This is a genomic window from Klenkia terrae (assembly GCF_037083865.1).
GTDB classification, from domain to species: domain Bacteria; phylum Actinomycetota; class Actinomycetes; order Mycobacteriales; family Geodermatophilaceae; genus Klenkia; species Klenkia terrae.
Genome location: NZ_JBAPLV010000016.1, coordinates 1 through 56,713 on the forward strand (window position 1 = coordinate 1; position 56,713 = coordinate 56,713).

Below are 56,713 nucleotides of genomic sequence, written 5' to 3' on the forward strand. Positions count from 1 at the left end.
GCCCCGGTGGGGGGGGCCCGCCGGTGGCCGGGGCCCCACACCACCGGACCGCGGCTCACCCCGCCCAGGGATCGACGAGATCGATGCCGGTACCGGTGAAGTCGCGGGTGTTCCGGGTCGCCAACACCCCACCCCGGGCCGCGCAGATCGCCGCGATCTGCGCGTCGAACCCGCTGATCGGCAACCCGGCCGAGTCCCGCGCCGACACGATCCGGGCGTAGCCCACGGCCGCCGGCTCGTCGAAGGGGAGCACCTCGGCGCGGAACAGGTCGAAGACCTCGTCTGCCACCGCCTCCAGAGCCCGTCGTCGGGCGCCGCCGGGGAGTCGGGCCAGTCCGTAGCGGATCTCGGCCACGGAGATGGCCGTCGTCCGGATCTCGGGACCGGGAACTCCACCCACCCAGGCGACGACCTCCGCAGCCGGGGACGGCCGCATCAGCTCGGACAGCACGTTCGTGTCGAGGACGATCACGACCCGAGGTCGACGGCGGCCGCCCGGGGGAGCTCGCTCCGGGCGGGCAGGTCCAGGTCGGCACCCCCGGCACTGCCGAACCTGTCCAGCAGGGCACGGGCCAGGCCGACGTCCTCCTGCGGTTCGGTCACCGCGGCGGTCAGGATCTCGCGGACCTCCGCCTCCATGGAGCGTCCGTGCCCGGCCGCCCGCACCTGCAGGCGAGCCTTCACGGCGTCGTCCAGATCCCTGATGCTGAGTGCTGCCACATCGCCTCCCCTGCGTGCTGGCAATGCTAGCGCTTCGGCAGGCCCTTCCGCCAGGCGCTGAAGGAGCTCACCGGCCCGGCGTGCGGCCGGTGCAGCCACGGCCAGGGGTGCACCTCGACCGGGTCCACGTCGGCGGCCCGACGGGTGAACCCGGGCACCGGCGCGTGGGTCACCGCCACGGACCGGCCGGCCAGCTCGGCCGCGGGCTCGCCCAGGTGCAGCTGCACCTCCCGGTCCTCCGCGAGCTCGGCCAGGGTCTCGGTGAGGAAGACCAGCCGCTTGGATGCCAGCCGGAGCCGGGCCAAGAGCGGCTCGTCGAAGACGAAGACCACCGGCAGGTCCGGGTGCGCGGCCAGCGCGGGGTCCGCCGTCCCCAGGGACTCCGCGGTCAGCCAGACGGCGTCCGGCTCCCCCGTCGTCGCCACGTCGGCGGGACCTCCGGTGACCTCCGGCGAGGGGTCGGCGGCCATCAGCGGCTCGCGCTCCAGCCAGCGGGTGGGCTGGTCGTCGGGCCACGCCTCGATCGGGCAGTCCGACGCCAGCGGGCACCGCTCGCACAGCCCCGGCGCGCGCTTGCGGACCTGCCACCGGGAGAACCCGTAGGCCTTGCCGTTCCCGGCCCCGACCGTCCACTGCCAGCCGACCCGGTTGGCCGCGCGGGACCCGTCCAGCAGCCGGGCGTACAGCTCGTCCTCGCCGGCGGCCCAGTCGTGCCCGGCGCGCACCGTCCACTGCGAGGACACCCACATCCGGGTCTGGTTGACCAGCCAGCCGTCGGCGTCCAGCTCGCCCAGCACGGTGTCCAGGCAGGCCATCTCCCGCGGCCACGGCTCCTGCCAGCGCACCCGGGCCCGCGCCGGCTCGGCCCGCAGCGCCGTCCGGGTGCGGGTGCCCAGCCGGGCGTAGAGGTGCCGCGAGTACTCCTGCCACAGCAGCTCGTCGCGGTACTTGCTGCGGTCCCGGGTCGGGGTGTCGGCGACGGCGTCCCACACCTCCGGCAGCGACAGCAGACCGTGCCGAATGTAGGGGCTCATCGCCGAGGCACCGCGCCGGGACTCCGGCAGCACCTCGTTGCGGCGGCCGGCGTAGCCGGTGACGTCCAGGGTGGCGAGTGCGGTGTCCGCGGCGGCCTGCCCGCCGCGGAACCGGCCGGAGGGGGTGACGGCGTCGTCGCGGTGCAGGTGGCCCAGGTGCTGCGCCACCCACCGGGGGACGTCGGCGACGGCGGGGACGGGCAGCTGGCTCACCGTCCCACCCTGCGGGTTCCCGGTGCAGCGCGCCGGGTGGGTGCGGCCTACGGTCGCCCCCATGCGCGCGATCACGATGGACTCCCCCGGCGGCCCCGAGAAGATGGTCTGGACCGAGCTCCCAGACCCGACCGCCGGTCCCGGCGAGGTGGTCCTCGACGTCGTCGCCAGCGCGGTCAACCGGGCCGACCTGCTGCAGCGCGAGGGCAACTACCCGGTGCCCCCGGGCGCCAGCCAGGTCATGGGCCTGGAGTGCAGCGGGATCGTCGCCGAGGTCGGCCCGGGCGTCGAGGGCTGGCAGGTCGGCGACGAGGTCTGCGCCCTGCTGGCCGGCGGTGGCTACGCCGAGAAGGTCGCCGTCCCGGCCGCGCAGCTGCTCCCCCGGCCCTCCGGCGTGGAGCTGGCCTCCGCCGCCGCCCTGCCCGAGGTGGTCTGCACCGTCTGGTCCAACGTGTTCATGCGGGCCGGCCTGGCCCGCGGGGAGCTGCTGCTGGTGCACGGCGGCGGCAGCGGGATCGGCACGATGGCCATCCAGCTCGCCGTGCGCGCCGGCGCCCGGGTGGCCACCACGGCCGGCAGCGCCGAGAAGCTGGCGTTCTGCCGCGAGCTGGGCGCCGAGATCCTGGTCAACTACCGGGACGAGGACTTCGTCGAGGTGGTCAAGGCCGCCGGCGGCGCCGACGTCGTCCTGGACAACATGGGCGCGGCCTACCTGGCCCGCAACGTCGACGCCCTCGCCCCCGACGGCCGGATCACCATCATCGGCATGCAGGGCGGCCGGAAGGGTGAGATGGACATCGGGGCGCTGCTGGCCAAGCGCGGCAGCGTGCACGCCATGGGCCTGCGCGGCCGGCCGGTCGAGGGCCCGAACGGCAAGGCGGCGATCGTCGCCGCCGTCCGGGAGCACGTGTGGCCCGACGTCGAGTCCGGCCGGGTGCGGCCGGTCGTGCACACCCGGCTGCCGATGGCCCGGGCCGGCGACGGGCACCGGATCCTCGAGGAGTCCTCGCACACCGGCAAGGTCCTGCTGGTCAACGACTGACGGAGTCGGAGCGCTCGGGAAACGATGCGCTGCGACTCCGCTCAGGCGAGGGCGGCGATCGACTCCACCATGTGGTCGACCTCCTCCATCGTGTTGTAGTGCAGGATGCCCAGCCGCACCGCGCCGCCCTGCTCGTTGACCCCGAGGGCGTCGAAGAGCTCGCGGGCGTAGTAGTCGCCGTCCCAGGCGCAGATGGTCCGGCGGGACAGCTCCCGGGCCACCGCCCGGGGCGTCATCCGCGACACCGTGAACGACAGGGTCGGCGTGCGGTACAGCGGTGAGCCCAGCACCTGCACGTGCCGCATCGACCGCAGCGCCCGGTCCAGCCGGTCGAACAGCAGGCCCTCGTACCGGACGACGGCGGACATGGAGGTCTGCAGCCGCTCCCGGCGGGTGCCCGTGGCGTCGGGGGCCAGCGCGGCGAGGTGGTCGACCGCGGCCGCCACCCCGGCGTAGAGCTCGAAGGTCGCCGTCCCCGTCTCGAAGCGGTCGGGCACCCGGTCCGAGGCCGGCACCAGCTTGTCCGGGGACAGCGTCTCCAGCAGCGCGGGGTCGGCCACCAGGGCGCCCACGTGCGGGCCGCACCACTTGTAGGCCGACAGCGCCAGGAAGTCCGCGCCGGTCGCGGTGAAGTCGATCAGGCCGTGCGGGGCGGCGTGCACGCCGTCCACGTAGACCAGGGCGCCGACGGCGTGCGCGCGGTCGGCGATCGCCCGGACGTCGGGCCGGGTCCCGATCGCGTTGCTGGCCATCGTCACCGCGACCAGCCGGGTGCGGTCGGTGAGCAGCTCGTCGTACTGCCACTCCGGCAGCTCGCCGGACTCGATGTCCACCTCGGCCCACTTGACCAGCAGCCCGGCCTCCTCGGCCAGCTGCACCCAGGGCCGGATGTTCGCGTCGTGGTCCAGGCGGCTGACCACGATCTCGTCGCCGGGCCGCCAGGTCTTGGCCAGCGTGCGGGCCATCGAGTAGGTCAGCGTGGTCATGTTGGGCCCGAGGACGACGCCCTTCGGGGTGCCGCCGACCAGGTCCGCGACCGCCGAGCGGGCGCCGGCGACCAGCTGCTCGGCGCGGGCGGAGGAGGGGAAGACGCCTCCCCGGTTGGCGATCGGCACGCGCATCGCCTGGGACACCGCGCGCAGCACGCTCTCCGGCACCAGCGAGCCGGCCGGGCCGTCGGCGTGCACGAACCCGTCGGACAACCCGGGGAACAGACCCCGGACGCGGGCGACGTCCAGCAGCGCGCCCCCCGGTCCCATGCCTCAGACCCTAAACCGCGGTCGGTGACGGTGAGGGGCCGCTCCGTCACGGACGGGGTCGCGGAGCCGGACGACGGGCTCCCGGGCAGGATGGAGGCCATGACAGCACCCGGAGGCAACGGCGAGCACACCCCCGGCCGGCAGGTGGTCGTCGTCGGGCCCGACGGTCAGCCCGTGGCGTCGATGCCCGCCGGCGAGGCCGGCGGGATGGGGGGCGAGGACCTGGGCGACCTGGTCCAGCAGCCCGCCAAGGTGATGCGGATCGGCACGATGATCAAGCAGCTGCTGGAGGAGGTCCGGGCCGCACCGCTGGACGAGGCCAGCCGCAACCGGCTGCGCGACATCCACGCCGCCTCCATCCGCGAGCTGGAGGAGGGCCTGTCGGTCGAGCTGCGCGAGGAGCTGGAGCGGATCACCCTCCCGTTCACCGTCGACGAGACCCCCAGCGACGCCGAGCTGCGGATCGCGCAGGCCCAGCTGGTCGGCTGGCTGGAGGGCGTCTTCCACGGCATCCAGACCGCGCTGTTCGCCCAGCAGATGGCCGCGCGCGCCCAGCTGGAGGAGATGCGCCGCAAGGCCCTGCCCGGCGGCGGGCAGCCCGGCATGCCCCAGCAGCAGCCCGGCGGCGGCCAGTACCTCTGAGTCCCGGGCCCGCCGCCCGGACGGACGGCGGGCCGCCGGTCTCAGACGGTGAAGGCGGCCAGCGCGGTCTCCAGCTCGGACCCCATCCGGGCCAGGTCGGCGCTGGCGGTCTGCGCCGCGGCGACCCGGGCCGTGCTGGTCCGGGTGCCCTCGGCCAGCCCGGCGATGGCGGTGGAGATGTGCCGCGAACCGCCGGCGGCCTCCGAGACGCTGCGGCTCATCTCGTCGGTGGTGGCGGTCTGCTCCTCGACGGCCGCGGCGATGGTGGCCTGGAAGTCGTTGATCTCGCCGATCACCGTGCTGATCGCGCCGATGGCCTCGACCGCGCCGGCGGTGTCGCTGCGGATCGACTCCACCCGCCGGGCGATGGTCTCGGTCGCCCGGGCGGTCTCCTGGGCGAGCTCCTTGACCTCGCTGGCCACCACGGCGAAGCCCTTGCCGGCCTCCCCGGCCCGGGCCGCCTCGATGGTGGCGTTGAGCGCCAGCAGGTTGGTCTGCTCGGCGATCGCGGTGATCATCTTGACCACCGAGGCGATCTCCTCCGAGGACTCCCCCAGCTTGCCGACCATCTGGGTGGTCTGCTCGGCGACGCCGACGGCCTGGCCGGCCACCCGGGAGGCCTGCTGGGCGTTGCTGGAGATCTCGTTGATGGCCGCGCGCATCTGGGTGGACCCGGCGGCCACGGTGTCCACGCTGGCGGTGACCCCGGTGGCGCCGTCCAGCACGGTGGCGGCCTGCTGCGCGGCGACGCGGGCGTCCTCGCCCATCGCGTCGGCGGTGGCGGCCAGCCGGCCCGAGGACTCGGCCAGGTGCCGGGCGGAGTCCGAGGCCACCCGGAGCACGCCGGTGATGGCGTCCAGGCTGCGGTCAAGCGCGGCGGAGACCCGGCCGAGCTCGTCGGTGCCGGTGGCGGCGACCCGGACCCGCAGGTCGCCGGCGGCCACCTTCTCCAGCGTCTCCTGGATGCAGCGGACCGGGCCGGTGACGCTGCGGGCGACCAGCAGGGCCAGCCCGACGGCCAGCAGCAGGCCGGCGACGGCGAGCGCGACGACCAGGTCGCGACCGGTGCGGTAGGTGTCGGCGGCCTCGACCTCGGCCGCGGACGCGGTCTGCTCCGCCGCCGCCGTGGCGGTGGTGAGCGCCTGCGCCATGACGTCCTCCTGCTGGCTCATCGTCCGCAGGAAGCCGGGGACGCCGGACTGGTCGGTGGTGGCCGCCGCGGCGATGAGCGAGCCGAGCGCCTGGTCGTAGGTGTCGTTGGCCGTCGTGAAGTCCGCCATGGCCGACCGCGCGGTGTCGTCCAGCGGCAGGCCGGCGATCAGCTCGACCTGGTCGGCGACCTCGCCGTGCAGCTCCTGGGCGCGCTGCTGCGACTCGGCGATGGTCGCCGGCGGCAGCGTGACGATGTTGGCCCGGGCGAGCTCCGTGGACTGCTCCCACCACAGCGCCTGCAGCGTCCGGACGGCGTCCAGCGGCACCAGCCCCTCGTCGTAGACCTCGCCCGCCCGGTCGTCCAGGGCGGCCATCCGTGCGGTGCCGGCGGCGGCCACGCCCACGGCGACGGCCGCGACGACGAGGATGGCGGCCAGCAGGCGGGCACGGACCCCCCAGGACCTGGGGTCGAGGGGACGGCGGGTGGGCAACGGGATGACGTCCATGCCGGGTGGTTCTCCTGAGCTCGGGCCGGGCTGATCGCCGTGTGCTTCGGCACCGCCCGCCGCGCTCGTGAGCCCAACCCAGGATGAGCGCGGCCACCGTCCCGGACCGGTCGACCTGTCGACCCGGCCGTCCTCAGCCGCGTCGGGCGGCCCACCGGTCCAGCGCGGTCACGGTGCGCACGTGCGGGAAGGTCAGCGCCAGCACCACGGCGAGCGCGGCGCCGACGGCGGCCGGGGAGGACGCCGGACCGGCCAGCACCAGCACGGCGGCCAGGCTGGCCAGGGTCGGCACCGCGGCGTGCCGGGCGAACCGGCCCGCGGCCCGTGCCGTGCCGGGCGCCGAAGGGCCGCCGCGCAGCAGGTCCAGCAGCCGGGCGGTGTGCCGCAGGGCGTGCCAGCCGGCGAACCAGACCCCGAAGGCCGCCAGCGGCGGGACGACGGCGAACAGCACGACGACCATCGCCAGCTCGGCCGCCTCCGCCCGCCGGCCATCCCGCAGCGCGCCGGTGCCCGCGACCAGCACCGCCGCGGCGAGCACCAGGGCGATGGCCACCCGGGCGGGGACCGGGAGCGGGCTGCCCCAGGCCGGCGCGAGGTGGCCGAGCACCTGCGCGGACCCCGCCGGCCACAGCACCAGCGGCAGGCCGACGACGGCCAGGCCGTGCGCGAGCGTCGTCGGCACGTCCTGCAGCAGGCCGGGCACCGGCCGACCGGCGTCCGACGCCGAGACGACGGCCTCGGCGCGCCCGAAGTGCACGGCCGAGACGAGGAGGAAGACCGCGACCGTCGGGGTGGGGGCCACGACCAGGGCCACGGCGGCGACGACCGCCGTGGCCAGGTAGCCGGCCAGCACGCCGCCGAGGGCCCGCGCGGTGGGCCGCTGCCCGCCGGTCCAGAACGGCACCATGTGGTCCACCGCGCCGTGCGGGACCCCGAGCACGATCCCGGCCATCGCCAGCACCGGGGCGGCCCGGGCGACCAGGTCGGGGTCCAGCAGCTGGGCGAGCAGCACGGCGAGGACGAGGGCCCGGCCGACGACGACCGAGGGCCGCCCCTGCCGGGCAGGACCGGGACCGCGACGGGTCCGGTCCTGCCCGGTGGTCTGCAGCACGGGTCAGCTCGTCCGCGCGGTCCGGTTCACCCGGCCGGTGCCGTTCGCACCGACCAGCCGGTCGTGGACCGGGCCGTCGTCGCCGTGGACGGTGTCCGGGTGGTCGTCGTAATCCGGGTCCTCCAGGCGGCTCTTCACCCGGGCGACCTTGTAGATCGCCAACCCGTAGGCGGCCTTCGCGAGGATGTCGGCGATCGAGTAGCCGGCCTGCTTGAGCACGAACCCGCCCTCACCGCCGAAGAAGTCCCCGCCCAGGATCGGGAAGAGGTAGGCGATCGGGTAGACGCCCCACAGCCCGACGAGGGCGATGCGCAGCATCTTGATCGTGTGCTTGACCTCCTCGGGCTGGCGTTCCAGGGACTTGGACAGCTCCACGAAGAGCACGTACAGCAGGTAGAGGAACGGGATGGTCGACAACGTCCCCCAGACCAGCCGCGGTACGACCTCGTTGGTGATCTCGCCCGGGTAGCCGAGGGCGATCATCAGGGCCGAGGCCGGGATCAGCTTGAACAAAAGCTTCTTGGACGCCGCCCGGCCCAGCGCGAGCACCGCGACGGTCTCCAGCAGGAGCAGCGGGACGGTGAGGAACCAGTCGACGTAGCGGTAGCCCTCGTTGAACTCGATGTTCGAGAGCTGGTGGGCCGAGTCGATGGTCTGCCCGGGCGGGTAGCTGTCCTCGAAGTTGTTGAAGATCCGGAAGTAGTGGTAAGCCGCGATCGCGCACACCGTCGCGGAGACGATGACGGCGTTGCGGTACTGCTTCGCCACCTGCCGCTGGCTCACCACGAGGTACAGCGAGGTGAACAGCAGACAGGCGATGGCGAGGGAGAACAGGTTGTAGACCGTGGCGAAGTTGCCGGCGGACAGAGAAGGGATGTTGACGGCGGCTGCCTGGACCATCGAGGTGCCTCACGGGGTGGGAGACCCGACCCCGCCTCGTGGCGGGGCCGACCGTTTCCGGTAAGCGGGGTTTACGCCGATGGCGGCGGCAGGTCCAGTTGCACAGGTTTGGCCGGTCAGCGCGGTGCGGCGGCCAGCAGCCGGACGGCGTGCGCCAGGTCGGCCGACAGCACCACCTGCGGGTCCGGGGCCCGGCCGGCCCAGCCCGGTCCGCCGGCCACCAGCACCCGGGCGCCCCGGGTGCGGGGCAGCGCGTCGACCGGGAAGCGGGGTGCCACCTCGTCCTCCCCGCGCGCCCGCTGGCTCCACACGAAGACCCCGGAGACGCCGGTGCGGCGGACGGCGGAGACCAGCGCGGTGGCCGGGAGCTGGCCCATCACCTGGGTCGGCACCCGCAGCTCGGCCAGCGCGGCCGCCAGCACGTGCAGCGGGAGCACGTGCCAGTCACCCGGTGGCGAGGTCAGCAGGATCCCGCGGCCGGGGTGCGGTCGGGGCTGGCAGGCGCGGTGCGCCCGCAGCGACTCCACGACGGCCTCGCTCAGCAGGTGCTCCACGTCGATGCCGGCCCCGGTCTGCTCCCACCGCAGCCCGGCCGCGACGAGCACCGGGCGCAGCACGTCGTCCCAGGTGGCGACCGTGCCGTGGGCGACCAGCAGGTCACCGAGGATCTCGTGCACCCCCGCGGCGTCCAACCGGGCCGCCGCCCGGGCGAGCCCGCGCGCCGCGGGCGGGGCGTGCGGGAGCGCCAGCACCGTGCCGCCGGCCCCGGACCTGCGCCGCGGCCGCACCGGCGAGCTCGGCCCGGCGGCGTCGTCGGCACCGGCGAGGACCCGGCGGGCGGCCTCGGCGGCACCGCACCCCTCGGCGACCAGCCGCTGCATCCGCAGCAGGCGGTCCAGGTCGGCCGGGTCGTAGCGCCGGTGCCCGCCACCGGTCCGGCCGCTGGGGGTCAGCCCGTAGCGCCGACCCCAGCTGCGCAACGTCTCCGGGGCGACCCCGAGCCTGGCCGCCGCCGCACCCACGGACAGCACGGCGGAGCCGGTCTCGGACACCTCGGGTGCGACCACCGGCCCATCATGGGCACGTGCCGCCCGGCGCCGCCCGCCTACGAGCGGAGCCCCGCCAGGTACTGGGCGACGCCGTCGGCGTCGTTGGTGGCGGTGACGTCGGTCGCCGCGGCCAGGACGTCGCGGTGCGCGTTGCCCATCGCCACCGCCCGGCCCCCGCCCTCGCGGACCCAGTGGAACGCCTCGATGTCGTTGGGCATGTCGCCGAAGAACACGACGTCGGCGGGACCCAGGCCCAGGTCGGTGCACACGTCGGCCAGCCCGGTCGCCTTGCTGACGCCCTTCGCCGAGATCTCGGCCATCGCGTCCGACGACGAGTTGGTCACCGTCGCGAGGTCGCCCACGGTCGCCGACACCAGCTCCAGGAACTCCTCGCGCGGCAGGTCCTCGTGCCGGGCCAGCAGCTTGGCCACCGGCGCGGACACCATCTCCTCCAGCGTCGCCACCGCCACGCCGGGGGCGTCGAGGTCCCACCGCGGCTGGTACACCGGCTCGTGCCGGAACTCCAGGCCGTACTCGACGGCGAACCAGGTGCCCGGCTGCTCGCGGCGCAGTCCCGCGGTGACGTGCCGCAGCACGTCGACCTGCATCGGGTGCTCGTGCAGCACCTCGAACCGGCCCAGGTCGAGCTGGACGGCGCCGTTGCAGCAGACCGCCCGGCCGGTGCCCAGCACCTCGCGGATGGCCAGCATCCAGCGCGGCGGCCGGCCGGTGGCCAGGACGAACGGCACGCCGTCGTCGCCCCAGGCGTGGATCTGCTCCAGCGTGGCCGGTGCGACGGTCTCGTCGCTGCGCAGCAGCGTGCCGTCCATGTCGCTGGCGATCAGCTTCGGGGTCCAGCTCACTTCTGCAGGGCCTCCAGGTAGCGGGCGACGCCGTCGGCGTCGTGGCCGCCGGTGCGGCCGGTGGCGGCGGCGAGCACCGCGGGGTGGGCGTTGGCGACGGCCACCGAGCGGCCGCCGGCGGCGTTCACCGCGTGGATCATCGGCAGGTCGTTGGGCATGTCGCCGAACACCAGGACCTCGGACATCGGGACGCCGAACCGCTCCAGCGCCACGGCCAGCCCGGTGGCCTTGGTGATCCCGGGCGGCAGCACCTCGATGAAGCCCAGGCCGGCGTGGGTGACCTCGGCGGCCGAGGAGTCGGTGACCGACAGCGCCAGGGCGAGCAGCTCGTCCTGGCCCAGGGTCTCCGAGCGCAGGAACACCTTGAGCACCGGGCCGTCGGGCAGCACCTGCTCGCGCGGCAGCAGGTCGGCGGGCTCGGGGTAGGGCCAGTCGAAGCCGTGCTGCACCCGCAGCGGGGTCAAGGCCTCCGACTGGGTGGCGGCGTCCTCGACGGCGATGATCAACGGGCCGGTGACCGCCTCGATCGCGGCGACCACGGCGTGCGCCTCGTCGCGGGGCAGGCCCACCGCCCGGAGCACCTCGTCGGCGTCCAGGTCGACGACGAAGCCGCCCTGGGCCAGCACGGCGACCCCGCGGCCGCCCAGTGTCGTCCGCACGCTGTCCAGCAGCCGCGGACCGCGGCCGGTGACCCCGACGACGGGGACGCCGGCGGCCCAGCTGGCGTCCATGGCCGCGCGGGTGCGGTCGGAGACCGTGCCCTGGCTGGTCAGCAGCGTGCCGTCGAGGTCGGTGGCGACCAGCTGCGGCCGCCACGGCCCCAGGTCGCCGAGCTCGAGGACGACGTCGCTCCCCTCGCCCCCGCTGTGCTTGGGCAGCGTGTTCGCGGCACGGGCGGGGATGTGGGCGGTCACGCGCTCGGCACGAGCGACATGCCCGGGCTCAGCACGGCGTGCCCGCCCAGCCAGGGGCGCAGCGCGACCGGCACGTGCACCGACCCGTCGGCGCGCTGGTGCACCTCGAGCAGGCAGGCGATGGTGCGGGCGATCGCGCACAGCGTGCCGTTGAGGGTGGCCACCGTCTGCGGCTTGCCGTCGGCGTCCCGGGAGCGGATCGACAGCCGGCGCGCCTGGAACGTGGTGCAGTCCGACGTCGAGGTCAGCTCGCGGTAGGTGCCCTGGGTGGGGAACCAGGCCTCGATGTCGAACTTGCGGGCGGCGCTGGTGCCGAGGTCGCCGGCGGCGATGTCGACGACCCGGTAGGGCAGCTCGAGGGCCTGGAGGAACTCCTCCTCCCACTGCAGCAGGCGCAGGTGCTCGGCCTCGGCGTCCTCGGGGGCGCAGAAGCTGAACATCTCGACCTTGTCGAACCAGTGCACGCGGATGATGCCCTTGGTGTCCTTGCCGTAGGACCCGGCCTCGCGGCGGAAGCAGGAGCTCCAGCCGGCGTAGCGCTTGGGCCCGGCCGACAGGTCGAGCACCTCGTCGGCGTGCATGCCGGCCAGCGCGACCTCCGACGTCCCCACGAGGTACAGGTCGTCGCGCTCGATCCGGTAGACCTCCTCGTCGTGCTCGCCGAGGAAGCCGGTGCCCTCCATGGCCTTCGGGCCGACGAGGGCGGGGGCGACGACGGGGGTGAACCCGGCGGCGACGGCGCGGGTGATGGCCAGCTGGGCCAGCGCGAACTCCAGCAGCGCGCCGGGGCCGGTCAAGAAGTAGAACCGCGAGCCGGACACCTTGGCGCCGCGCTCCATGTCGATGGCGCCCAGCGCGGTGCCGATGTCCAGGTGGTCGCGGACCTCGAAGTCGTAGGTGGGCACCTCGCCCACGGTGCGCAGGGTGACCGCGTCGTCCTCGCCGCCGGGCGGGACCTCGGGGGCCACGACGTTGGCGATCGCCAGGTGCGCGGTGCGCAGCGCCTCGTCGGCGGTTCGGACTGATTCCTCAGCCTCCTTGACGCGTCCGGCGAGGGCCTTGGCCCGCTCGAGGACGGCGGGACGCTCCTCGGGGGTGGCCTTCTTCACCGACTGCGAGGCGGCCTTCTGCTCGGCGCGCAGGTCGTCGGCCCGGTGCACGGCCGCCCGCCGCTCGGTGTCGGCCGCGAGCAGGGCGTCGACCAGGGACTCGTCGTCCCCCCGGGCGCGCTGGCTGGCGCGGACGAGGTCGGGGTCATCGCGGAGGAGGCGCAGGTCGATCACCCGCTGATGGTAGGTGCCGGGGTCGGCCCCGGACGCGAGGACGCCCCCCACCCGCGAGCGGGTGGGGGGCGTCCTGGTGGAGCGGGGTGCTAGATCACGCAGTGGGGATCGTCAGCGTGGCGACACCGACCAGGAAGTTGTCCGGGACGGCGCCGGGGGCACCCAGGGTGGTGTTGAGGAACTCGGCGGCGGCCGGGGAGACCTCGACCTTGGTGCCGGTCAGGATCGCGTTGCCCGAGCTGTCCACGGTGATGGGCTCCAGCGTGGTGCCGTTCAGGTTGAACAGCGGGAACGAGGCAGCGGCGAGCGTGCCGTTGACCGAGACGTCGGCGAACAGGATGGCCGGCTTGCTCGGGACGACGACGAAGTTCTCCAGCGAGATGACGTTCTCACCGGCGGTCAGCGAGATGCCCGACCCCTGGTGGAAGATCGCGCCCTGGACGAACGGGCGGTAGCCGGAGTCCTTGTCGTAGACGGTGGCGGTGCCGCCGGTGATCGGGAAGTCCAGCGTCGCGCCGTCCAGCGTCGCGGTGCCGATGACGCCCGGGGTGATGTTCAGGCTGGTCAGCGCGTCGAGGAAGCCGGAGTCCAGGGCCACGGCGGTGTCGCCGCCGGAGATCGCGGGGATCGTGGCGATGGGGGCCGGGTTGCTCACGGTCGACGAGGTCGCCGCGGCGGCCGAGGTGCTGGTGTCGGTGGCCGAGGTGTCCGAGCCGGAGCTGCAGGCGGCCAGGCCGAGCGCGGCGCTCATGGCGATGGCAGCGACGGCGGTGCGCTTGGCGGTGGTCTTGTTGAGGTTCACGGTGTTTCTCCCTGTGTCGGTCGTCCGCGTCGTCCGCGGGATCACGAGGAGTTCGGGGCCACGTCAAGATCTGGATGTCACGGTTCGATAACGGTCGATCCGGTCACGGACGACGCAGCAGGTAGGTGTCCATCACCCAGCCCTTGCGCTCGCGCGCGGCCGCCCGCACCGCGGCGATCTCGTCGACCACGTCGGCGAGCTTCCCGGCGACCAGCAGCTCGGCCTCGGTGCCGAGGTAGGCGCCCCAGTAGATGTCGAGGTCGAGGTCGAGGTAGGCCCGGCAGGCCAGCTCGCTGTCCAGCATCACGACGACGTCGTCGGCGTTGGGCGGGAACTCCTGGGCCAGCCGGCGACCGGTGGTCAGGTGCACGGCCCCGCCGACGCGGTTGAGCAGGATCCGGTGCCGGGCGGTGAGCGCCTGCACAGCGGTGATGCCGGGGACGACGTCCCACTCGATCTCCAGCTCGCCGGCCGCGGCGATCTCCTCCAGCACCCGGATGGTGCCGTCGTAGAGCGACGGATCGCCCCAGACGAGGAAGCCGCCGGTCCCGCCGTCGGGCACCTCCTCGGCGATCGCCCGCTGGAGCAGGACGGCGCGGTCGGTGCGCCAGTCGTCGACCGCCCGGGTGTAGCGCTGCTCGGCGGCGACCGACGCCGGGTCCCGGTCCCGCTCGGGGTCGCTGAGCTCCACGAAGCGGTAGGCACCCTCGACGAACCGCTCGCAGACCGCCCGGCGGGCCGCGGTGAGGTCGGCGGTGGCCGGGCCCTTGTCCAGGACGAGGAACACGTCGACCTCGTTGAGCGCGCGGACGGCGCCGACGGTGACGAAGTCGGGGTCGCCCGCCCCGATGCCGATGACCAGCAGACGTCGCATGCCGGCCAGCCAATCAGACGCCCACGGCGGCGGGTTGGTCCGCGGTGGGAGGTGCGGGACCATGGGGCCATGCGCTTCCTGGACGACCGGCGACCGGCGACCGACCTCACGTACGCGGACGTCTTCATGGTCCCCAACGCCTCGACCATCGGGTCGCGGCTCGAGGTCGACCTGACCACGCCGGACCGGGTGGGCACCACCATCCCGGTCGTGGTGGCCAACATGACTGCCATCTCCGGCCGCCGGATGGCCGAGACCATCGCCCGCCGGGGCGGCCTGGCCGTGATCCCGCAGGACATCCCGGTCGACGTGGTCGGCGAGGTGGTGAGCTGGGTCAAGGCGCGGCACACCGTCTACGACACCCCGATCACGCTGGCCCCCACCGCGACCGTGGCCGAGGCGCTGCAGCTGCTCACCAAGCGCGCGCACGGCGTGCTGGTCGTGGTGGACGGCGGCCGGCCGGTCGGCGTGGTCACCGACGGCGCGTGCCAGGGCGTGGACCGGTTCACCCAGCTGTCCGAGGTCATGGCCCCCGACCCGCTGACCGTCCCGGCCGGCACCGACCTGGCCAAGGTCTTCGACGTGCTGTCCGAGGCCCGGGTGAACGCCGCCCCGGTCGTGGACGGCGACCAGCTGGTCGGCGTCGTCACCCGCAAGGGCGCGCTGCGCTCGGCGCTGTACACCCCGGCCCTCGACGCGGCCGGCAAGCTGCTGACGTCGGCGGCGGTCGGCATCAACGGCGACGTCGCCGGCAAGGCCGAGGCGCTGCTCGCCCACGGCGTCGACGTCCTCGTCGTGGACACCGCGCACGGCCACCAGGCCAAGGCCGTCGAGGCGGTGCGGGCCGCGCGCTCGGTGGCCGGCTCGGTGCCGATCGTCGCCGGCAACGTGGTCACCGCCGGCGGCACCCGGGACCTCATCGAGGCCGGCGCGGACGTCGTCAAGGTCGGCGTCGGCCCCGGCGCCATGTGCACCACCCGGATGATGACCGGCGTCGGCCGGCCGCAGTTCTCCGCCGTCGAGGAGTGCGCGGCCGCCGCGCGCGAGGCCGGCAAGCACGTCTGGGCCGACGGCGGCGTCCGGCACCCCCGCGACATCGCCCTGGCGCTGGCCGCGGGTGCGGCCAGCGTGATGGTCGGCTCCTGGTTCGCCGGCACGTACGAGAGCGCCGGCGACGTCCACGAGGACGGCACGGGCCGGTTGTACAAGGAGAGCTTCGGGATGGCGTCGGCCCGCGCGGTCAAGGCCCGGACGTCGACCCAGTCCGGCTTCGACCGAGCGCGGGCGGCCCTGTTCGAGGAGGGCATCAGCTCCTCGCGGATGTACCTGGACCCCGCCCGCCCCGGCGTGGAGGACCTGGTCGACCAGATCGTGGCCGGCGTCCGCTCGTCGTGCACCTACGCCGGGGCCCGGACCGTCGACGAGCTGCACGAGCGGGCGGTGCTCGGGGTGCAGTCCGCGGCCGGCTACGAGGAGGGCCGCCCGCTGCCGACCAGCTGGTGAGGGCTCTCCCCCTCGCGGAGTTCGAGGACCTGGTCGCCGATGCGCTGGACCAGGTCCCGGCCGAGCTGATGGACCTCGTCGACAACGTCGTCGTCCTGGTCGAGGACCGCAACCCCGACGAGCCGACCCTGCTGGGTCTCTACGAGGGCTATGCACTCACCGAGCGGTCGTGGGACCTGTCCGGCCAGCTGCCCGACCGGATCATGGTCTACCGCGAGGCGATCTGCGACGTCTGCGAGACCGCCGCGCAGGTGGCCGAGGAGGTCACCATCACGGTGGTGCACGAGATCGCGCACCACTTCGGCATCGACGAGGCCACCCTCCACCGCCTCGGCTGGGGATAAGGACCTCCAGCACGTCACCATTGCTCTCATGTCCGACGACGCCCGGTTGCCGATCAAGATGCTGCACGACCGACTGCTGGTCTCCCTGCGCAAGGATGACGGCGACCGGCGCAGCACCGGCGGCATCCTCATCCCGGCCACCGCGCAGATCGCCAAGCGGCTGGTGTGGGGCGAGGCGCGCGGGGTGGGCAGCAACGTCCGGCAGGTCAAGGTCGGCGACCGGGTGCTGTTCTCCCCCGAGGATCAGCACGAGGTCGAGGTGCACGGAGAGGAGCTGCTGATCCTGCGGGAGCGCGACGTGCACGCGGTCGCCGCCGAGCGGATCGAGGAGTCGACCGGTCTCTACCTGTGAATCCGTGACCGCCTCGCCACGCGATGTGGTCGTGGGGGGTTGCGCCCGCTCCCGGCATCAGCAGACTGGGGAGCTGTGGCCGACGCAGGGAGACCGGGCGGATCAGCCCGCCGACCCCTCCCGCAGCCTGGCCACCCACTCCTGGGCGTCGGCGAACGCCCCGTCGGCGAAGCGCTCGTGCACCGGCGCGGCCGCGCGGCCGTCGGCCCGCGGGTAGGAGCCCTGGAAGCGGACCTCGTCGCACAGCCGGTGCAGCGCGACCAGTGCGTCGCCCACCCGGCGGTCGGAGACGTGGCCCTCGCAGTCCACGGAGAAGGAGTAGACGCCCAGCCGTTCGCGGGTGGGCCGGGACTCCAGCCGGGTCAGGCTGATCCCGCGCGAGGCGAACTCGGTCAGCAGGTCGAGCAGGACGCCGGTGCGGTCGGCCACGAAGCAGGTCAGCGTCGTCTTGTCCGCCCCGGTCGGGGCGGGGAGCCGGCCCGGTCGCTCCACCTGCACGAACCGGGTGACCGCCCCGGGGGTGTCGGCCAGGCCGGTGCCGACCACGTCCAGGCCGTAGCGCGCGGCGGCGATCTCGGGGCAGATGGCCGCGTCGTGGGCGCCCTCGGCGACCAGCCGGGCGGCGTCGGCGGTGGACGCGGCCGGGACCACCTCGGCGCCGGGCAGGTGGGCCGCGACCCAGCCCCGGGTCTGCGCCAGCGCGTGTGGGTGGCTGGCCACCCGGCGCACGTCGCCGCGGCCGACGCCGGGCCGCGTGGCCAGCACGAAGTCCACCTCGAGGAACACCTCGCGGGTGATCACCAGGGGGTCCCCGGCGGCCAGCCCGTCGATGGTCGGGCTGACCGAGCCCTCGACCGAGTTCTCCAGCGGCACGAACGCCGCGTCCACCTCGCCGGAGCGGGCCATCGCCAGGGCGGCCGGCACGCTGGGGGCCGGCACCGTCTCCCCCTCGGAGTGGGTGCCGAGACTGTGGAGTGCCGCTTCGGTGAAGGTACCCTCGGGCCCCAGGAAGGCGATGCTCGACGGAATCGACCCAGCGGGCTGAGCAGGCATTCGACGAGGGTAGTGCGGCCAGTGCGGACCACGTGTCCGCCCTGGGGGGAGACGCATCGCCACCGAACGGACGGCGACGTGCGCCGTCCCCCAGGCGAGCGGAGGACGGCGTGACCACCGGCAGCCCTCCCCTCGTCGACGAGGCTGCCCTCTCCGGGCTGCGCTGGGACCTGCTCACGGCCAGCGACCAGGACGACGCGCACTCCTTCACCGACCTGCTGACCGCCGTCGAGGACCACCTGTCGGCCGCCGCGGACCCCCGCTGGCAGGCGTGGTCGCACGCCTTCACCGCCCGCCGCGCGCTCGCCGAGCACGACACCGAGGGCGCCGGCCACCAGGTGGTCGCCGCCCGCGCCGCCGCCGAGGACTGCCCGGCCGACGCCGAGCGCGCCCTGCTGCTGGCCTACCTGTCCTACCTCGAGGTGACCGGCAACCGGTTCGAGGTCGCGCTGCACCTGGCCGTGGACGCCAGCCTGCTCACCGACCAGGTCCCCGCCGACACCCCCAGCCGCGCGCTGCACCAGGCCCACCACTGGCTCTCCCTCGCCCTGACCCGGCTGGACCTCGAGGAGCTCGCGGTCGCCCAGGCGCTGCGCGGGCACCGGGTCGCCGCGGCGCTCGAGGACGTCCCCGCCCGCTGGCAGCTGCTGCGGCTGTGCGCCCAGCAGCACGCCGAGCTGGCCCAGACCGTGCACCGCCGCGGCGACGAGGACCGCGCCGCCCGGCTCGCCGCGGTGGCCCTGCGCTGCTCGTTCTCCGCCACCGAGCTGGGCGCGGAGAGCGACTGGGAGCCACCCGACGCCGAGGCCGACCTGCTCGCCGTCGTCCACGGCTGGGCGCTGACCCTCGCCGGGGACCTCGAGGACACCCTGCCGGCCCTGCGCCGGGTGCGGGACCGGATCGCCGCCGAGGGCGGTCCGTGGCTGCGCGGCTACGCCGACCTGGCGCTGTCCCGGCTGCTGTCCCGGATCGCCGGACCGCCCGACGCGATGGGGCCGCACGCCGAGGAGGCCGCCGAGCTGCTGCACGCCGCGGCCACCGCGTTCGCCGGCGTCGGCGACCAGCGGCGCTACCGGCAGTGCCTGCTCGAGCTGGGCCGGTCGACCGCCGCGCTGGGCCGGGCGTCGGAGGCCCTGCACTGGCTGGAGGCCTACCGGGCCGACACCGTGCGCATGCACCACCGCAGCCGCGAGCTGTGGGCCGAGATGTTCGTCCGGCGCAGCCGGCTGCGCGAGGCCGAGCGGCAGACCGCGCTCATGCGCCGGCACGCGCTCGAGGACCCGCTGACCGGGCTGGGCAACCGGCGCAGCGCCGAGCGCCGGCTGGCCGAGCTGGACACCGCCGACGCACCGGTGGCCCTCGCCGTGGTCGACATCGACCGGTTCAAGGAAGTCAACGACCGCCACTCGCACCTGCACGGGGACGCCGTCCTGCGCCGGCTCGCCGACCTGCTGCGGGTGCACTGCCGCACCGGCGACGAGGTCTACCGCTGGGCCGGCGACGAGTTCCTCGTGGTGCTGCCCGCGGCGCAGGAGGCCCAGGCGGTGATCGCCATGGAGCGCCTGCGCGCCGCCGTGGTGGCCTGCGACTGGCGCGAGCTCGAGCTGGACGGCGACGTCACCGTCAGCATCGGCATCGCGACCTCGCACCCGAGCGCGCCGCGCACCTGGCGCGAGCTCTTCGACGACGCCGACCTGCACCTGTTCACCGCCAAGCGCTCGGGCCGCGACCGGGTCCGGACCTCGACGCCGGACGGCGAGGGCGCCGCGGCGACCACCGGCCCGCACACCTCGGTGGACGACCTGGTCGTGGAGCTGCTGGGCGCCCGCCGCCCGCGCACGCCCGGCTGGGCCTTCGCCCCCGACGACGAGCTCGACGGCGACGCCGTCCCGTGACTCCGGTGGGGCGTGCGGGACCGGTGGGGCGCCGGTGACCCGCCGGGCGGGTCGCCCCCGGCGCGCCCCCGACGGAACAGGTGACAGAACGCATCCAGACGTGCACAGTGCGCTCGTGCCACCCGGGATCCTGCACGAGCGGGTCAGCTCAGCGCTGACCAACTGGCACCTCGACGTCGCCGAGTCCTTGCTCGCCGACGCCGATGCCGACCCCGGTCCGGCGGCGACCGCCGGCGCACCGCTGACCTCGCTGTCCCGGGCCTGGGCGGACACGCTGCGCGCCGAGCTGCTGGTCCGCCGGCTGCGCATGGCCGGGCTGACGCTGCTCGGCGACCCCATCGACGACGCCACGACCCCGGTGCCGGCCGAGCCGACCGCGGACGAGGCGGCGACCGGCGCCGAGCTGGGCACCCGCTCGCAGACCGCCGACGACGCCGCCACGGCCATCGCGCTGGTCCGCTCCGCCCGCGCCGCCTTCGACGCCGCCGACGACGACCTGCAGCGCGCGGCCGGCCTGGCCCGGCACGCCCGCATCGAGCTGCTGTCCCGCCGGGTGGACGCCGCCATGGACGAGGCGGTCGAGGCCGCCAGCCTGCTCGACCCCGCCCTGGTCGCCAGCCCCCTGCTGGTGCACACCCTGGGCGCCCTCTCCGGGGTGCTGGCCGACCTGGAGCTCATGCCGCTGGCCCTGGACTACCAGCGCCGGGCGCACCACACCGCGCTGCGGCTGGCCGAGGACGAGCCGGGCCCTGCGTCGCTGGCCCTGGTCGGGGACAGCGCCTCCCGGCTGGCCGCGCTGTGCGCGGAGGTCGGCGAGGGGCTGCTGGACGACGGCATCGCCGACGCCGCCGACCCGCACTTCACCCAGGCCCGCACCCTCGCCGTCGAGACCCTCGCCGGGCTCCCCGCCGACGACCCGCACCGGCCCACCGCCGAGGTCGTGCTGGGCGCGGCACTGGTCGGGCTGGGCGAGCACGACGCCGCGGTCACCGCACTGCAGCGGGTGGTCGGCCAGATCCCCGCCGAGCAGGACCGCGCCCTGCTCGCCTCGGCCGAGCTGGCCCTGGGCCGCGCGCTGCGTCGCCAGGGCAACGGCACCGCCGCCGACGACCACCTGGCCCACGCCCTCGCGCTGTCCACCGAGCACGGCCTCCCCCGCCTCCGCCGGGCCGCCCTGCGGGAGCTGTGCACGCTGCACGCCGACCTGGACGACGCCGCCCGTGCCCTGCCCTACCTGCAGGCCTACCTGGCCGACGAGCTGGACCGGGTCGACGAGCGGCGCACCCGCTGGGTCGAGCTGTTCGGCCGCCGCAAGAGCCTGCTGGAGACCGAGCGGGCCGCCGGCCAGCTGCGCCGCCAGGCCTACGAGGACCCGCTGACCCATCTCCCCAACCGGCGCTACGCCGAGGGCCGCCTGGACGGCCTGCTGGCCGCCGGCGCCGCCCCCGCGCTGGCCGTCGTGGACATCGACCACTTCAAGTCGATCAACGACGCCGCCGGCCACCCCGGTGGCGACGCCGTCCTGCGCGCGGTGGCCCAGCTGCTGGTCGACGGCGTCCGGGACACCGACGAGGTCTGCCGGTGGGCCGGTGACGAGTTCGTCATCCTGCTGCCCGACACCACCGCCGAGCAGGGCGAGCGGGCGATGGAGCGGATCCGGTCCTCGATCGCGACCAACGACTGGTCGGCGCTGGGCGTCGACGTCCCGGTCACGATCAGCGCGGGCATCGCCTCGGCGGCCCGCGGCGACGACCGGCGCACCCTGTTCGCCGCGGCCGACGGCGTGCTCTACGACGCCAAGCGCAGCGGCCGGGACCGCGTCGTCCGGTTGTCCGGGGTGACCCAGACCCGGGCCGAGGACGGCCCGCCGGAGCCCCCGCGGCCGGCCGCGCCGGTCTTCGAGGGCGAGCTGCTGGAGTCCGACACGGCCCCGGCCGGTGACGGGGAGTCGCCGGAAGCGCCGGTTACCGTCACGGACGTGACGCAGCAGCCCCCCGTGGACCCGACCCCGGCCCGGCCGACCGACATCCTGTTCGGCGACGACCCGCGACCGGTGCCGACGCCGCGGAACGAGGAGGACGACGCGGCCGGCGGCTTCGGCCGGCTGCTCGTCGAGCCCGTCCCCGCCCCCGGTGGGCCCCGGCCCATGCGCACCGGCCGGGTCGTGGGACCGGCCGAGGACGCGGCCACCCCCGACGACGGTGCCCAGGTCGCCGCGACCCGCAGCCCGGTCACCTCGGCCGGCCCCGAGGTCGTCCGCGGTGCCGGCCGGACCACCGAGCAGGTCCTGGCCCTGGTGCGCGAGGCCCGTCGCGAGCACCCCGACCGCCCGGCGGTCGTCGTGGGCGCCGGCGCCGAGACCCTGGTCGCCCTGGCCAGCGAGCACGACGCCTACACGACGATGGACCACACGGCGATGGCCGCCGCGGTGGGCCCGCTGCCCGAGCCGCGCGGCCGGGTCGCGGTGCTGTGCGCCGGGTCCGGCGACGCGCCGGTCGCCGCCGAGGTGGCCTTCGTCGCCCGGGTGACCGGCACCGAGGCGGTCCGGGTGGACGACGTGGGCGGCAGCCGGCTGCAGGCCCTGCTGGCCGACGGCTCGCTGCTGGCCGACGTCGACTGCGTCGTCGTGGTCGCCGGGCTGGACGCCGCCCTGGCCACCACGATCGGCGGGCTGACCGAGGTCCCGGTCGTCGCCGTCCCCACCTCGACCGGGCAGGCCGGCGGGTTCGGCGGCATCGGTGCCCTGCTGACGATGCTGAACTCCGGCGGGGCCGGTGTCGTGGTCTCCGGCATCGACAACGGCTACGCCGCCGGGGTGTTCGCCGCCCGCATCGCCCGTCGCTGACCGGGCCGGGGCGCCGCGTGGTCTAGGGTGTCGTCCGGAGAAGGGGAGTAGCCCCCCGTCCGCTGGTCGACATGCTGGTGCCCCCGGGCACCCGGTCAGCGGGTCCGGTGCGAGTGCCGGATGGGCGAGACCTTCGACTGGAGCAGCCCATCCGTGGCGCTGCCGGTCGGAGGCTGCGTGCCCTCGCCCGGCCGCGCCGAGCACAGAAGAGAGCCCCTCGTGGTCCTGTCGGTCATCGCTGCCGCGTTCATCCTGATCCTCCCGGTCGAGCTGCCGGACAAGACCCTGTTCGCCACCCTGATCCTGGCCACCCGGTTCGCCCCGCTCCCGGTGTTCGTCGGCGTCGGGACGGCGTTCGCGGTGCAGGTGGCGATCGCGGTCACCGCCGGCTCGCTGCTGTCGCTGCTGCCGGCGGCGCTGGTGAGCGGGATCGTGGCGCTGCTGTTCGTCGTCGGGGCCGTGCTGCTGTGGCGCAGCGCCCAGGAGGGCCCCGAGGACGGCGGCCAGGCCGCCGAGCAGCGCGAGCAGGTGCCCTTCCTCAAGGCCGCCGCGATCTCCTTCGGCGTGCTGTTCGCCGCCGAGTGGGGCGACCTGTCCCAGCTGGCCACCGCCGGGCTCGCCGCCCGCTACGACGCCCCGGTGTCGGTGTTCATCGGTTCCTGGGCGGCACTGCTGGTCGTCTCCGGGCTCGCGGTCTTCCTGGGCAGGAAGCTCGCCGACCGGCTGCCGATCCCGCTGATCCGCCGGGTCGCGGCCGGGCTGTTCCTGGTCTTCGCGGTGATCGCCGTGGTGGAGACGGTCCGCGCGCTGGCCGGCTGAGCCACCCCTCCGGGGGTGATGCGTCCGATCCTGTCTCAGGGACCGGGCCCGGGTTGTCGACCTCTGCAGCACAGGACCCCGCCCGAGCGGCCAGGGGCGGTGCGACGAGGACGGACGACAGCTGTGACGCTCACCGACGGATGGGCCCTCGTGGACGACTGCGCGCTGCGCGCCCGCCAGCACCAGGTGCTGGTCGACGTCGACCTGCTCGACTTCCCGGGCGACGCCGAGCTCGACGCGGTGACCCGGGTGGCGGCCCTGATGACCGGCACCTCGACGGCCACGGTGAACCTGCTGGACACCGAGCGCCAGTGCCAGCCCTCCACCGTCGGGTTCCTCGGCGGGGACAGCGCGCGCGACCTGTCGATCTGCCACCGCGCGAGCCGGATCGGTGGGGTCGTCATGGTCCACGACTGCGCCGAGGACGCCCGCTTCTCCGACCTGCCCTGGGTCGACGGCCGGTGGGCCTCGGTGCGGATGTACGCCAGCGCGCCGCTGGTCGTCGACGGCGTCCCGATCGGGACGCTGTGCGTGTTCGACGAGCAGCCCGGCACGTTGGGGCAGGAGCAGCTCGACGGGCTGGCCGACCTGGCCCACGTCGTCGTCGCCCTGCTGGAGCGCCGACGGGCCAACCGCTTCAGCGAGGCCGCCCGCACCGAGCTGGCCCGCGCCCACGAGGAGCTGGTGGCCGCCCAGGCCTTCGACCGGGCGCTGCTGGAGGCCCTGCCGCTGGGCATCGTGGTCGGCGGTGCCGACCACCGGGTCTCGCGGTACAACGAGGTCAGCCGGCGCTGGTACGGCTCCGAGGTCGGCACCTCGGTCGCCCCCGCGGAGCTGCCGGACGCCTGCGCGCTGTACCAGCCCGACGGCTGCACGCCGATGCCGGCGGACCAGACGCCCCTGTCCCGGGTGTTCGCGGAGGGGCGGATCGCCGACGCCGAGATGGTCATCCACCCGGCCGGCTCGGAGCCGCGCACCGTCTCCTGCTCCGGCACCGAGGTGCGCGGGCCCGGCGGAGAGGTCCTGGGCGCCGTCGTCGCGATGGCCGACATCACCGCCCAGCGCGCCCTGGAGGAGCAACTGCGCACCGCTGCCCTGCACGACGTGCTCACCGGTCTGCCGAACCGGAGCCTGCTGGTCGACCGGTTGGCGCACGCGCTGGCCGCCGCCGGGCGGTCCGGCGAGCAGGTCGCCGTCCTCTACTGCGACCTGGACGGCTTCAAGGCGGTCAACGACGGCCACGGGCACGCCGCCGGGGACGAGGTGCTCACCCAGGCCGCCCGCCGGTTGTCGCACGCGGTCCGGCCCGGGGACACCGTCGCCCGGATCGGCGGCGACGAGTTCGTGCTGGTCTGCGCGGGCATGGGCACCGACGGCGCCGCGGACGCCATCGCCGCCCGGGTGGCCGCGGCCATGGCCGAGCCCATCCGGGCCGCCGGGGTCGAGCACACCGTCGGGATCAGCACGGGTACCGCGCTGAGCGGGCCGGACTCCACCCCGGAGACCATGCTCACCGCCGCGGACGAGGCCATGTACCGGGTCAAGCGTGCCCGCCGGGGCCCGTCCCGCCGGGGCTGACCGCCCCAGGGGCTAGTCGCCGGGGGTGGTGCGGCGCTCGGCCATCGCGGCCAGCCGCGACAGCGCCTCGGTGTTCCGGCGGGCCAGCACGGCGTCGGCCAGCGGGTTGTCCAGGATCTTGCCGGGCCCGCTGACCGGCGCCTCGGTCATCGTGACCCGGGTGCCGCCGTCCTCGCTGCGCAGGTCGAGCTCCACCCGCGCGGCGCCGAACGGCCGGCCCTTGGCCAGCAGCACGAGGCGGCTGGCCGGCTTCGAGACCTCGACGACGGCCTCGTCGTCGAGGGTGACCGGCCAGGTGCCCTGGCTGTGGTGCAGCTTCGCGCCGGCCGCGGGCCACGCCTCCTCGACCGCGCGCATGTGCGAGGCACCGACCACCCAGTTGCTGTAGCTCCAGCCGTCGGCGAGGACGTCCCAGACGGCGGTGGGCGGGGCGGCGACGTGCCGGGAGACGGTGGCCATGCGCCCATCCTCCCGAGGCCGGACCCGTTCCGCACCGGCAGCGCCGCTTGCGCTGGTCAGGCGTTCCCGCAGGCCCACGGCCAGTCCGGCGACGGTGAGCCGGTCGGCTGCACCACCCAGGACCCGGGCCAGCGTGCGGTGCCGGACGCCGCCCAGCCGCAGCCGGAGCTGGACCCGGGTGCCGGTGCCCTCGGGGCGCAGCGCGATCGCCCAGCTGAGCCGGACGTGGTCCCGGGTCGAGATGTGCACGAGCGCGTGCGGCGGGCTCATCTCGTGCGCGGTGAAGGTGGCCTCCCGGCCGCCCCAGTCGGGGATCGTGTCGCCGACCCGCAGGTCCAGCAGCGCGGGGTCCAGGTGCCGCCGTCCGCGCCGGGACGGCGGGGTGACCGCCTCGAACCAGCGCGGCAGGTAGTAGCCGCCGCGCCGCTTGCCCAGCTGCACGAACCAGGGCCAGACGTCGGCCGGGGGCGCGGGCAGCGAGAAGGCGGTGTCCATGACCACCTCGGCGCCGGGGACGACGTCGTCCCCGGGCAGGACCGCGGCGCGCTCGGCGGCGGTCGGGCGGATGCTCACCCCGGCACGTTCGCGCGCAGCTCGGCCAGCCAGAGGGCGGCGGAGCCGTCCGAGGGGGCGCGCCAGTCACCGCGCGGGGACAGCGACCCGCCGGCGCTCACCTTCGGCCCGTTGGGCATCGCCGACCGCTTGAACTGGCTGAACCCGAAGAAGCGCTGGCAGAACACCTCGAGCCAGTGCCGGATCTCGGGCAGGTCGTAGGCGACCCGCTTGGTCTCCGGGTGGCCGTGCGGCCAGTCGCCGGCAGCGGCGTCCCGCCAGGCGTGCCAGGCGAGGAAGGCGATCTTCGAGGGCCGGAACCCGTACCGGAGCACGTGGAAGAGGGTGAAGTCCTGCAGCGCGTAGGGGCCGACGCTGGCCTCGGTGGACTGCGCGGTCTCCCCCGGCACCAGCTCGGGGCTGATCTCGGTGTCCACGATCGACTGCAGCGTGGCGCCGACCTCGGCGTCGAACTGCTGGGTGCCGATCACCCAGCGGATGAGGTGCTGGATGAAGGTCTTCGGGATGCCGCCGTTGACGTTGTAGTGGCTCATCTGGTCGCCGACGCCGTAGGTGGACCAGCCCAGCGCCAGCTCGGACAGGTCACCGGTGCCCAGCACGATGCCGCCGCGCTGGTTGGCGATCCGGAACAGGTAGTCGGTGCGCAGGCCGGCCTGCACGTTCTCGAAGGTGACGTCGTAGACCGGCTCGCCGTCGGCGAACGGGTGGTCGATCTCGTCGAGCATCAGCCGGGCGGTGGGCTGGATGTCCAGCTCCGCCGCGGTCACGCCCAGCGCGCGCATGAGCGCCCAGGCGTTGCCCTTGGTGTGGTCGCTGGTGGCGAAGCCGGGCAGCGTGAAGGCCAGGATGTCGCTGCGCGGGCGCCCGGCCTTGTCCATCACCTGGGCGGCGACGATCAGCGCGTGGGTGGAGTCCAGCCCGCCGGAGACGCCGATGACGATCTTCGGGTCGCCGATCGCGGACAGCCGCTGGGCCAGGCCGGCGACCTGGATGTTGTAGGCCTCGTAGCAGTCCTGCTCCAGCCGGGCGTCGTCGCTGGGGACGAACGGGAACCGCTCCAGCTCCCGGCGCAGGCCCAGGTCGGCGTCCGGCGGGTCGAGGGTGAACTCGACCGTCCGCACCTGCGGTGCGTGGTGCCGGCGGTTGTCGTCGAAGGTGCCCATCCGGGCGCGCTCCTGGCGGAGCAGGTCCAGGTCGACGTCGGCCACCGCGCGCCGGTCGCCGTCGGGGAAGCGGTCGGTCTCGGCCAGCAGGACGCCGTTCTCGTAGACCAGCGTCTGGCCGTCCCAGGACAGGTCGGTGGTCGACTCCCCCTCGCCGGCCGCGGCGTAGACGTAGGCGGCCAGGCAGCGGGACGACGCACTCCGCACCAGCAGCCGACGGTCCTCGGCGCGACCCACGGTGATCGGCGAGCCGGACAGGTTCACCAGCACGGTGGCGCCGGCCAGCGCGGCCTCGGCGCTGGGCGGGATCGGCACCCACATGTCCTCGCAGACCTCGGCGTGCAGCACCAGGCCGGGCACGTCGGTGGCGGCGAAGAGGAGGTCGGGGCCGAACGGGACCTTCTCCCCGTTGATCGTGGTCTCGCCGGTCTGGTCGTCGCCGGGGGCGAGCTGGCGGCGCTCGTAGAACTCCCGGTAGGTCGGCAGGTAGGACTTCGGCGCGACGCCCAGCACCCGCCCGCGGTGGACGACGACCGCGGCGTTGTAGATCCGGTTGAGGTGCCGCAGCGGGGCGCCGACGACCAGCACCGGCAGCAGGTCGCGGCTGCCCTCGACGACCGTCGCCAGCGCGGCCTCGACGGCGTCCAGCAGCGGGTCCTGCAGCAGCAGGTCCTCGATGGAGTAGCCGGACAGCGTCAGCTCGGGGAACACCGCGACGGCGACGCCGTCCTCGTGGCAGGCCCGGGCCTGGCGCAGCACGTTCTCCGCGTTCGCCGCCGGGTCGGCCAGCGCCGTGCGCTGCGTGCACGCCGCCACGCGCGCGAAGCCGTGCCGGTAGACCGAGCTGAACCCCATGGTGATCAGTGTCCCGCCTCCCGGCCCCCGCCGTCCCGCGGCCCTCCCCCGCCCGGGTGGGTAGCGATGATCAGGGGGGTGCACGATGGTCCGTCCTCCTGCACCAGATCTGGTGCGGGAGGACGCAATCCTGCGCACCCCCCTGATCCACGCTGGGGTCAGAAGGGGGCGGTGCCGTCGCGGTCGGTGAAGGTGCCGGTCGGGCCGTCGGCGCCCTGCAGCGCCAGCGCGACGACGGCGTCGGTGCCCTCGGTGACCGTCTGCGGCCCGCTGTTCGCGTTCAGGTCGGTGGCCGTGTAGCCGGGGTCGGCGGCGTTGACCCGGATGCCGGGCAGCGCCTTGGCGTACTGCACGGTCAGCATCGTGACCGCGGACTTGGACGCGGTGTACAGCGGCGCGACCACCGTGGACTCGATCCGCGACGCGTCGTGCACGGCGTGGAACGACCCCAGACCGCTGGTCACGTTGACGATGGCCGGGGCCGCCGAGCCGCGCAGCAGCGGGAGGAAGGCCGACGTCGTCCGGACGATCCCGGCGACGTTGGTGTCGAGCACGGTGAGCGCGTCGGCGCCGGTGAGCTCGGCGGGGTCCGTGTGCGGGCCGGCGATCCCGGCGTTGTTGACGAGCACGTCCAGCCCGCCCGCGGCGCCGACGGTCTGCGCCGCGGCGGCGACGGAGGCGTCGTCGGTGACGTCGAGCTGGACGAAGCGGGCGCCGAGCTCGTCGGCGGCCTGCCGGCCGCGGGTCTCGTCGCGGGCGCCGATCCACACGGTGTGGCCCTCGGCGAGGAGGCGGCGGGCGGTCTCGCGACCCAGGCCCTTGTTGCCGCCGGTGATCAGTGTCGTGGTCATGGCTCCCACTGTGCGTCGGTCCCAGCGGCCGCGCGTGGCCCGGCGCAGCCTGTGGAGTGCCGGTACCAGGCTGCGCGGCCCCGACCGGGCGACACTGGTCCCGTGACCGACGCGCACGGAGAACTCGGCTCGCTGCTGCGGTCCTGGCGCGACCGACGCTCCCCCGCCGACGTGGGGACGCCGACCTACGGCGTGCGCCGTGCCGCCGGGCTGCGGCGCGAGGAGCTGGCGGCGCTCGCCGGGGTGAGCGTGGACTACGTCGTCCGGCTCGAGCAGGGCCGGGCCCGGACGCCGTCCGCGCAGGTGGTGGCCGCCCTCGGCCGGGCACTGCAGCTGGACCGCCACGAGCAGGACCACCTGTACCGGCTGGCCGGCCTGCAGCCGCCCGGCGAGGCGCTGGTGGGCACGCACATCCCGCCCGGGGTGCAGCGGCTGGTGTCCCGGATGGGCGACAACCCGATCGCGGTGTTCACCGCAGCGTGGGACCTGCTGACCTGGAGCCCGACCTGGGCTGCGCTGTTCGGCGAGCCCGCCGGCCGCACCGCGTGGCAGCGCAACCTGGTCGCGCAGGCCTTCCTGGCCGACGCGGCGGTCGGGCAGGTCGGCCGCGCCCGGTACCCCGACGGCGGGGCGGGGTTCCGCGCGTCGCTGGTGGCCGACCTGCGGCGGACCCAGGGCCGGCACCCGCACGACCCGTCGCTGCGGGCGCTGATCGAGCGGCTGCAGAGCGGCAGCCCGGAGTTCGCGCAGCTGTGGCGCAGCGGTGCGGTCGGGGAGCACCTGTCGGAGCAGAAGACGATCGACCACCCGGTGGTCGGCGCGGTCGAGGTGGACTGCGACGTGTTCACCGTCAGCGGGTCCGAGCTGCGGATCGTGACGATGACCGCCGCGACCGGGACGCCGGCGGCCGAGAAGCTGGACTTCCTGCGGGTCTCCGGGGTCAACTCGGTCGCCTGAGACCCCGGCGGGGTGCTTGGGTGCCCGGCATGGCTGCTGCGTTCAGGGACCTGTGCATCGACGCCCGCGACCACCAGGCGCTGGCCGACTGGTGGTGCTCGGCGATGGGGTACGTCCGCAAGGACGCGGCCCAGCCCGACCCGGACGACGACTGGACCCGCCCGGTGGACTGGCCGGTGCCGATCGTCGACCCCGCCGGACACGGCACCCTGATCTGGGTGGTGCCGGTGCCGGAGGAGAAGGTGGTGAAGAACCGCGTGCACTGGGACGTCGTCGGGTCCGTCGAGGAGCTGCTCGCGCAGGGGGCCACGCTGGTGCGCGGCAACGACCGCCCGGCCGACGGCGCGGACACCGACCCCACCACCGGGGCCATCGAGTGGGACGTGCTCGCCGACCCCGAGGGCAACGAGTTCTGCGTCTTCACCCCCCAGCCCTGACGCGTCGAGTGTGCAACCACTGCTGCCTACGGACCCGTGGCACCGCGCTGGTTGCACACTCGGTGAAGCCGGGCTGGTAGACAGCGGCGTGCTCGAGATGCGACCCGGCTGCGAGTGCTGCGACGTCGACCTGCCGCCGTCGTCGACCGACGCCTGGATCTGCTCCTTCGAGTGCACCTGGTGCACCGCGTGCGCGACCGACGTCCTGCACGGGCGGTGCCGCAACTGCGGCGGCGACCTCACCCTCCGGCCCACCCGCGCGCCGGAGAAGCTGGCCGCCGCACCCGCCGGCACGACCCGGGTGCACGCGCCCGACTGCCGCTGAGGACCCGAGGGGCACGATGCGGGCATGAGCGAGCACGCGGGCGAGCGCCCCCTCGAGGCCGGCATCCGCACCGACCTCCGGCAGACGATGAGCTACGGGGCCTACCTCGACCTCGACCGGCTGCTCTCGTCCCAGCACCCGGTCAGCCGGCCCGAGCACCACGACGAGCTGCTGTTCATCATCCAGCACCAGACCACCGAGCTCTGGTTCAAGCTGGTGCTCCACGAGCTGCGCGCGGTCCGCGACCACCTCGACGCCGACGACCCCGCGCGCGCCCGCAAGGGCCTGGCCCGGGTCAAGCACATCTTCCGCACGCTGGCCGAGCAGTGGTCGGTGCTGGCCACCCTCACCCCCAGCGAGTACGCCGAGTTCCGCGGCTCCCTCGGCAGCTCCTCGGGGTTCCAGTCCCACCAGTACCGGGCCGTCGAGTTCATCCTCGGCAACAAGAACGCCGCGATGCTGAAGGTCTTCGACTCGGCCCCCGAGGGGCAGGCCGTGCTCGCCGAGCTGCTGGACTCCCCCACCGTCTACGACGCGTTCCTGGCCCACCTCGCCCGCCGGGGCCACGCCGTCCCCGACGAGGTGCTGCACCGCGACGTCCGGCAGGCCTGGACGATGCACGCCGACCTGGTCCCGGTCCTGCGGGCGATCTACGACGACACCGAGGCGCACTGGCCCGACTACGCCACCTGCGAGGACCTCGTCGACATCGAGGACGCCTTCCAGTTCTGGCGGTTCCGGCACCTGCGCACCGTGCAGCGCACGATCGGGTTCACCACCGGCACCGGCGGCAGCTCCGGGGCGGCCTTCCTGCGCCGGGCGCTGGACCTGACCTTCTTCCCCGAGCTCTACGAGGTCCGCACCGGCATCGGCGCCTCCGCCCAGGTGCCCCCACCCGCCGCGGTGTGATCAGGTGGGACGGCCCGGCCGTCAGTCGGTGAGCCGGTGCAGGCTGTCGGGCAGCTCCCGGGCGTGCAGCACGGCCAGCCGCTGGGTGGCCCTGGTCAGCGCGACGTAGAGGTCGGAGTCCCCGCGCACGCCCTCGGCCAGCACGGCGGCCGGCTCGACCAGCACCACGGAGTCGAACTCCAGGCCCTTGGCCTCGGCCGGGCGCAGCAGCACGGGGCCGGCCGAGGAGTCGGCGTCCGCGCCCGCGGTCGCCCCCGGCAGGACGGCGACCGCGCCGTCGAACAGCGACGGCGGCACGATCACCGCCGTCGTCCCGCCCTTGCCCGCCAGGTCCGCGGTCACCTCGGCCACCCGGTCCAGCAGGTCCCCGGCCGCCACCCGCTCCGCCCGCGGGTGCTCCCCGCTGCTGCGCACCGACGTCGGCGCCTGCAGCTGCGAGCCCGAGGCGGCCAGCACGTCGGCGGCGACCTCCATGATCTCGGTCGGCGTGCGGTAGTTGACCGTCAGCACCGCCTGCCGCCACTGCGTCCGCGCGTGCGGGGTGAGCACGTCGGCCCAGCTCAGCGCCCCGCCCAGGGTGCCGGTCTGGGCCAGGTCGCCGACCACCGTCATCGACAGCGTCGGGCACTTGCGGGCCAGCACCCGCCACGCCATCGCCGACAGCTCCTGCGCCTCGTCGACCACGACGTGCCCGAACGTCCAGGTCCGGTCGGCCGCGGCCCGCTCGGCGGTGGACCGGTAGTCGGCCTCCTCCTCGCGCGCGGCCAGCCCGGCGGCGTCCAGCAGGTCGCCGGCCATCAGCTCCTCGGACTCCTCGTCGTCGTCCGCGTCGTGCGACCGCGACCCGTGCAGCAGGTCCAGCACCCGCTGCGCCTCGTCCACCCCGGCCTGCCGGCGGCGCGCGGCCGCGGCCCGCTCCGCGGAGTCGTCGACGCCGAGCAGCTCGTCGGCCTCCTCGAGCAGCGGGACGTCGGACACCGTCCACGGCGCCCCCCGGTCGCGCACCAGCAGCGCCCGCTCGGCGTCGGTGAGCCCGCGCGCCGCCCGGGCCAGCCGCTCGGGCGAGGAGAACAGGTCGCGCAGCAGGTGCTCGGGCGTGAGCAGCGGCCACAGCTCCTCGACCAGGTCGGCCACCGCGGGCTCCCCGGCGATCTCCCGGCGCAGCGCGCGCCGGTCCTCGGCGTCCAGCAGGTTCTCCCCGCCGCGGACGTCGGAGCCCAGCCGGTCGGCCAGCCGCTGGGCGATGAGGTCCACCAGCCCCCGGTAGAACGCCGGCCGCGCCAGGTTGTGCAGCCGGGAGGCCCGCCGCGCCTGGGTGCGCACCCGGGCGACGTCCCCGGCGCGCAGCCGGATCCGCTCCCGGTCGACGACCACCTCCCGGGTGCCGCGCAGCACGCCCTGCCGGTCCTTGACCGCGGCCGAGACCACCTCGGCCATCGCCAGCCGGCCCTTGACCTCGGCGACCTCGGGGGCGTCCACCACCGTCGTCGAGAGGCCCGGCCGCAGCTGCCCCAGCCCGGCCATGACCACGCCGGTCTCGCCGAGGGCGGGCAGCACGTCGGCGATGTAGCGCAGGAACGTCGGGGTCGGCCCGACGACGAGCAGCCCGCTGCGGGCCAGCCGGTCGCGGTGCGTGTAGAGCAGGAACGCGGCGCGGTGCAGCGCGACGGCGGTCTTGCCGGTCCCCGGCCCGCCCTGGACGACGAGGATGCCGCGGGCGTCCGAGCGGATGATCGTGTCCTGCTCGGCCTGGATGGTCCGCACGATGTCGGTCATCCGGCCGGTCCGCTCGGCGGTCAGCGCCCGCAGCAGCGCGGCCTCGCCGGTCAGCCCGCGGTCGTCGGCCTCCTCGCCCTCGGCGAGCACCAGCACCTCGTCGTCGACCCCGGTGACCCGCCGGCCCGCCGTCCGGATGTGCCGGCGGCGGGCGATGCCCTCGGGCCGGAACGGGGTCGCGGTGTAGAACGGCCGGCTGGCCGGGGCCCGCCAGTCCACCAGCGCAGGGTCGCCGCCGGCGTCGTCGGCGGGCAGCCCGGTCCGCCCGACGTACAGCGGCTGCTCGACCTCCGTGCGGTCCAGCCGGCCGAGCACCAGGCCGGCCTCGGCGGCGTCCAGCTGCACGATCCGGGTGCCGTGGAAGCGGACCGCGGCCTCCTTCTCGCCCATGGCCTGCGGGTTGTCCACCAGCGGTGCGGAGATGGCCTGCTGCCGGCGGGTCACCGCCAGCTCGCGGGCGGCGTCCAACCGGGCGTAGAGACCGGTGACGTGCTGCTGCTCCTCGGCGAGGCGGGGGTCGGTGCTCGGCACGTGCAGTTCTCCTCCGGTGGGGCGGGCCCGTCGAAGGTAGTCGGGTCCCGCCCACCGCGTCGGTCAGCCGGTCGCGACCCGCCCCAGGACGGCGTCCAGCGCACCGGCCAGCCAGGTCCGGGCGTCGTCGGCCGAGGCCGGCGGTGCCGCGTGCCGGGCCGCGACGTAGAGGTCCGGGCGGACCAGCAGGACGCCGCCGTCGCCGATCTCGCGCAGGTCGGCCCAGGTGCCGTACGGGTCGTCGACCGGCAGGCCCGGCCCGATCGCGACCGGCGTGATCTCCAGCCCGCGCTCGGCGCCGAGGGCAGCGGCGGCCTCGATCCAGGACTCCCCGCCGACCCCGGTGACCACGGCGAACCTGCCCTTGCCGGCCAGGTCCAGCGTGGAGACCTCGCGGCCGCCGCGGGTGACCCAGGTGTGCGGCAGCTTGGCGCCGGGCCAGGTGGTGGCCTGGGCGTAGAGCTGGGCGTCCCGTCGGTACTCCGGCATTGGCGTCCCGTCCGGGACCACCGCGGCCGAGGCGTAGCGCTGGTTGTGCTCGACGCCGTGCGCGTCGAACTCGTAGGCCTTGTAGGCGATCGCCTCGCGGACGGCGGCCCGGATCCGGTCGCCCTCGGGGCCCGGCGCCCGGCGCAGCGCGAGCTGGCGGTCCAGCGCCTCGGTGTCGGTGGTGTCGGTCAGCTCGAACGCGGCCATGATCCGGCCGGTGTCGGCGATCGACTGGTTGGCCCGCTCCACGATCTGCCGCGCGATCGGGGCCCGCTCGGCGTCGTAGGAGTCCAGCAGGGCCGGGTCCGCCGTCCCCGCGACCACATGGGCGAGCTTCCAGGCCAGGTTGTAGGCGTCCTGGATCGAGGTGTTGGAGCCCAGGCCGTTGGTCGGCGGGTGCCGGTGGATGGCGTCGCCGGCGCAGAACACGCGGCCCTTCGAGATCGTGGTCGCGAAGTGGTGGTTGACCGTCCAGGGTGAGCCCTTCAGGACCTCCATCTCGAAGTCGTCGGTGCCCACCAGGCCCACGGCCAGCTCGCGGACGAACTCGTCGGTCAGCTCCGGCGGGCCGTCGGCGACCGCGTAGCCCCACATGAGCATCCACTCGGTCCAGGGCTTGATCATCCGGAGCACGCCCAGGCCCACGCCCTCCTTCTCCGCGCCCGGCTGCAGCATCCAGTAGAGGACCGACGGCCGGTGCTCGACCAGGTGGGTCAGGTCGGCCCGGAACACGATGCCCAGCGCACCGCCCACCGCACCGGGGCCCTCGTAGGGCAGCTCCAGGTCGGCGGCCACCTGGCTGCGCGCGCCGTCGGCGCCGACCAGGTAGCGCGAGCGGATCTCGTACTCCAGGCCGGTGAGCCGGTCGCGCACGGTGGTGGTGACGCCCTCGTCGTCCTGCACGTGGCGCACGTACTCGGTGTCGAACCGGACGGTCGCGCCGCGGTCCTGGGCGGCCTTCACGATCACCGGCTCGGTGATCGTCTGCGGCGCGTCGAGCATCGTGCACGGGCTGGCGTGGGCGTAGTCGGCGTGCCGGACGACGTCGGTCCCCCACGACGGGATCCGGCCCAGCTCCTCACCGGCCAGCGAGGTGCAGAAGGTCGTCGTCCCCATCAGTTCCCACGGGGTGGCCAGCGCCATCAGCGTCTGCTCGACGCCCATGTCGCGCAGGGTCTCCAGCGCCCGCTGGTTGGTGATGTGCGCCCGCGGCTCCTGCGAGAGCCGCGAGTACTTGGTCACGACGAGCACGCGGGTGCCGTAGGTGGCCAGGAACAGGGCGCTGGCGGCCCCGGCCGGGCCGGAACCCACCACCAGGACGTCGGTCTCCACGGGCACGGGGGCACTCCTCTGCGGTGAGGTGACCGCGATCACGGCCGACCGCGACACTGGTTGAACGCTCGACCACTGTCAAGGTCGACCTAGGCTGCACAGGTGACCGTGCTCCCCGCCGCCGAGGCCGCCGCCCGGGCCGCCGCGCACCGGGAGCGGCTGCTGACCTGGGTGGGGCCGCACCTGGAGCGGCGCCGGCGGCACGAGGCGCACCCGGTCCTGGACTTCCTGTTCACCTACTACTCGGAAGCCCCGGCCCGGGTGCTGCGCTGGCACGCCGGCGTGGGCGCCTCGGTCACCGGCGAGCTGGCCGACGAACGGCTCGGCTGGCCGATGTACGCCGTGCTGCCCGACGGCTCGGTCGGGCTGGACGTCGAGGCGTTCCGCGCCAAGCGGGGGACGTCGGCCGGCTGGGTCGCGGGGTTGCTGCGGTCGACGGCGTCCCGGTCCGGGCAGTTCGGCTGCTTCGGGCTGCACGAGTGGGCGATGGTGCACCAGGCCCCGCCGCGGCACGACGCCGTCCCGCTGCGGCTGGGGTCGGCCGGCACGGACGCAGTCGTGGAGTCCCACCGCCTGCAGTGCACGCACGTCGACGCCTACCGGTTCTTCACCCCGTCGGCCGCCCCGCGCAACGCGCTCACCCCGACCCGGGAGACGCAGGCCGCCCTCGAGCAGCCGGGTTGTCTTCATGCCGGGATGGACCTCTACAAGTGGGCCTACAAGCTCGCCCCCGCCGTCCCGGGCGAGCTGCTGGCCGACTGCTTCGCCCTGGCCGTGGACATCCGGGAGCTCGACATGCGGGCCAGCCCCTACGACCTCGCCGACCACGGCTACGCCCCGGTCGCGATCGAGACGGCGGCCGGCAAGGCGGAGTACGCGGCGGCCCAGCGCGGCTTCGCCGCCCGGGGTGCCGCCCTGCGGGAGCGGTTGGTCGCCGTCTGCGACGCCGTCCTCGGTTAGGGCAGGCCGCGCAGCCAGTCGGCGATCGCCGTCCCCAGCTCGTCGGGGCTGTCCTCCGGGACGAAGTGGTTGCCGGGCACCTGCACCTCGGTGAGGTTCGGCCAGCGGCGCACCAGCTCCCGCTGCCGGCCGACCAGGATCGAGCCCGGGTCGGCGTCCACGAACAGCTTGGGGACGTCGGAGGTCGCCAGCCACTCGCCGTAGGTGTCCACGACGTCGTGCACCTTCGGCGGCACGTGCTCGATCGGGATGTTGCGCGGCCACTCCAGCGTGGGCCACCGGCTCTCCGGGGTCGGGTAGGGCGCCCGGTAGCGGTCGTGCGCCTCCGGGGAGAGCCCGTGCAGCGTGGACGCCGGCAGGATCCGCTCGACGAAGGTGTTGCGCTCCAGCACCAGCTCCTCGCCGTGGTCGGAGCGCATGCCCTGGAAGACGCTCTTGGCCGCCCGCGGCCAGTCCGCCCACAGCAGGGGCGTCACGATCGTCTCGGTGAACGCGATCGCCCGGACCTTCTCGGGGTTCCGCCGCGCCCAGTCGAAGCCCAGCGCACCGCCCCAGTCGTGCAGCACCAGGGTGACCCGGTCCCCGACCTGGACCTCCGCCAGCAGGTCGGCCAGGAACTCGGCGTGGGTGGCGAAGGAGTAGGTGCCGCGCCCGGGGTCGGGCAGCTTGTCCGACTCGCCCATGCCGATCAGGTCCGGCGCGATGCAGCGGCCCAGCCCGGCCAGGTGCGGGATGACGTTGCGCCACAGGTAGGACGACGTCGGGTTGCCGTGCAGGAGGACGATCGGGTCGCCCTCCCCGGTGTCGACGTAGGCCATCTCGTGGTCCTTGATCCGGACCCGCGAGCGGGGGTACCGGTCCTCCGGTGACACCGTCATCACCCGATCGTGCGCCGTACCCGGGCAGTCCCGCGACCCGGGCCCGGCTGTGCCAGGGTGCAGGGCGTGACCGACGAGGCCGCCGTCCGCCGTGCCCCGCGCCGCCGTGCCCTGGTGCTGGCGGGCGTCGTCGCCGTGGCCCTGGCCGCGTTCGCGTGGGTCACCAGCCAGCGGGCCGACCCCCGCGACCTCGTCGTCGCCTACCTGGACGCGATCGCCGCCGGTGACGTCGACGCGGCGAACGCGCTGGCCACCGATGGCGTCTTCACCGGCAGCGGCCTGCCCGCGCCCGGCTCGATGGACGACGCCGACCTCGTCCGCGCCGTCCAGGTCGGGGACGACGGCCGCGACACCTCCGTCTCCCCCTACTCGGGGGCGGACTACCGGGCGCTCGGCTTCGACGTCAGCTACGAGCTCGCCGGGGAGCAGGTGTCGGGCACCGTCTTCGTGGAGCGGACCGGCGGCTCGTGGCTGCGGCCGGAGTGGCGGATCCGGGGGTCGCTCGCCCAGCCGGCCCGCCTGTCGGTGCTGCAGCCCCTGCAGGAGGTCGACGTGACGGTGGGGTCGACCGCGGTCACCACGAGCGCCGGCAGCACGGTCACCGAGGTGCCGCTCTACCCGGGCACCTACCGGGTGGTCCCCGACCCCGACGCGCCCGTCGTCCTGGACCCGCAGGAGGTGGCCGTGGGCGAGGACGGACCGTTCCTGCTCCTGGAGGCCTCCGCCGAGCAGCTCCGCGCCGGGGCCGGGGCGGACCTGCTCGCCGCCGCCTCCTCGGCCCTCGACCTGTGCGCCGAGCGGGCCGACGACCGCCTCTTCTGCGACGACGGGGCGTACGCGAGCGCCGACGACACCGCGGGCCGGGTGTCCTGGCGGGTCGACGGCGCCGTCGACCTGGACCAGGAGGCGCGGTTCGGCCAGACGTGGCGCACCGCCGCGACCGTCGTCGCGAGCTGGACCGACCCCGACGGCACCGCCCGCGAGCAGCGGTTCGCCCTCACCGGCCAGGCCACCGTCCGCGCGGTCACCCCCGACGGCGTCCAGGTCGTCGCGGGCTGGACCGACTCCGCCGACGCCTGATTCCGCCGCAGGGCTTGACCCTCACGCCGCCAGAAGGACCCCCTCGCCCCCCACCCCACGCTCCGCGCGGCGCGGGCCCCTGCGAGGGGGCCGACGAGAAGGGTGTTGACCCTGACGCGGCGTCAGGCACTTCCATCGTCGGTGTCAGGGAGGAGGAGGCATGAGCCACACGGTGGGTGAGCTGGCCGCGATGGCCGGGGTCACGGTGCGCACGCTGCACCACTACGACCGGATCGGGTTGCTGACCCCGTCCGGCCGCACCCCGGCGGGCTACCGGGTCTACGACCTGCACGACGTGGACCGGTTGCGCCAGGTGCTGCTCTACCGCGGGCTCGGCTTCGGCCTCGAGGAGATCGGTGCACTGCTGGACGACCCGGACGTCGACGCGGGTGAGCACCTGCGGCGGCAGCACCGGCTGCTCCTGGAGCAGCGGGACCGGACCGACCAGATGGTGCAGGCCGTGGAGAAGGAGATGGAGGCACGCTCGATGGGCATGGCGATGACACCGGAGGAGAAGCTCGAGGTGTTCGGGGACTGGCTCCCCGAGGAGTACGCCGACGAGGCCGAGCAGCGGTGGGGCGAGACGGAGGCCTGGGCGCAGTCCCAGAGCCGGACGTCGGGCTACACCAAGCAGGACTGGCTGGACGTCAAGGCCGAGTCCGACGACGTCGAGCGCCGGTTCGCCGCCGCGATGACCGAGGGCGCCCCGGCCGACGACGAGCGCGCGATGGACCTGGCCGAGGAGCACCGGCAGCACATCAGCCGCCGGTTCTACGACTGCTCGCCGGAGATGCACGCCGGCCTGGGCGAGATGTACGTGGCCGACGAGCGGTTCACCGCGTACTACGAGGCGATCGCCCCGGGCCTGGCCCGGTACGTGGGCACGGCCTGCGTGGCCAACGCCGCCCGCCAGGCCTAGAACCGGAACGGAGTCGTTCTCACCCGCCGGGGGTGGGACGACCCCGTACCGGTCAACCCGGGCCACCGCCGCACCGACAACCGTCGGGGGCGCCCCCCCCCCCCCCGCCCCCCCCCCCGACCGGGGAGGGCGACGATGCACCGCACGCACCGCCGCACCGGCACCCGGTGACCGCGCCGCCCTCGACCGCACCCCCGGTCGTGGCCGCGCCACCCCTCCGCCGGCCCGGTCTGCACCGGGCGACCTCGGGCCGGGTGCTCCGCGCGACGGCCGTGGTGCTGGTCGCCTGGGCCGCCGTGCTGGCCACGACCCCGGCCCAGGCTCCCTGGCGGGTCGCCCTGGACGTCGCCGTCCTCGGCGGCGTGCACGGCCTGGCGGCCCTGGTGGCGCTGCGCGACCGGCAGCCGGGCTCCCCCGGCGCCGTCCCCCGCACCGCCCTGGGCGTCGGCCTCGCCGCCCTCGCCGTCGCCGCGGTCGCCGGCCGGCTCAGCCACCCCGAGCACCGCGGGCCCGGCACCTGGGTCCTCGACGGCCTGCACCTCACCGGCCAGCTCGGCGTCGCCGTCCTGCTGCTGTCCCTGGTCCTCCCGCTGCGCGGCCGACTCGTCGTCGCCGGCCTCGGCCTGGACGCCGTCAGCACGACGCTGGGCCTGAGCGCCGTCGCCGGCACCGTCGTGCTGATCGGCATCGGGGACGACGGCACCGACCTCGCGACCCGGGTGGTGCTCGTCCTCACCGGCGTCGACGTCGTCCTGGTGGCCGGCGCGGTGGCCCTGTTCTCCGTGCTGCGCCCGAGCCGGCACGGCGTCGTGCTGCCGGTGCTGCTGGGCGCCGCCCTGGTGCTGGCCGCCGACCTCACCGCCGGGTACTCCGTGCACCGCGGCGGTGCCCTCTCCCCGCCCGCCGCCTACCTGCTCACCGCCGCCGCCTGCCTGGCGCTGGCCGCCGCGGTGACCCGGCCGGTGGGCGGCACCGCCGCGGTGGTCCCGCTGGGCGCGGTGGACCGGCTGCGCGCCTGGTCCACCGTGCTGCCCTTCGCCGGCACCGGCGCGAACCTGCTCGCCCTGGTCATCTCCGCGGTGGCCCCCGTCCCCGCCGGGTGGGCGCTGCTGCAGGTGCTGGCCGCGGCGGGCTGCCTGGGCGTCGTCGCGATCCGGTTCCAGGTGACCGTCCGGGTGGCCCGCACGGCGCTGGAGCAGCTCGAGGACGCCTTCACCGACCCGCTCACCCGGTTGCCCAACCGGCGCGGCCTGGCCGCCCGGGTGGACCACTGGCTGGTCGGGCCGGAGCCGGTCACCGTGCTGGCCGTGGACCTGGACGGCTTCCGCCGGATCAACGAGGAGGCCGGCCACGAGACCGGGGACCGGGTGCTGCAGCGGGTCGCCGCCCAGCTGACCGAGCTCGCCGCCCCGGGCACCGTGGTCGCCCGGATCGACGGCGACGACTACGCCCTGGCCTTCCTCGGGGACGACCCGGCCCGGGCCTCGCTGCTGGCCGCCCAGGTCCGCGACGTGCTGGGCCGCCCGTTCGACCTGGACCGGCACCGCCTGCACCTCACCGTCAACGTGGGGACGGCGGTCAGCCACCTGCTGCGCGACGCCCTGGGCGGCTCCGGGGGGCCCTCGACCGACGGCCTGCTGCGGTGCGCGGACCAGGCGCTCGCGCAGGCGCAGGCCAGCACCAGCGGCACCGCCGTGCACGACGCCGGCAGCTGCAGCCAGACCACCCAGGACTCGGTGCTTGCCTGGGTCGACGACCTGCACGCCGCGCTCGCCGCCGACGACCAGCTGCTGCTGCACTTCCAGCCCCAGCACCGGATCGCCGGGACCGGCACCGGCTCGGTGGCCACCGTCGTGGGCTGCGAGGCCCTGCTGCGCTGGGCGCACCCGACCCGCGGCCTGCTCGGGCCCGGTGAGGTGCTGCGCGCCGCCGAGCACGGCCACCTGTCCGACGCGGTCACCGAGCGGGTCCTGGACCTGGCGCTGCACGCCGCCGCCGGGTGGTGGGCCGACCGCGAGGTGCCGGTCGCGGTCAACCTGAGCGCCACTGACCTGGACGACGAGCTGCTGCCGCACCGGATCGCCGACGCCCTGGACCGGCACGGCCTGCCCGCCCGCGCGCTCACCGTCGAGGTGGTCGAGGACACCCTCATGCTGGACCCGGACCGGGCGCTGCAGACCCTCACCGCGCTGCGCTCCATCGGCCTGCGGATCGCGGTGGACGACTACGGCACCGGCTACAGCTCGCTGGCCTACCTGCACCGGTTGCCTATCGACGAGGTCAAGTTCGACCGCTCGCTGACCGCCGGCATCTCGGCCGACCCGGCCGCCGCGGTCATCGTCGGGCACAGCATCCGGCTGGCCCACGACCTGGGGCTGTCGGCGCTGGCCGAGGGCATCGAGGAACCGGCCGACCTGGAGCTGCTGCACCGGCTGGGCTGCGACGCCGTCCAGGGCTGGCTCACCGGCCACCCGCTGCCCGTGCACGGCTGGGTGGGCACGCTGGACCTGGGCCTCCCGCTCCCCCGCAGCTGACCCCCGGCGGGCCTTGCCCGCGCGCCCGGGATCGGGCCATCCTGCGCGGGTGCCCTACGACGAGGAGCTCGCCGACCGCCTGCGCGCGGCGCTGTCGACCACGCCCCGGGTGTCGGAGAAGCGGATGTTCGGCGGCCTGGCCTTCCTGGTGGACGGCGCCCTGGCGGTGGCCGCCAGCGGACGCGGCGGGCTGATGGTCCGCTGCGACCCGGCCCTGGCCGACGAGCTGGTCGCCCGGCCCGGCGTCCAGCGCATGGTGATGCGCGGCCGTGAGATGGCCGGCTGGCTGCGGGTCGACGACGCGGCCGCCGACGACGAGTCGTCCCTGCGGGAGTGGGTGGCGGTGGGCCGGTCGGCCGCGGCGGGCTCGCTGCCGACCTGACGGAGCCGCCGGCGCCGGGCGGGTGCTCGCCCGGCCAGACGGGCCGCCGCTGAGCCGACCGGTAACCCGGCTCAGTGGCGACGTCGTCCTGGACCTGATCGGCCGGCCGGGGCGCGGGCTTGAGCGGCTACCCGACCCGGACCAGCAGCTCGCCGTGCAGCATGCCCAGCCAGCCGTCGTCGGCGCCGGCCCAGCGCTGCCAGGCGGCGGCGACCTCGGCCAGCTCGGCCGCGGTGGCCAGTCCGTAGGCCACCGCCTGCTCGGCGAACGCCGAGGCGGTGGCCCGGCCGGCCCAGGAGTCCCCCCACCAGCGCCGCTCCGCGTCGTCGGCGTAGCAGTAGGTGGACGCCGAGGCGGTCAGGTCGCGCAGGCCGGCGGCGTGCGCCCAGGCCCGCAGGCGGCGACCGGCGTCGGGCTCGGCGTCGTTGCGGCGGGCGACCCGGTGGTAGAGGTCCAGCCAGCGGTCGAGGCCCTCGTCGGCCGGGAACCAGGTGGTGGCCGCGTAGTCGACCTCCCGGACGGCGAGCAGCCCGCCGGGCCGGCAGACCCGCGCCATCTCCCGCAGCGCGGCCACCGGGTCGGTCAGGTGCTGCAGCACCTGGTGGGCGTGCACCACGTCGAAGGAGTCGTCGGGCAGGTCGAGTGCGTAGACGTCGCCCACGGCGAACTCGACCTGCTCGCCGTCCACCCGCGCACGGGCCTCGGCCAGCGGCGCCTCGGTGACGTCGACCCCCAGCACCCGGCCCGGCGCCACGCGGCGGGCCAGGTCGACGGTGATCGTGCCGGGCCCGCACCCCACGTCGAGCAGGTCGAGACCCGGGCGCAGGTGCGGCAGCAGGTACCCGGCGGAGTTCTCCGCGGTGCGCCAGCGGTGGGACTGCAGGACGGCGTCGGCATGGCCGTGGGTGTAGGTGTCCACGTCGTCATCGTGCACCCGGCCCATCCCACTCAATGAACACACCGTCTCACTGGTCGGGATAGCCGCCAGCCGGGCGTGCGACGATCCGGGGCATGAGCACCTCCGACCGGTTGGCCGTCCTGCGGGCGGCCACCGCCGACCTGCAGCCGCCGTTCGCCGTCGTGGACCTGGACGCCTTCGACGCCAACGCCGACGCCCTTGTGGCCCGTGCCGCCCCCGGCACGGCGATCAGGCTGGCCAGCAAGTCCGTCCGGTGCCGCCCGCTGACCGCCCGCGCCCTGGACCGGCCCGGCTTCGCCGGGATCCTGGCGCTCACCCTGCCCGAGGCGCTCTGGCTGGCCGGCGAGCACGACGACGTCGTCGTGGGCTACCCCAGCGTCGACACCGACGCGATCGCCGCGCTGGCCGCCGACCCCGCGCTGGCCGCCCGGGTGACGCTGATGGTCGACTCCGTCGAGTCCCTGGACGTCGTCGAGCACGCGGTCGGCCGGTCCCCCGCCGCCCCGGTCAAGGTGTGCCTGGACCTCGACGCCGCGCTCGAGCTGCTCGGCGGCCGGGTGCACCTGGGCCCGCTGCGCTCCCCCGTCCGCACCCCCGCCCAGGCGGTGGCGCTGGCCCGCGCGGTCCTCGACCGGCCGTGGTTGCGTCTGGACGGGCTGATGGCCTACGAGGGCCAGGTCGCCGGGGTGGGGGACGTCGTCGCGAACCCGCTCCGCCAAGCCACGGTGCGGGCGATGCAACGTGCGTCGAGCCGGGAGCTGGCCCGGCGGCGGGCCGAGGTGGTCGCCGCGGTGTCCGTGCTGGCCCCGCTGCGCTTCGTCAACGGCGGCGGCACGGGCTCCGTTGAGGCCACCTCCGCCGAGCCCGCCGTCACCGAGGTCGCCGCGGGGTCGGGCCTGTACGCCCCGGCCCTGTTCGACTCCTACCGCCGGTTCCGGGCCCGCCCGGCGGCCTACTTCGTGCAGCCGGTGGTGCGCCGGCCCTCGTCCCGGGTGGCGACCGCACTGGGCGGCGGGTGGATCGCCTCCGGTCCCCCCGGCGCCGACCGGCAGCCGACGATCGCCTGGCCGCCGGGTCTGCGGTACAACCCGCGCGAGGGCGCCGGCGAGGCGCAGACCCCCCTGCTGGGCGCCCCGGCCCCCGGGCTGCGGCTGGGCGACCGGATCTGGTTCCGGCACGCCAAGGCCGGCGAGCTCTGCGAGCGGGTGAACACCCTCCACCTGGTGTCCGGCGACCAGGTGGTCGGCGAGGCCCCTACCTACCGCGGGGAGGGCAAAGCCTTCCTCTGACCACCCTCCACGCCGGTGATCATGGAGGTGTCGCTCGTCCGACACGCGGGGACGGCGCGTCCACCGGCCACAACCCCATGATCACCGCGGTGGAGGGGGCGGGCGGGGGTCAGGTGAGGGCGGACGCCGCGGCTGGCACGGCCGCGGTGCGGTCGGCGGGCACCAGGCCGATCCTCGTGCGGCGGTCGAGGAGGTCGGCGACCGTGCGGGCGCCCTCGGCGGCCACCGCGAAGCGCAGCTCCCCCACCGTCTCGGGCCTGCCCGGCGCCACCGGTTCCGTCCCCAGCGCCAGCACGGCCGGCGCCTCGGTGCCGTACCGGGCGACCAGCCGGGCGGGGGCCGCGACCCGGTCCAGCACCCGCCGCGGGGCGGCGCCGACCAGCGGCAGCCGCGCGGTGACCGACCGGGTGGCTCCCCGGCCCAGGTGCGCGACGACGGCGTCCACCGTCTCCTCGGCCATCGCCCGGTAGGTGGTCAGCTTCCCGCCCACCACGGTCAGCACCGACCCCGACCGGTGCAGCAGGTGCTTGCGGGACAGGTCAGCGGTCGCGTCCCCCGGGCCGGTGCCCGCCGACGCGGGCAGCACGAGGGGCCGCAGGCCCGCGTAGGCGCCGACCACGTCGGCGGGGGTCAGCGGGTCGGCCAGCACCCGGTTCACCGTGCCGAGCAGCTGGTCGACCTCGGCGGGCGAGGGCTGCGGGTCGTCGTCGGGCACCGGCCCCTCGACCGGCTCGTCGGTGATCCCCACGAACACCAGCCCGGTGTCCTGCGGCAGCGCGAACACGTAGCGGGACCGGGAGCCCGGCAGCGGCACGGTCAGCGCGGCGGTGGGGTCGCCCAGCCGGGCCGACCTGACCACCAGGTGCGACCCCCGCGACGGCACCAGCCGGATCCCGTCGTCCAGACCGGCCGACCAGACGCCCGCGGCGTTGACCACCACGCCGGCCTCGACGTCCACCCGCCGTCCGTCGACCTCGACGGTCGCGGTGCGGCCGGCCACCCCGACCACGGTCGCCCCGGTCAGGACGGCGGCCCCGTACCCGGCGGCCGTGCGGGCCAGCGCCACCACCAGCCGGGCGTCGTCCACCAGCTGGCCGTCCCAGAACGCCACCCCACCGCCCCCGGGCCGGACGGCGGGCAGCCAGGCCGCCACCTGGTCGGCGTCCACCCGGCGGGCCCGCGGGAGCGACCCGCGACCGCCGCGCACCGACGTCCGCACCGCGTCGCCGAGCACGCCGCCCAGGCCAGCGACCGCGGCGACGTCCCGCCCGGCGGCGTCGGGCACGCAGAACGGCAGCGGCGCGACCAGGTGCGGCGCGGTGACGCCCATGAGGACGGCGCGCTCCCGGGCGGACTCCCGGGCCAGCCCGACCTCGCCGTGGGCCAGGTAGCGCAGCCCGCCGTGCACCAGCTTCGACGACCAGCGGCTGGTGCCCGCGGCCAGGTCGGCGCGCTCGCACAGCAGCACGGACAGCCCGCGGGACGCCGCGTCCAGCGCCACCCCCGCGCCGGTCACCCCGCCGCCCACGACGAGGACGTCGACCCGCGCCCCGAGCCGGTCGAGGTCGCGGCTGCGTCGGTCGGCGTCCAGCCGGGTTCCCGTCACGATCGCCCACCTTCCCAGGCATGGGAACCCTTGCACCCCCTCACGGGGCCCGGGAGGGGTGCAGGGGTTCCCATGCCGGAGGAGCCGGCCGGACGGCAGGGCGCGGGACGGCGGACGAGCCGGCCGGAGCGGGCAGACTGTCCCGGTGGCCGAGCAACCCGAACTGACCATCCAGGGCTGGGGTCCCCCGGGGACCCGCGTCGCGCACGTGGCCGACGGGGCGCTGGAGCTGACCGCCGACGCCGCGGTCAAGCGCACGCTGCCCAAGGCGGCCCGCAAGCACCTGGCCCGCGAACTGGGCTGGACCCCGCGCAGCACCCCGCCGGTGCCGGTCGACTCGATCGAGCTGGCGCCCAGCCGGCTGCCGGTGCCGGTGCGCGCCGAGCTGGTCACCCTGCTCGGGCTGGAGAACGTCCGCGACGACCGGGACTCCCGGCTGCGCCGCACCGGGGGCAAGAGCTACCTGGACCTGCTGCGCCGGCGGTCGGGGGACGCCACGGACGCGCCGGACGCCGTCCTCACCCCGGCCGACACCGCGCAGACCGCCGCGCTGCTCGAGCTGTGCACCCGGCACGGGGTGGTCGTCGTCCCCTTCGGCGGGGGCACCAGCGTGGTCGGCGGGCTGTCGGGCACCGACGTCGACGACCGGCCGGTGGTCGTGGTCGACCTGTCCCGGATGGCCGGGGTGGTGTCGGTCGACGTCCCGTCCTCGCTGGTCACCGCGGGCCCCGGCATGCGCGGGCCGGCCCTGGAGGACGCCCTCGCCGAGCACGACCTGACGCTGGGCCACCTGCCGCAGAGCTGGGAGTTCGCCACCCTGGGCGGCTACGCGGCCACCCGCAGCGCCGGCCAGGCCTCGACCGGGATCGGCCGCTTCGACGAGCTGGTCACCGGGCTGACCCTCGCCACCCCGACCGGGGTGCTGGAGCTGGGCCACGCCCCGGCGTCCGCGGCCGGCCCGGACCTGCTCGGGCTCGCCCTGGGCTCCGAGGGCACCCTCGGCGTGATCACGGAGGTCACCGTGCGGGTGCGGCCCCGCCCGCGCACCGAGGAGTACGAGGGCTGGTCCTTCCGCAGCTGGGCCGCCGGCCTGGCCGCCCTGCAGCGGCTGGCCCGGCACGACCTGCTGCCCGACGTCGTCCGGCTCAGCGACCCCGACGAGACCCGGGCCAACCTGATGCTGGCCAGCGGGGCCGGCGCCCGGGCGCTGCGCGGCGCCCTGCGCGGCCGCGGCCACGGCGACGGCTGCCTGCTGGTGGTCGGCTGGCAGGGGCTCCCGACGATCGTCCGGGCCCGGCAGCGCGCGGCCACCTCGCTGCTGCGCGAGGACGGCGGCAAGCGCGCCGGCACCCGGGTCGGCGAGTCCTGGGAGCGGCACCGGTTCGAGGCCCCCTACCTGCGGGACCGGCTGCTGGACGTCGGCCTGCTGGTGGAGACGCTGGAGACCGCGGCCACCTGGAGCGCGCTGCCGACGGTCTACGACGCCGCCCGGCGGGCGCTGCGGGAGGCGCTGTCCACCCCCGGCACGCAGCCGCTGGTGATGACCCACCTGTCCCACGGCTACGCCACCGGCGGCTCGCTGTACCTGACCGTGCTGGCCGACCGGGACGACGACCTGCCGATCCAGCAGTGGCTGACCGCCAAGCGGGCCGCGACCGACGCGGTGCTGGCCGCCGGCGGCACGCTGACCCACCACCACGCGGTCGGCGCGGACCACCGGCCGTGGCTGGACCGCGAGATCGGCCCGCGCGGGGTCGACGTGCTGCGGGCGGTCAAGGCCACGCTGGACCCCGCCGGCATCTGCAACCCGGGGGTGCTGCTGCCGTCCTGACCGCGTGTCGGGTTTGGCGTGGGCCCAGCGTGGACACAGTGCCGCCCATGAGCCAGGACGTCGAGAACAGCGCGCCCGGGCACGGATCCATCGAGCTCGCCGACGACGGGCAGCTGCTCGTGTTCACCGGCGAGATCGACAAGGACGTCGTCCGGCACTTCCGGTTGATGGTGCGCCCGGCCGACTGGCCCAGTCGCGTCGACGCCCGCGAGGTCACCTTCATGAGCTCGGCCGGGCTGGAGCTGATGGTGCACCTGGCCCGCAAGCAGAAGCGGGCCGGCGCCGAGCTCGAGGTCATCGAGCCCCCGACGTCGCTGCGGCTGCTGCTCAACCAGACCGGGCTGAACCGGGTGTTCCGCTCGGTGCCGGCCCCCGTCACGCCCGCCTGAGCTCGGCGGCCAGCGCCACCAACTCGTCGAGCACGACGCCCACCACCCGGCGCTCGGCGACGTCCGGACGGACGAGGGCGTCCACCTGCCGCCCGGCCCGCACGCCGGCGAGCGGGACCAGCCGCACCCCGGGGTGCCCCCCGCAGCTGTAGCGCGGCAGCAGCGCAATCCCGTGCCCGGCGGCCACCAGCGCCTCCACGACGTGGAAGTCGTTGATCCGCTGCACCACCCGCGGCACGGTGCCCGCCCGGACCCCGATGTCGTCGAGCACCCGGGCCACCGGGAACCCCTCGCGCACGGCGATCCACCCGGCGCCGTCGAGGTCGGCCGGGGCCAGTGCCGCCCGGGCGGCGAGCGGTGAGTCGACGGGGACGGCGACGTCCATCGGCTCGCGCAGCAGCGGGACCACCCGCACGCCGTCGCCCCATCCCGCCGGGCCCTCGGCCGGCCGGTGCGCCACGACCACGTCGTGCCGGTCGGCCAACGCAGGGAAGGCGTCCTGTGCGACGTCCTCGTCCGCGCACTCCACGGCGATGCCGCCGCGGGCCGCGACCCGGGTGAGCAGGCCGGGCAGCAGCAGCCGGGCCGCGCTCTGGAACGCCGACACCCGCACCGTGCCGGTCGGCGAGCCGGCGAACTCCGCGCAAGCGCTGCGGGCTCGCTCCAGGGCGACGGCCACGTCGAGGGCGGCGTCGGCCAGCGCGTCGCCGGCCGCGGTCAACCGCAGCCCGCGGCCGACCCGCTCGGTCAGCGGGACCCCGGCGTCCCGGGTGAGCCCGGCCAGCTGCTGGGACACCGCGGACGGCGTGAGGTGCAGGACGGCGGCCGCCCCGGTCACCCCGCCCTGGGTGCGCACCGCGCGCAGGGTCTGCAACGCCCGAACGTCCATGAAGCGACGCTACATCGACAGGTGAGCAGCATTCGCTGGTGCTGCACGCCCGAGGGCCGCAGGGTGACCGGTGTGAGCACCCGTGACCGCCTGCTGGCCTGCGTCGTCGCCGTCTGCTGGGGCCTGAACTTCGTGGCCATCCACCTGTCGCTCGAGCAGTTCCCGCCGTTCTTCCTCGTCGCCCTCCGGTTCGCGGTCATCGCCGTCCCGACGGTGCTGCTGGTTCCCCGCCCGGGCGTCCCGTGGCGCTGGGTGCTCGGCTACGGGGTGGGGTTCGGCGTCCTGCAGTTCCTCTTCCTCTACCTGGCGATGGCGGTCGGCATGCCGACCGGGCTGGCCTCGCTGGTGCTGCAGTCCTCGGCGCCGTTCACCGTGCTGCTGGCCGGCGTCCTGCTGCGCGAGCGGCTCACCGGCCGGCAGGGCCTGGGCGTGGCCGTCGCGCTGGTCGGGCTGGGCGGCATCGCGGTGCACCGGGCCGAGGTCGACGGCGGCACCTTGCTGCTGCCGGTGCTGCTGACGCTGTGCGGCGGGCTCGGCTGGGCGCTGGGGAACCTGGCCACCCGGCAGGCCCGGGCACCCCACCCGCTGCGCCTCACGCTGTGGATGTCGGTGGTGCCGCCGCTGCCGATGCTGGCGGCGTCGCTGCTGGTCGAGGGCCCGGCGCGGATCGGCCAGGGGTTCACCGGGCTGACGTCGACCCCCGGCCTGCTCGCCCTGGGTGGGCTGGTCTACACCGTCCTGGTGGGCACCCTGCTGGGCTCGGGACTGTGGGCGGCCCTGATGAGCCGCAACCCGTCGTCGGCGGTGGCGCCGTTCTCGATGCTGGTCCCGGTGGTGGGCATCGGCGCCGCCTGGGCGCTGCTCGGCGAGCCGACGTCGGCCCCCGAGCTGGCCTGGGGGGCGCTGGTGGTCGCCGGGGTGCTGGTCGGGTCAGCGCGTCCGGCGCACCGGGGGCAGCTTGTCGGCCAGGCTGCGGGAGGCGAAGCCGCCGACGACGGCCGAGAGCACCCCGACCAGGACGACGAAGCCCGTCCCGACCTGCTGGGCTCCCAGGGCCGCTAGGGCGAAGAAGCAGATCGCGGCCACCGCGACGGCCAGCCCCAGGCCCAGGACGACGACGAACCAAGCGGGTTGCTGCTGCTGCTCCTCGGGCTCCACCGGGACAGTCTGCCCCGTCTGGGATCGTTCCCCCATGAGTTCCCCCCTGGTGACCAGCGAGGTCGGCCGGCTGCGCACCGTCGTCCTGCACCGGCCCGGCGCCGAGCTGCGCCGGCTGACGCCGCGCAACAACGACGAGCTGCTCTTCGACGGCGTGCCGTGGGTGGCCCGCGCGCAGGAGGAGCACGACGCCTTCGCCGGCGCGCTGACCGAGCGCGGGGTCGAGGTGCTCTACGTCGACCGGCTGCTGGCCGAGGTGCTCGACGTGCCGGCGGCCCGGGAGCAGCTGGTCGCCGCGGCGGTGGACGACCCGCGGATCGGGGCCACCCTGCAGCACGCCTGCGTGGACCACCTGTCCGGGCTGGCCTCGACCGACCTGGCCGCGGCGCTGATCGGCGGGCTCGCCCACGACGAGCTCCCCGGCGCCCGCGGGCTGGCCTGGGAGCTGATGGGCCAGGGCGACTTCGTCGTCCGGCCGCTGCCGAACCTGCTGTTCACCCGCGACTCCAGCGTCTGGGTGGGCGACCAGGTGGCGATCACCTCGCTGGCTATGCCCGCGCGGCACCGGGAGTCCACGATCACCGGGGCGATCTACCAGCACCACCCCCGCTTCGGCGGGCCGCAGCGGCTGTACGACCCGTCCCTGGAGCACCTGGAGGGCGGCGACGTGCTGGCGCTGGCGCCCGGCGTGCTGGCCGTGGGCGTCGGCGAGCGGACGACAGCCGGCGGGGCCGAGCGGCTGGCCCGCCGGGTCTTCGCCCGCGGGCTGGCGCACACGGTGCTGGTGGTACCGATCGCGCAGGAGCGGGCCACCATGCACCTGGACACCATCGCCACGATGGTCGACGTCGACGCGATGGTCATGTACCCCGCGGTGGCCGACACCCTCGTCGCCTGGACGGTGCGCGCCGGGGCCGACCTGCCCGACGACGACGACACCGTCGACCTGCAGGTCAGCGGACCGGCCCCGTTCCTCACCGCCGCGTCGGCGGCCATGGGCATCGACCGGCTCCGGCTGATCGACACCGGGCTGGACCCGGTCACCGCCGAGCGCGAGCAGTGGGACGACGGCAACAACACCCTCGCCCTGGGCCCCCGCCTCGCCGTGGCCTACGAGCGCAACACGGTCACCAACAAGGCGCTGGAGGCCGCGGGCATCGAGGTCGTGGCGATCGCCGGGGACCAGCTGGGCAGCGGCCGCGGCGGACCACGGTGCATGAGCTGCCCCGTGGTCCGCGACCCCCTACCGGCCTGAGCGGACGCCGAGCGCCTCGACGTGCGGTGAGCTGAACACCCGGCCGGGGTCCAGGGCGTCGAACAACGCCCGGGCCTCGGCCAGCCGGGGCACGACCGCGGCCAGGTCGGCCCCGGCGTGCGCCTTGCCCCAGTGCGGACGCGCGCCGAACGCGGCGAGCACCTCGCCCACCAGCGGGATGCCCACCTCGCGGGCACCGGCGGTCTTGCGCCAGGTGAAGTGCACCGCCAGGGAGTCCCGGCCGTGCGCCATCGACAGCCACAGCCGGTCGGCGGCCACCGTGCGCAGCTCGCTGACCACCAGGTGCTCCCGGATCCGGTGGCCCACGGCCGCCACGGCGGCGATCGCGGCGGCCGCGTCGGCCCGGTCGACGAAGAACTCCGACTGGATCTCGTCGCCGTTGCTGGGGGTCGCGTCGTGCCGGAAGTGCGGCAGCCGCTCGTGCCACGGCCCCGGCTCCCCGCCCTGCGGGGTCACGTTGCCGACGATCTCGTCGGTGATCCGGTCCCGGCTCACCGGGTCGCGCGGAGCGCCCAGCACCTCGTCGGGCACGTCGGCCGGGAGCCGGGTCTTCACCCACAGGTCGGCGGTGCCCTCCCAGCGGGTGAACGCGCTGACGCTGTCGCCGACGCCGAACGCCTCGTGGACGCCGGCGACGGGCAGGCCGCGGTAGACGTCCTGACGGACCTGGTAGGTCGGCTCCGTGGCCAGCACCAACTCGGTGACCACGCCGATCGACCCCAGTGCGACGGCCTGCGCCTCGACGTCGGCTCCGGCGACCTCGCGCAGCGCGCCGTCCGGGCCGACCAGGGTGAACGCCCGGACGGCGGTGGCCAGCGCACCGGCCCGGTCGCCGGAGCCGTGCGTCCCGGTGGCGACCGCGCCGCCGACCGAGATGTGCGGCAGGGAGCCCATGGTGTGCAGAGCCCGCCCGTGCCGCTGCAGCTCGCGGGCCAGCGCACCGAACGTCGTCCCGGCGCTCACCGCGACCGTGCCGTCGTCTCGGACGTCGACCCGGTCGGGCAGCGCGGTCAGGTCCAGCAGCACGCCGGGTGAGTCGGCCAGCCCGTTGAAGGTGTGCCGGGTGCCCAGCGCCCGCACGGCCGTCGCCCGCGCCACCTCCTCCTGCAGCTGCTCGACGTCGGTCGGCCGGTGGATCGGGGCGGTGAACTCGTAGGTCCCCGCCCAGTCGCTCTGCACGCAGGTCCTCCTGGGGGTGGTCGTCCCCCCACCGTAGGCGCCCGACTGTTCAGTACAGGCGTACCAGATGACTGGTACGGTCGTACCGATCAACGGAAGGAGGCCGTCGTGGCCTGGGTGCTCGTCGTCGTGGCCGGTCTGTTCGAGACCGCGTTCGCCGTCTCGCTGAAGAACTCGGAGGGGTTCAGCCGGCTGTGGTGGACGATCTCCTTCATCGTCTGCGCCGGGATCAGCTTCACGCTGCTGACCATCGCGCTGCGCACGCTGCCGGTGGGCACCGCCTACGCCGTGTGGACCGGCATCGGCGCGGCCGGCACGGCGGTGATCGGCATGTGGCTGCTCGGCGACCCGGTCGGCACGCTGCGCATCCTGTCCATCGTGCTCATCGTCGCCGGGGTGATCGGCCTCAACCTCGCCCCCTCGTCGGCCCACTGATGGCGGCCCCCACGGGCACCACGCCCAAGGGAGAGGCCCGCCGGGAGGCGCTGGTGGCCGCGGCGGCCGAGCTGGTGGCCGGGCACGGACCCGACGCCGTCTCCCACCGCTCGGTCGCCGCCGCGGCCGGGCTGCCCCTGGCGGCCACCACCTACTACTTCCGCGACCTCACCGACCTGCTCGTGGCCGCGGTCGACCGGGTGTCCGCCGCCGAGGTCGCCGGCGCCGAGGCCGTCGTGGCCGCCGCGGGCCGGGGCCGACGGTCCGCGCGCACCACGGCGGGTCTGGTGGCCGACGTCCTGCTGGGGACCGGGCGGCACACCGACGCCGACCTGCAGGCGCACTACGAACGCCTGCTGGCCGGGGGGCGGCACCCCGCCGTGCGGCCGGTGCTGCAGGCCGCCGGCGCCCGGCTGCACGGCCTGGTCGGGGAGCTGCTGACCGGCGGGGAGCACCGGGAGGTCCCGGTCGCCGTCGTCGTCGCGGTGGTCGACGGGACGGTGGTGTCCGCGCTCGTCGAGCGGGACGGCCACGCCCGGGCCGCCGCCGAGGAGGCCGTCACGGACCTGCTCAGCCGCCGACGCCGCTGGTGAGCACCCGAACGGCGTAAATCGCGGTTACCTGGTGCACCACGGGGGTAGGTGCGCTCTGCCGTTCAGCCCAGAGCGCAGGAGGAAGCAGTGACCACCACGGACACCACCCCAGGACGACCGCCGCGTGCCCACGAGGACGTGGTGGACACCGCCACCGCACGCCGGGTGGTCGTCGTCCACCGGATCGGCGCCTTCGCCGTCGCCGGGGTGCTCGCCGTCTTCGGCCTCCTCGGCTTCGTCGGCGGCCTGGCCTTCTTCGACACCACCGGTGGCAGCGTCGCCGGGCTGTCCAGCAACGGCCTGCTGTCGGCCATCTCGCTGCTCACCGCCGCCGTGCTCGTCGCGGCCGCGCTCAAGGGCGGCCGGATCGCCGGCATCGTGATGACCGGGGTCGGGATCGCCTTCCTGCTCTCGGCCTTCTGGCACCTGTTCGTGCTCAACAGCCGCTTGAACGTGCTGGCCTTCGAGATGTCCAACGTGATCTTCTCGATCGTCGTCGGCCTGCTGCTGCTCACCCTGGGCCTGTACGGCCGGGTCAGCGGCAACCTCCCCGAGGACAACCCCTACCGCCCGGGCCCCGGCCAGGACGTCGGCATCGACGAGGAGCCCGAGCTGCCCCCGGCCACCGCCGAGGAGCTGCGCGCCGAGCGCGAGATGCGCGAGGCCGAGGTCGCCGTCACCGAGCACCGCGCGACGCCCGAGCAGCACCGCCGGGTCCAGGCGATGGCCGCCGAGCGCACCAAGGCCGGCCGCCGCCGCGTCTGGATGGCGCAGTCCTGACGTGGTGGAGTCGCAGCGCATCGTGAACCGAGCGCTGCGACTCCACCCGAGCGCTACAGGCCCTGGGCCAGGCGGTGGTAGGCCGCCGACCAGCGCAGCTCCTTGGCCAGCCCCCGACGGGTGGTGTCGGCGTCGATGACCACCAGCTCGGTGCGGAAGACGTCGGCCAGGTCGGTCAGCTCGGCCGACGTCAGCTGGGTGGTCAGCACCGTGTGGTGCGGACCGCCGGCGGTCAGCCAGCCCTCGGTCGAGGTGGCGAAGTCCGGCCGGGGCTCCCAGACCGCCCGTGCGACCGGCAGGTTCGGCAGCGGCTCGGACGGCGGGACGACGTCGATCTCGTTGGCCACCCAGCGGAACCGCTCCCCCAGGTCCGCCCAGCCGATGACGACGCCCTCGGCGGGAGCGGCGGAGAAGACCAGGCGTGCCGGGTCCTCCTTGCCGCCGATGCCCAGCGGGTGCACCTCGAGCGAGGGCTGCTCGCCGGAGATCGTCGGGCAGACCTCCAGCATGTGCGCGCCGAGGATCTTCGGGGTCTCCGAGGACAGGTCGTAGGTGTAGTCCTCCATGAAGGAGGTGCCGCCGGGCAGGCCGCGGCCGGCGGTCTTCAGCACCCGGAGCAGGGCCGAGGTCTTCCAGTCGCCCTCGCCGCCGAAGCCGTAGCCGTCGGCCATCAGCCGCTGCACGGCCAGGCCGGGGAGCTGGCGCAGCGTGCCCAGGTCCTCGAAGTTGGTGGTGAAGGCGCCGAACCCGCCGTCGGTGAGGAAGGTGCGCAGCGCGACCTCCAGGGTGGCCTGGTAGCGCACCGAGTGGTGCCGGTCGCCGCCGGGCCGCAGGTCCTCGGCGACGGAGTACAGGTCCAGGTACTCGGCGATCACCGCGTCCACCGCGGCGTCCTCCACCGCGTCGACGACGGCAGCCAGGTCGTTGATGCCGTAGGTGTTCACCGAGACGCCGAAGCGCAGCTGGGCCTCGACCTTGTCGCCCTCGGTCACCGCGACGTTGCGCATGTTGTCGCCGAACTGGGCCAGCTTGAGCGAGCGCGCGTCGGCGGCGGCCACCGCGGCGCGGGCCCAGCCACCGACCCGGGCCTGCACGGCGGGGTTGGAGGCGTGCCCGGCCACGGTGGTGCGCGGCACCCGCAGCCGGGTCAGGGCGTAGCCGTACTCCCGGTCGCCGTGCGCGGCCTGGTTGAGGTTCATGAAGTCCATGTCGATCGTCGCCCACGGCAGGGCGGCGTCGGCCTGGGTGTGCAGGTGCAGCAGCGGCTTGCGCAGCGCGTCCAGGCCGGCGATCCACATCTTGGCCGGGCTGAAGGTGTGCATCCAGGTGATGACACCGATGCAGGCGGCGCTCTCGTTGGCCTCGCCCATCGCGCGGCGGATCGCGGCCGGCTCCTTGAGCACGGGCTTCCAGACGATCCGCACCGGCACGACGGCCGCGTCGTCCAGCGTCGCGGCGACCCGCTGGGACTGCTCGGCGACCTGCTGCAGGGTCTCCTCGCCGTAGAGGTCCTGGCTGCCGGTGAAGAACCAGATCTCCTGGTCGGGGAACGGGGACTCGCTGGTCATGTCGGTGCTCACTTCTGTCCGTAGACGTTCTGGTAGCGCTCGTACAGGGCGTCGATGTCGGCCTGGGGGATCGGGACGGGCTCGCCGAGCTGCCGGGAGATGTGCACCGTGCGGGCGACGTCCTCGGCCATGACGGCGGCCTTCACCGCGGCCTTGGCGCTCTTCCCGATCGTGAACACGCCGTGGTTCTGCATGAACACCGCCGGCGAGCGGTGCCCGGCCAGCGTCTCCACGATGCCGCGGCCGATCGAGTCGTCGCCGATCAGGGCGAACGGGCCGATCGGGATGGGCCCGCCGAACTCGTCGGCCATCGCGGTGAGCACGCACGGCACCGGCTCGGCGCGCGCCGCCCAGGCCGCGGCGTAGGTGCTGTGCGTGTGCACCTGGCCGTTGACCTCGGGCATGTTCCGGTAGACGTAGGCGTGCGCGTCGGTGTCCGAGGACGGGGCCCGCACGCCGTCGACGGCGTTGCCGTCCAGGTCGCAGACCGTGATGCCCTCCCAGGTCAGCGTGTCGTACTCGACCCCGCTGCCCTTGATCACGAACAGGTCATTGCCGGGCACCCGCTCGCTGACGTTGCCGGCGGTCCAGGTGACCAGCGCGTTGGTCACCAGCAGGCCGTGCAGCGCGGCGACGTG

At 75.2% G+C, this 56,713-nt stretch carries 52 protein-coding genes (1 of these 52 cut by a window edge); 26 read left to right on the forward strand and 26 right to left on the reverse strand.

What is annotated here, in order from left to right; all coding sequences use genetic code 11:
- Positions 1 to 55 precede the first annotated feature (55 nt).
- The 3 genes from UXQ13_RS14780 to UXQ13_RS14790 are packed head-to-tail and all read right to left on the reverse strand — an operon-like array spanning position 56 to position 1,967.
- Positions 56 to 472 carry a type II toxin-antitoxin system VapC family toxin gene (locus UXQ13_RS14780; RefSeq protein WP_336392488.1) on the reverse strand — a complete coding sequence of 139 codons (417 nt, stop codon included), beginning with the start codon at positions 470 to 472 and terminating at the stop codon, positions 56 to 58.
- Entirely contained in the window at positions 469 to 720 is a 252-nt protein-coding gene (locus tag UXQ13_RS14785; RefSeq protein ID WP_225234056.1) for a FitA-like ribbon-helix-helix domain-containing protein, read from the reverse strand. The genes UXQ13_RS14780 and UXQ13_RS14785 overlap by 4 nt, the downstream gene beginning before the upstream one ends.
- 26 nt (positions 721 to 746) lie before the next feature.
- Complete coding sequence (locus UXQ13_RS14790; protein WP_336392489.1) at positions 747 to 1,967, reverse strand: FAD-binding domain-containing protein; 1,221 nt, start codon at positions 1,965 to 1,967, stop codon at positions 747 to 749.
- Between the two features lie 61 nt (positions 1,968 to 2,028).
- On the opposite strand from UXQ13_RS14790, the gene UXQ13_RS14795 reads away from it, so the two are divergent.
- On the forward strand, positions 2,029 to 3,009 hold the full coding sequence (locus UXQ13_RS14795; protein ID WP_336392490.1) for an NAD(P)H-quinone oxidoreductase: 981 nt from the start codon (positions 2,029 to 2,031) through the stop codon (positions 3,007 to 3,009).
- A 41-nt stretch (positions 3,010 to 3,050) separates the two neighbouring features.
- Here the strand turns inward: UXQ13_RS14795 and UXQ13_RS14800 are convergent, their stop codons facing one another.
- Positions 3,051 to 4,268, reverse strand: coding sequence for a cysteine desulfurase-like protein (locus UXQ13_RS14800; RefSeq protein WP_336392491.1), 1,218 nt, complete (start codon positions 4,266 to 4,268; stop codon positions 3,051 to 3,053).
- A 99-nt stretch (positions 4,269 to 4,367) separates the two neighbouring features.
- Here UXQ13_RS14800 and UXQ13_RS14805 point away from each other — a divergent pair, with 99 nt between their 5' ends.
- A complete protein-coding gene (locus tag UXQ13_RS14805; RefSeq protein ID WP_225234052.1) occupies positions 4,368 to 4,910 on the forward strand; it encodes a bacterial proteasome activator family protein in 543 nt (180 codons plus the stop codon).
- Between the two features lie 41 nt (positions 4,911 to 4,951).
- Here UXQ13_RS14805 and UXQ13_RS14810 read toward each other — a convergent pair whose 3' ends face one another.
- The 9 genes from UXQ13_RS14810 to cobF form a co-directional block, all read right to left on the reverse strand.
- Positions 4,952 to 6,568: a methyl-accepting chemotaxis protein gene (locus UXQ13_RS14810; RefSeq protein WP_336392492.1), complete on the reverse strand. Its 1,617-nt coding sequence runs from the start codon at positions 6,566 to 6,568 to the stop codon at positions 4,952 to 4,954.
- A gap of 133 nt (positions 6,569 to 6,701) precedes the next feature.
- Positions 6,702 to 7,679 carry a Brp/Blh family beta-carotene 15,15'-dioxygenase gene (locus UXQ13_RS14815; protein WP_336392493.1) on the reverse strand — a complete coding sequence of 326 codons (978 nt, stop codon included), beginning with the start codon at positions 7,677 to 7,679 and terminating at the stop codon, positions 6,702 to 6,704.
- Between the two features lie 3 nt (positions 7,680 to 7,682).
- A complete protein-coding gene (locus tag UXQ13_RS14820) occupies positions 7,683 to 8,579 on the reverse strand; it encodes a bacteriorhodopsin-like (RefSeq protein WP_336392494.1) in 897 nt (298 codons plus the stop codon).
- A 116-nt stretch (positions 8,580 to 8,695) separates the two neighbouring features.
- Complete coding sequence (locus UXQ13_RS14825; protein WP_336392495.1) at positions 8,696 to 9,646, reverse strand: MerR family transcriptional regulator; 951 nt, start codon at positions 9,644 to 9,646, stop codon at positions 8,696 to 8,698.
- Positions 9,647 to 9,684: 38 nt separating this feature from the next.
- Positions 9,685 to 10,491 carry an HAD family hydrolase gene (locus tag UXQ13_RS14830; protein ID WP_336392496.1) on the reverse strand — a complete coding sequence of 269 codons (807 nt, stop codon included), beginning with the start codon at positions 10,489 to 10,491 and terminating at the stop codon, positions 9,685 to 9,687.
- On the reverse strand, positions 10,488 to 11,405 hold the full coding sequence (locus UXQ13_RS14835; protein ID WP_336392497.1) for an HAD family hydrolase: 918 nt from the start codon (positions 11,403 to 11,405) through the stop codon (positions 10,488 to 10,490). The genes UXQ13_RS14830 and UXQ13_RS14835 overlap by 4 nt, the downstream gene beginning before the upstream one ends.
- Positions 11,402 to 12,688, reverse strand: coding sequence for a serine--tRNA ligase (serS, locus tag UXQ13_RS14840; RefSeq protein WP_336392498.1), 1,287 nt, complete (start codon positions 12,686 to 12,688; stop codon positions 11,402 to 11,404). The genes UXQ13_RS14835 and serS overlap by 4 nt, the downstream gene beginning before the upstream one ends.
- Positions 12,689 to 12,782: 94 nt before the next feature.
- A complete protein-coding gene (locus UXQ13_RS14845; RefSeq protein WP_225234044.1) occupies positions 12,783 to 13,490 on the reverse strand; it encodes a hypothetical protein in 708 nt (235 codons plus the stop codon).
- Positions 13,491 to 13,593: 103 nt separating this feature from the next.
- Entirely contained in the window at positions 13,594 to 14,364 is a 771-nt protein-coding gene (cobF, locus tag UXQ13_RS14850) for a precorrin-6A synthase (deacetylating) (protein WP_225234043.1), read from the reverse strand.
- A 69-nt stretch (positions 14,365 to 14,433) separates the two neighbouring features.
- On the opposite strand from cobF, the gene UXQ13_RS14855 reads away from it, so the two are divergent.
- Genes UXQ13_RS14855 through UXQ13_RS14865 form a run of 3 tightly spaced genes read left to right on the forward strand, consistent with a single transcriptional unit; the run spans position 14,434 to position 16,563 of the window.
- Positions 14,434 to 15,867 carry a GuaB1 family IMP dehydrogenase-related protein gene (locus tag UXQ13_RS14855; RefSeq protein ID WP_225234042.1) on the forward strand — a complete coding sequence of 478 codons (1,434 nt, stop codon included), beginning with the start codon at positions 14,434 to 14,436 and terminating at the stop codon, positions 15,865 to 15,867.
- Positions 15,864 to 16,211: a metallopeptidase family protein gene (locus UXQ13_RS14860; RefSeq protein ID WP_225234041.1), complete on the forward strand. Its 348-nt coding sequence runs from the start codon at positions 15,864 to 15,866 to the stop codon at positions 16,209 to 16,211. Before UXQ13_RS14855 ends, UXQ13_RS14860 begins: the two co-directional genes overlap by 4 nt.
- Positions 16,212 to 16,239: 28 nt before the next feature.
- A complete protein-coding gene (locus UXQ13_RS14865) occupies positions 16,240 to 16,563 on the forward strand; it encodes a GroES family chaperonin (RefSeq protein WP_225234040.1) in 324 nt (107 codons plus the stop codon).
- 102 nt (positions 16,564 to 16,665) lie between these two features.
- Here the strand turns inward: UXQ13_RS14865 and pheA are convergent, their stop codons facing one another.
- Positions 16,666 to 17,673, reverse strand: a complete 1,008-nt coding sequence (gene pheA / locus UXQ13_RS14870) for a prephenate dehydratase (protein WP_336392499.1) — start codon at positions 17,671 to 17,673, stop codon at positions 16,666 to 16,668.
- A gap of 53 nt (positions 17,674 to 17,726) precedes the next feature.
- Between pheA and UXQ13_RS14875 the strand changes: the two genes are divergently transcribed.
- The 4 genes from UXQ13_RS14875 to UXQ13_RS14890 all read left to right on the forward strand — a co-directional run bounded on the left by UXQ13_RS14875 (position 17,727) and on the right by UXQ13_RS14890 (position 24,753).
- Positions 17,727 to 19,511, forward strand: coding sequence for a GGDEF domain-containing protein (locus UXQ13_RS14875; protein WP_225234038.1), 1,785 nt, complete (start codon positions 17,727 to 17,729; stop codon positions 19,509 to 19,511).
- A 115-nt stretch (positions 19,512 to 19,626) separates the two neighbouring features.
- Complete coding sequence (locus UXQ13_RS14880) at positions 19,627 to 22,356, forward strand: diguanylate cyclase domain-containing protein (protein ID WP_225234037.1); 2,730 nt, start codon at positions 19,627 to 19,629, stop codon at positions 22,354 to 22,356.
- A 177-nt stretch (positions 22,357 to 22,533) separates the two neighbouring features.
- On the forward strand, positions 22,534 to 23,175 hold the full coding sequence (locus UXQ13_RS14885) for a TMEM165/GDT1 family protein (RefSeq protein ID WP_225234036.1): 642 nt from the start codon (positions 22,534 to 22,536) through the stop codon (positions 23,173 to 23,175).
- Between the two features lie 123 nt (positions 23,176 to 23,298).
- Positions 23,299 to 24,753, forward strand: coding sequence for a diguanylate cyclase domain-containing protein (locus tag UXQ13_RS14890; RefSeq protein ID WP_225234035.1), 1,455 nt, complete (start codon positions 23,299 to 23,301; stop codon positions 24,751 to 24,753).
- Between the two features lie 12 nt (positions 24,754 to 24,765).
- On the opposite strand, the gene UXQ13_RS14895 is transcribed toward UXQ13_RS14890, so the two are convergent.
- The 3 genes from UXQ13_RS14895 to UXQ13_RS14905 form a co-directional block, all read right to left on the reverse strand.
- Positions 24,766 to 25,785, reverse strand: a complete 1,020-nt coding sequence (locus tag UXQ13_RS14895) for an SRPBCC family protein (RefSeq protein WP_225234034.1) — start codon at positions 25,783 to 25,785, stop codon at positions 24,766 to 24,768.
- Positions 25,782 to 27,803, reverse strand: a complete 2,022-nt coding sequence (locus UXQ13_RS14900) for an NAD(+) synthase (protein ID WP_225234033.1) — start codon at positions 27,801 to 27,803, stop codon at positions 25,782 to 25,784. Before UXQ13_RS14900 ends, UXQ13_RS14895 begins: the two co-directional genes overlap by 4 nt.
- A 158-nt stretch (positions 27,804 to 27,961) precedes the next feature.
- Entirely contained in the window at positions 27,962 to 28,654 is a 693-nt protein-coding gene (locus UXQ13_RS14905; RefSeq protein ID WP_225234032.1) for an SDR family NAD(P)-dependent oxidoreductase, read from the reverse strand.
- 102 nt (positions 28,655 to 28,756) lie between these two features.
- Between UXQ13_RS14905 and UXQ13_RS14910 the strand changes: the two genes are divergently transcribed.
- The 4 genes from UXQ13_RS14910 (at position 28,757) to UXQ13_RS14925 (ending at position 31,282) form a co-directional block, all read left to right on the forward strand.
- Positions 28,757 to 29,611, forward strand: coding sequence for a helix-turn-helix transcriptional regulator (locus tag UXQ13_RS14910; protein WP_225234031.1), 855 nt, complete (start codon positions 28,757 to 28,759; stop codon positions 29,609 to 29,611).
- A gap of 29 nt (positions 29,612 to 29,640) precedes the next feature.
- The gene (locus UXQ13_RS14915; protein WP_225234030.1) at positions 29,641 to 30,048 is read left to right on the forward strand and encodes a VOC family protein; all 408 of its coding nucleotides are present in this window, start codon (positions 29,641 to 29,643) and stop codon (positions 30,046 to 30,048) included.
- Positions 30,049 to 30,145: 97 nt separating this feature from the next.
- Positions 30,146 to 30,373: a DUF1272 domain-containing protein gene (locus UXQ13_RS14920; RefSeq protein WP_225236055.1), complete on the forward strand. Its 228-nt coding sequence runs from the start codon at positions 30,146 to 30,148 to the stop codon at positions 30,371 to 30,373.
- A gap of 24 nt (positions 30,374 to 30,397) precedes the next feature.
- A complete protein-coding gene (locus tag UXQ13_RS14925) occupies positions 30,398 to 31,282 on the forward strand; it encodes a tryptophan 2,3-dioxygenase (protein ID WP_336392500.1) in 885 nt (294 codons plus the stop codon).
- Positions 31,283 to 31,303: 21 nt separating this feature from the next.
- Here the strand turns inward: UXQ13_RS14925 and UXQ13_RS14930 are convergent, their stop codons facing one another.
- Positions 31,304 to 33,589, reverse strand: coding sequence for a HelD family protein (locus tag UXQ13_RS14930; RefSeq protein ID WP_225234028.1), 2,286 nt, complete (start codon positions 33,587 to 33,589; stop codon positions 31,304 to 31,306).
- A gap of 63 nt (positions 33,590 to 33,652) precedes the next feature.
- A complete protein-coding gene (locus UXQ13_RS14935; protein WP_225234027.1) occupies positions 33,653 to 35,416 on the reverse strand; it encodes an FAD-dependent oxidoreductase in 1,764 nt (587 codons plus the stop codon).
- Between the two features lie 96 nt (positions 35,417 to 35,512).
- Between UXQ13_RS14935 and UXQ13_RS14940 the strand changes: the two genes are divergently transcribed.
- Positions 35,513 to 36,370 (forward strand): 3-methyladenine DNA glycosylase, encoded by an 858-nt coding sequence (locus UXQ13_RS14940; RefSeq protein ID WP_225236147.1) that lies wholly within the window; start codon positions 35,513 to 35,515, stop codon positions 36,368 to 36,370.
- Here UXQ13_RS14940 and UXQ13_RS14945 read toward each other — a convergent pair.
- Positions 36,367 to 37,248, reverse strand: a complete 882-nt coding sequence (locus UXQ13_RS14945; protein ID WP_225236146.1) for a haloalkane dehalogenase — start codon at positions 37,246 to 37,248, stop codon at positions 36,367 to 36,369. The two genes, UXQ13_RS14940 and UXQ13_RS14945, sit on opposite strands and share 4 nt — an antisense overlap.
- Before the next feature lie 66 nt (positions 37,249 to 37,314).
- On the opposite strand from UXQ13_RS14945, the gene UXQ13_RS14950 reads away from it, so the two are divergent.
- The 4 genes from UXQ13_RS14950 (at position 37,315) to UXQ13_RS14965 (ending at position 42,163) form a co-directional block, all read left to right on the forward strand.
- Positions 37,315 to 38,328 carry a hypothetical protein gene (locus UXQ13_RS14950; protein WP_336392501.1) on the forward strand — a complete coding sequence of 338 codons (1,014 nt, stop codon included), beginning with the start codon at positions 37,315 to 37,317 and terminating at the stop codon, positions 38,326 to 38,328.
- A 160-nt stretch (positions 38,329 to 38,488) separates the two neighbouring features.
- The gene (locus UXQ13_RS14955; RefSeq protein WP_225234026.1) at positions 38,489 to 39,247 is read left to right on the forward strand and encodes a MerR family transcriptional regulator; all 759 of its coding nucleotides are present in this window, start codon (positions 38,489 to 38,491) and stop codon (positions 39,245 to 39,247) included.
- 167 nt (positions 39,248 to 39,414) lie between these two features.
- A complete protein-coding gene (locus UXQ13_RS14960; RefSeq protein WP_225234025.1) occupies positions 39,415 to 41,781 on the forward strand; it encodes a putative bifunctional diguanylate cyclase/phosphodiesterase in 2,367 nt (788 codons plus the stop codon).
- 49 nt (positions 41,782 to 41,830) lie between these two features.
- On the forward strand, positions 41,831 to 42,163 hold the full coding sequence (locus UXQ13_RS14965) for a TfoX/Sxy family protein (protein WP_225234024.1): 333 nt from the start codon (positions 41,831 to 41,833) through the stop codon (positions 42,161 to 42,163).
- Positions 42,164 to 42,290: 127 nt separating this feature from the next.
- Here UXQ13_RS14965 and UXQ13_RS14970 read toward each other — a convergent pair whose 3' ends face one another.
- Positions 42,291 to 43,082 carry a methyltransferase domain-containing protein gene (locus UXQ13_RS14970; protein ID WP_336392502.1) on the reverse strand — a complete coding sequence of 264 codons (792 nt, stop codon included), beginning with the start codon at positions 43,080 to 43,082 and terminating at the stop codon, positions 42,291 to 42,293.
- 92 nt (positions 43,083 to 43,174) lie between these two features.
- Here UXQ13_RS14970 and UXQ13_RS14975 point away from each other — a divergent pair, with 92 nt between their 5' ends.
- Positions 43,175 to 44,371, forward strand: a complete 1,197-nt coding sequence (locus tag UXQ13_RS14975; RefSeq protein WP_225234022.1) for an alanine racemase — start codon at positions 43,175 to 43,177, stop codon at positions 44,369 to 44,371.
- 109 nt (positions 44,372 to 44,480) lie between these two features.
- Here the strand turns inward: UXQ13_RS14975 and UXQ13_RS14980 are convergent, their stop codons facing one another.
- Positions 44,481 to 45,977, reverse strand: coding sequence for a glycerol-3-phosphate dehydrogenase/oxidase (locus tag UXQ13_RS14980; protein WP_225234021.1), 1,497 nt, complete (start codon positions 45,975 to 45,977; stop codon positions 44,481 to 44,483).
- Positions 45,978 to 46,122: 145 nt separating this feature from the next.
- On the opposite strand from UXQ13_RS14980, the gene UXQ13_RS14985 reads away from it, so the two are divergent.
- Together UXQ13_RS14985 and UXQ13_RS14990 are read left to right on the forward strand one after the other, a co-directional pair.
- Positions 46,123 to 47,808, forward strand: coding sequence for an FAD-binding oxidoreductase (locus tag UXQ13_RS14985; protein WP_225234020.1), 1,686 nt, complete (start codon positions 46,123 to 46,125; stop codon positions 47,806 to 47,808).
- 47 nt (positions 47,809 to 47,855) lie between these two features.
- Complete coding sequence (locus UXQ13_RS14990) at positions 47,856 to 48,197, forward strand: STAS domain-containing protein (protein ID WP_225234019.1); 342 nt, start codon at positions 47,856 to 47,858, stop codon at positions 48,195 to 48,197.
- Here UXQ13_RS14990 and UXQ13_RS14995 read toward each other — a convergent pair.
- Positions 48,184 to 49,086 (reverse strand): LysR family transcriptional regulator, encoded by a 903-nt coding sequence (locus UXQ13_RS14995; protein ID WP_225234018.1) that lies wholly within the window; start codon positions 49,084 to 49,086, stop codon positions 48,184 to 48,186. The genes UXQ13_RS14990 and UXQ13_RS14995 overlap by 14 nt on opposite strands.
- Before the next feature lie 72 nt (positions 49,087 to 49,158).
- Between UXQ13_RS14995 and UXQ13_RS15000 the strand changes: the two genes are divergently transcribed.
- Positions 49,159 to 50,148: an EamA family transporter gene (locus UXQ13_RS15000; protein WP_225234017.1), complete on the forward strand. Its 990-nt coding sequence runs from the start codon at positions 49,159 to 49,161 to the stop codon at positions 50,146 to 50,148.
- A gap of 130 nt (positions 50,149 to 50,278) precedes the next feature.
- A complete protein-coding gene (locus tag UXQ13_RS15005) occupies positions 50,279 to 51,499 on the forward strand; it encodes an arginine deiminase (protein ID WP_225234016.1) in 1,221 nt (406 codons plus the stop codon).
- Here UXQ13_RS15005 and UXQ13_RS15010 read toward each other — a convergent pair.
- Positions 51,488 to 52,699, reverse strand: a complete 1,212-nt coding sequence (locus tag UXQ13_RS15010; protein WP_225234015.1) for an FAD-binding protein — start codon at positions 52,697 to 52,699, stop codon at positions 51,488 to 51,490. The genes UXQ13_RS15005 and UXQ13_RS15010 overlap by 12 nt on opposite strands.
- Before the next feature lie 108 nt (positions 52,700 to 52,807).
- On the opposite strand from UXQ13_RS15010, the gene UXQ13_RS15015 reads away from it, so the two are divergent.
- From UXQ13_RS15015 to UXQ13_RS15025, 3 genes are all read left to right on the forward strand, one after another.
- Complete coding sequence (locus tag UXQ13_RS15015; RefSeq protein WP_225234014.1) at positions 52,808 to 53,134, forward strand: DMT family transporter; 327 nt, start codon at positions 52,808 to 52,810, stop codon at positions 53,132 to 53,134.
- Positions 53,134 to 53,727, forward strand: a complete 594-nt coding sequence (locus tag UXQ13_RS15020; RefSeq protein WP_225234013.1) for a TetR/AcrR family transcriptional regulator — start codon at positions 53,134 to 53,136, stop codon at positions 53,725 to 53,727. The genes UXQ13_RS15015 and UXQ13_RS15020 overlap by 1 nt, the downstream gene beginning before the upstream one ends.
- Before the next feature lie 87 nt (positions 53,728 to 53,814).
- Positions 53,815 to 54,507 (forward strand): DUF4383 domain-containing protein, encoded by a 693-nt coding sequence (locus UXQ13_RS15025; protein WP_225234012.1) that lies wholly within the window; start codon positions 53,815 to 53,817, stop codon positions 54,505 to 54,507.
- A gap of 53 nt (positions 54,508 to 54,560) precedes the next feature.
- On the opposite strand, the gene araA is transcribed toward UXQ13_RS15025, so the two are convergent.
- Positions 54,561 to 56,087 (reverse strand): L-arabinose isomerase, encoded by a 1,527-nt coding sequence (gene araA, locus UXQ13_RS15030; RefSeq protein WP_336392503.1) that lies wholly within the window; start codon positions 56,085 to 56,087, stop codon positions 54,561 to 54,563.
- Positions 56,084 to 56,713 carry the 3' portion of an L-ribulose-5-phosphate 4-epimerase gene (locus tag UXQ13_RS15035; RefSeq protein WP_225234010.1) on the reverse strand. Its footprint extends 93 nt past the window's final position, so the window shows 630 of its 723 coding nt (coding positions 94–723); the start codon falls outside the window, past its right edge — the gene reads right to left on this strand; its stop codon occupies positions 56,084 to 56,086. The genes araA and UXQ13_RS15035 overlap by 4 nt, the downstream gene beginning before the upstream one ends.

Coding starts and splice junctions, on each gene's coding strand:
- UXQ13_RS14915 (WP_225234030.1), top strand. CDS start 29,641: ATGGCTGCTGCGTTCAGGGACCTGTGCATCGACGCCCGCGACCACCAG.
- pheA (WP_336392499.1), bottom strand. CDS start 17,673: ATGCGTCTCCCCCCAGGGCGGACACGTGGTCCGCACTGGCCGCACTAC.
- UXQ13_RS14820 (WP_336392494.1), bottom strand. CDS start 8,579: ATGGTCCAGGCAGCCGCCGTCAACATCCCTTCTCTGTCCGCCGGCAAC.
- UXQ13_RS14990 (WP_225234019.1), top strand. CDS start 47,856: ATGAGCCAGGACGTCGAGAACAGCGCGCCCGGGCACGGATCCATCGAG.
- UXQ13_RS14920 (WP_225236055.1), top strand. CDS start 30,146: ATGCGACCCGGCTGCGAGTGCTGCGACGTCGACCTGCCGCCGTCGTCG.
- UXQ13_RS14800 (WP_336392491.1), bottom strand. CDS start 4,268: ATGGGACCGGGGGGCGCGCTGCTGGACGTCGCCCGCGTCCGGGGTCTG.
- UXQ13_RS14810 (WP_336392492.1), bottom strand. CDS start 6,568: ATGGACGTCATCCCGTTGCCCACCCGCCGTCCCCTCGACCCCAGGTCC.
- UXQ13_RS14900 (WP_225234033.1), bottom strand. CDS start 27,803: ATGGGGTTCAGCTCGGTCTACCGGCACGGCTTCGCGCGCGTGGCGGCG.
- UXQ13_RS14945 (WP_225236146.1), bottom strand. CDS start 37,248: ATGACGGTGTCACCGGAGGACCGGTACCCCCGCTCGCGGGTCCGGATC.
- UXQ13_RS14865 (WP_225234040.1), top strand. CDS start 16,240: ATGTCCGACGACGCCCGGTTGCCGATCAAGATGCTGCACGACCGACTG.
- UXQ13_RS15020 (WP_225234013.1), top strand. CDS start 53,134: ATGGCGGCCCCCACGGGCACCACGCCCAAGGGAGAGGCCCGCCGGGAG.
- UXQ13_RS14855 (WP_225234042.1), top strand. CDS start 14,434: ATGCGCTTCCTGGACGACCGGCGACCGGCGACCGACCTCACGTACGCG.
- UXQ13_RS14925 (WP_336392500.1), top strand. CDS start 30,398: ATGAGCGAGCACGCGGGCGAGCGCCCCCTCGAGGCCGGCATCCGCACC.
- UXQ13_RS14955 (WP_225234026.1), top strand. CDS start 38,489: ATGAGCCACACGGTGGGTGAGCTGGCCGCGATGGCCGGGGTCACGGTG.
- UXQ13_RS14995 (WP_225234018.1), bottom strand. CDS start 49,086: ATGGACGTTCGGGCGTTGCAGACCCTGCGCGCGGTGCGCACCCAGGGC.
- cobF (WP_225234043.1), bottom strand. CDS start 14,364: ATGCGACGTCTGCTGGTCATCGGCATCGGGGCGGGCGACCCCGACTTC.
- UXQ13_RS14805 (WP_225234052.1), top strand. CDS start 4,368: ATGACAGCACCCGGAGGCAACGGCGAGCACACCCCCGGCCGGCAGGTG.
- UXQ13_RS14795 (WP_336392490.1), top strand. CDS start 2,029: ATGCGCGCGATCACGATGGACTCCCCCGGCGGCCCCGAGAAGATGGTC.
- UXQ13_RS15005 (WP_225234016.1), top strand. CDS start 50,279: ATGAGTTCCCCCCTGGTGACCAGCGAGGTCGGCCGGCTGCGCACCGTC.
- UXQ13_RS14905 (WP_225234032.1), bottom strand. CDS start 28,654: ATGACCACGACACTGATCACCGGCGGCAACAAGGGCCTGGGTCGCGAG.
- UXQ13_RS14975 (WP_225234022.1), top strand. CDS start 43,175: ATGAGCACCTCCGACCGGTTGGCCGTCCTGCGGGCGGCCACCGCCGAC.